Origin of the sequence: Formosa haliotis (assembly GCF_001685485.1) — a bacterium.
In the GTDB taxonomy this organism is placed as follows: domain Bacteria; phylum Bacteroidota; class Bacteroidia; order Flavobacteriales; family Flavobacteriaceae; genus Formosa; species Formosa haliotis.
In genome coordinates, this window is record NZ_BDEL01000001.1 from 1792571 (window position 1) to 1850241 (window position 57671).

52 protein-coding genes (2 of these 52 running past the window's edge) are annotated in these 57671 nt (G+C 34.9%); 27 read left to right on the top strand and 25 right to left on the bottom strand.

Annotation, left to right across the window (positions count from 1 at the left end; translation table 11 throughout):
* Window positions 1–789, bottom strand: partial view of a metallophosphoesterase gene (locus tag A9D35_RS07155; protein ID WP_066220936.1) — the 5' portion only. 426 nt of this gene lie to the left of the window's left edge; 789 of the gene's 1215 nt are visible here — the first part of the coding sequence; its start codon is at window positions 787–789; the stop codon falls past the left edge of the window.
* A gap of 238 nt (window positions 790–1027) precedes the next feature.
* Here A9D35_RS07155 and A9D35_RS07160 point away from each other — a divergent pair, with 238 nt between their 5' ends.
* Genes A9D35_RS07160 through moaA form a run of 10 tightly spaced genes read left to right on the top strand, consistent with a single transcriptional unit; the run spans window position 1028 to window position 7865 of the window.
* Entirely contained in the window at window positions 1028–2212 is a 1185-nt protein-coding gene (locus A9D35_RS07160) for a molybdopterin molybdotransferase MoeA (protein WP_066220938.1), read from the top strand.
* Window positions 2202–2540 (top strand): winged helix-turn-helix domain-containing protein, encoded by a 339-nt coding sequence (locus A9D35_RS07165; RefSeq protein WP_066220941.1) that lies wholly within the window; start codon window positions 2202–2204, stop codon window positions 2538–2540. Before A9D35_RS07160 ends, A9D35_RS07165 begins: the two co-directional genes overlap by 11 nt.
* A complete protein-coding gene (locus A9D35_RS07170) occupies window positions 2527–3273 on the top strand; it encodes a sulfite exporter TauE/SafE family protein (RefSeq protein WP_066220942.1) in 747 nt (248 codons plus the stop codon). Before A9D35_RS07165 ends, A9D35_RS07170 begins: the two co-directional genes overlap by 14 nt.
* Window positions 3273–3857, top strand: a complete 585-nt coding sequence (locus tag A9D35_RS07175) for a molybdenum cofactor guanylyltransferase (protein WP_066220945.1) — start codon at window positions 3273–3275, stop codon at window positions 3855–3857. Before A9D35_RS07170 ends, A9D35_RS07175 begins: the two co-directional genes overlap by 1 nt.
* On the top strand, window positions 3854–4663 hold the full coding sequence (cobA, locus tag A9D35_RS07180; RefSeq protein ID WP_235817867.1) for a uroporphyrinogen-III C-methyltransferase: 810 nt from the start codon (window positions 3854–3856) through the stop codon (window positions 4661–4663). The genes A9D35_RS07175 and cobA overlap by 4 nt, the downstream gene beginning before the upstream one ends.
* Before the next feature lies 1 nt (window position 4664).
* Window positions 4665–5303, top strand: coding sequence for a precorrin-2 dehydrogenase/sirohydrochlorin ferrochelatase family protein (locus A9D35_RS07185; protein WP_066220947.1), 639 nt, complete (start codon window positions 4665–4667; stop codon window positions 5301–5303).
* Complete coding sequence (locus tag A9D35_RS07190) at window positions 5251–5487, top strand: MoaD/ThiS family protein (RefSeq protein WP_066220950.1); 237 nt, start codon at window positions 5251–5253, stop codon at window positions 5485–5487. Before A9D35_RS07185 ends, A9D35_RS07190 begins: the two co-directional genes overlap by 53 nt.
* A gap of 24 nt (window positions 5488–5511) precedes the next feature.
* The gene (locus A9D35_RS07195) at window positions 5512–5949 is read left to right on the top strand and encodes a molybdenum cofactor biosynthesis protein MoaE (protein WP_066220959.1); all 438 of its coding nucleotides are present in this window, start codon (window positions 5512–5514) and stop codon (window positions 5947–5949) included.
* Window position 5950: 1 nt separating this feature from the next.
* Window positions 5951–6856 (top strand): bifunctional molybdenum cofactor biosynthesis protein MoaC/MoaB, encoded by a 906-nt coding sequence (gene moaCB / locus A9D35_RS07200; protein ID WP_066220961.1) that lies wholly within the window; start codon window positions 5951–5953, stop codon window positions 6854–6856.
* A 1-nt stretch (window position 6857) separates the two neighbouring features.
* Complete coding sequence (gene moaA / locus A9D35_RS07205) at window positions 6858–7865, top strand: GTP 3',8-cyclase MoaA (protein WP_066220962.1); 1008 nt, start codon at window positions 6858–6860, stop codon at window positions 7863–7865.
* Here moaA and A9D35_RS07210 read toward each other — a convergent pair.
* The 8 genes from A9D35_RS07210 to nirB form a co-directional block, all read right to left on the bottom strand.
* The gene (locus A9D35_RS07210) at window positions 7862–9307 is read right to left on the bottom strand and encodes a rubredoxin (protein WP_066220965.1); all 1446 of its coding nucleotides are present in this window, start codon (window positions 9305–9307) and stop codon (window positions 7862–7864) included. The two genes, moaA and A9D35_RS07210, sit on opposite strands and share 4 nt — an antisense overlap.
* The gene (locus A9D35_RS07215) at window positions 9307–12831 is read right to left on the bottom strand and encodes a nitrate reductase (RefSeq protein ID WP_066225909.1); all 3525 of its coding nucleotides are present in this window, start codon (window positions 12829–12831) and stop codon (window positions 9307–9309) included. Before A9D35_RS07215 ends, A9D35_RS07210 begins: the two co-directional genes overlap by 1 nt.
* A gap of 83 nt (window positions 12832–12914) precedes the next feature.
* Window positions 12915–14330, bottom strand: coding sequence for an MFS transporter (locus tag A9D35_RS07220; protein ID WP_066220969.1), 1416 nt, complete (start codon window positions 14328–14330; stop codon window positions 12915–12917).
* Between the two features lie 179 nt (window positions 14331–14509).
* Entirely contained in the window at window positions 14510–15163 is a 654-nt protein-coding gene (locus A9D35_RS07225; RefSeq protein WP_066220972.1) for a response regulator transcription factor, read from the bottom strand.
* 62 nt (window positions 15164–15225) lie between these two features.
* Window positions 15226–17037: a sensor histidine kinase gene (locus tag A9D35_RS07230; RefSeq protein ID WP_066220975.1), complete on the bottom strand. Its 1812-nt coding sequence runs from the start codon at window positions 17035–17037 to the stop codon at window positions 15226–15228.
* 11 nt (window positions 17038–17048) lie between these two features.
* A complete protein-coding gene (locus tag A9D35_RS07235) occupies window positions 17049–17630 on the bottom strand; it encodes a DUF4202 domain-containing protein (protein ID WP_066220977.1) in 582 nt (193 codons plus the stop codon).
* Between the two features lie 30 nt (window positions 17631–17660).
* Window positions 17661–18041 (bottom strand): nitrite reductase small subunit NirD, encoded by a 381-nt coding sequence (nirD, locus tag A9D35_RS07240; protein WP_066220979.1) that lies wholly within the window; start codon window positions 18039–18041, stop codon window positions 17661–17663.
* 19 nt (window positions 18042–18060) lie between these two features.
* Window positions 18061–20583, bottom strand: coding sequence for a nitrite reductase large subunit NirB (gene nirB / locus A9D35_RS07245; protein ID WP_066220983.1), 2523 nt, complete (start codon window positions 20581–20583; stop codon window positions 18061–18063).
* A 265-nt stretch (window positions 20584–20848) separates the two neighbouring features.
* On the opposite strand from nirB, the gene A9D35_RS07250 reads away from it, so the two are divergent.
* Window positions 20849–22123 carry an alginate export family protein gene (locus tag A9D35_RS07250; protein WP_235817868.1) on the top strand — a complete coding sequence of 425 codons (1275 nt, stop codon included), beginning with the start codon at window positions 20849–20851 and terminating at the stop codon, window positions 22121–22123.
* Window positions 22124–23210: 1087 nt separating this feature from the next.
* Here A9D35_RS07250 and secDF read toward each other — a convergent pair.
* Both secDF and A9D35_RS07265 read right to left on the bottom strand, forming a co-directional pair.
* Complete coding sequence (gene secDF, locus A9D35_RS07260) at window positions 23211–26171, bottom strand: protein translocase subunit SecDF (RefSeq protein ID WP_066220989.1); 2961 nt, start codon at window positions 26169–26171, stop codon at window positions 23211–23213.
* 249 nt (window positions 26172–26420) lie between these two features.
* A complete protein-coding gene (locus A9D35_RS07265; RefSeq protein WP_066220993.1) occupies window positions 26421–27044 on the bottom strand; it encodes a hypothetical protein in 624 nt (207 codons plus the stop codon).
* A gap of 351 nt (window positions 27045–27395) precedes the next feature.
* On the opposite strand from A9D35_RS07265, the gene A9D35_RS07270 reads away from it, so the two are divergent.
* On the top strand, window positions 27396–27599 hold the full coding sequence (locus A9D35_RS07270; RefSeq protein WP_066220996.1) for a hypothetical protein: 204 nt from the start codon (window positions 27396–27398) through the stop codon (window positions 27597–27599).
* Window positions 27600–27847: 248 nt separating this feature from the next.
* Here the strand turns inward: A9D35_RS07270 and mdh are convergent, their stop codons facing one another.
* From mdh to asnB, 4 genes are all read right to left on the bottom strand, one after another.
* Entirely contained in the window at window positions 27848–28774 is a 927-nt protein-coding gene (mdh, locus tag A9D35_RS07275) for a malate dehydrogenase (RefSeq protein WP_066220998.1), read from the bottom strand.
* A gap of 212 nt (window positions 28775–28986) precedes the next feature.
* On the bottom strand, window positions 28987–30927 hold the full coding sequence (gene gyrB / locus A9D35_RS07280) for a DNA topoisomerase (ATP-hydrolyzing) subunit B (RefSeq protein WP_066221001.1): 1941 nt from the start codon (window positions 30925–30927) through the stop codon (window positions 28987–28989).
* Between the two features lie 307 nt (window positions 30928–31234).
* Window positions 31235–31981, bottom strand: a complete 747-nt coding sequence (locus A9D35_RS07285; protein ID WP_066221004.1) for a hypothetical protein — start codon at window positions 31979–31981, stop codon at window positions 31235–31237.
* Window positions 31982–32228: 247 nt separating this feature from the next.
* Entirely contained in the window at window positions 32229–33905 is a 1677-nt protein-coding gene (gene asnB / locus A9D35_RS07290) for an asparagine synthase B (RefSeq protein ID WP_066221007.1), read from the bottom strand.
* A gap of 234 nt (window positions 33906–34139) precedes the next feature.
* Here asnB and A9D35_RS07295 point away from each other — a divergent pair, with 234 nt between their 5' ends.
* Entirely contained in the window at window positions 34140–34670 is a 531-nt protein-coding gene (locus tag A9D35_RS07295) for a DUF2911 domain-containing protein (RefSeq protein ID WP_066221009.1), read from the top strand.
* An 87-nt stretch (window positions 34671–34757) separates the two neighbouring features.
* Here the strand turns inward: A9D35_RS07295 and A9D35_RS07300 are convergent, their stop codons facing one another.
* Complete coding sequence (locus A9D35_RS07300) at window positions 34758–35387, bottom strand: 7-carboxy-7-deazaguanine synthase QueE (RefSeq protein ID WP_066221012.1); 630 nt, start codon at window positions 35385–35387, stop codon at window positions 34758–34760.
* Between the two features lie 104 nt (window positions 35388–35491).
* Between A9D35_RS07300 and A9D35_RS07305 the strand changes: the two genes are divergently transcribed.
* The 6 genes from A9D35_RS07305 to rluF are packed head-to-tail and all read left to right on the top strand — an operon-like array spanning window position 35492 to window position 40559.
* Window positions 35492–36997, top strand: a complete 1506-nt coding sequence (locus A9D35_RS07305) for a helicase HerA-like domain-containing protein (RefSeq protein ID WP_066225915.1) — start codon at window positions 35492–35494, stop codon at window positions 36995–36997.
* 48 nt (window positions 36998–37045) lie between these two features.
* The gene (locus tag A9D35_RS07310) at window positions 37046–37597 is read left to right on the top strand and encodes a hypothetical protein (protein ID WP_066221014.1); all 552 of its coding nucleotides are present in this window, start codon (window positions 37046–37048) and stop codon (window positions 37595–37597) included.
* A gap of 12 nt (window positions 37598–37609) precedes the next feature.
* Window positions 37610–38581 (top strand): YitT family protein, encoded by a 972-nt coding sequence (locus tag A9D35_RS07315; RefSeq protein ID WP_066221017.1) that lies wholly within the window; start codon window positions 37610–37612, stop codon window positions 38579–38581.
* Between the two features lie 6 nt (window positions 38582–38587).
* On the top strand, window positions 38588–38953 hold the full coding sequence (locus A9D35_RS07320; protein WP_066221020.1) for a cupin domain-containing protein: 366 nt from the start codon (window positions 38588–38590) through the stop codon (window positions 38951–38953).
* Window positions 38950–39783: an alpha/beta hydrolase gene (locus tag A9D35_RS07325; protein ID WP_066221023.1), complete on the top strand. Its 834-nt coding sequence runs from the start codon at window positions 38950–38952 to the stop codon at window positions 39781–39783. Before A9D35_RS07320 ends, A9D35_RS07325 begins: the two co-directional genes overlap by 4 nt.
* Window positions 39784–39803: 20 nt before the next feature.
* Window positions 39804–40559, top strand: coding sequence for a 23S rRNA pseudouridine(2604) synthase RluF (gene rluF / locus A9D35_RS07330; RefSeq protein WP_066221026.1), 756 nt, complete (start codon window positions 39804–39806; stop codon window positions 40557–40559).
* Window positions 40560–40744: 185 nt separating this feature from the next.
* Here rluF and A9D35_RS07335 read toward each other — a convergent pair whose 3' ends face one another.
* The 3 genes from A9D35_RS07335 to A9D35_RS07345 all read right to left on the bottom strand — a co-directional run bounded on the left by A9D35_RS07335 (window position 40745) and on the right by A9D35_RS07345 (window position 44086).
* A complete protein-coding gene (locus A9D35_RS07335; RefSeq protein WP_066221029.1) occupies window positions 40745–41629 on the bottom strand; it encodes a bifunctional 5,10-methylenetetrahydrofolate dehydrogenase/5,10-methenyltetrahydrofolate cyclohydrolase in 885 nt (294 codons plus the stop codon).
* Window positions 41630–41663: 34 nt separating this feature from the next.
* Window positions 41664–42992, bottom strand: a complete 1329-nt coding sequence (gene ffh / locus A9D35_RS07340; protein WP_066221035.1) for a signal recognition particle protein — start codon at window positions 42990–42992, stop codon at window positions 41664–41666.
* A gap of 440 nt (window positions 42993–43432) precedes the next feature.
* Complete coding sequence (locus A9D35_RS07345; RefSeq protein WP_066221037.1) at window positions 43433–44086, bottom strand: uracil-DNA glycosylase family protein; 654 nt, start codon at window positions 44084–44086, stop codon at window positions 43433–43435.
* Between the two features lie 46 nt (window positions 44087–44132).
* Between A9D35_RS07345 and A9D35_RS07350 the strand changes: the two genes are divergently transcribed.
* On the top strand, window positions 44133–44270 hold the full coding sequence (locus A9D35_RS07350) for a 30S ribosomal protein THX (protein ID WP_066221039.1): 138 nt from the start codon (window positions 44133–44135) through the stop codon (window positions 44268–44270).
* 149 nt (window positions 44271–44419) lie between these two features.
* On the opposite strand, the gene A9D35_RS07355 is transcribed toward A9D35_RS07350, so the two are convergent.
* From A9D35_RS07355 to A9D35_RS07370, 4 genes are all read right to left on the bottom strand, one after another.
* Window positions 44420–44758 carry a hypothetical protein gene (locus A9D35_RS07355; RefSeq protein ID WP_066221040.1) on the bottom strand — a complete coding sequence of 113 codons (339 nt, stop codon included), beginning with the start codon at window positions 44756–44758 and terminating at the stop codon, window positions 44420–44422.
* On the bottom strand, window positions 44715–45473 hold the full coding sequence (gene yaaA, locus A9D35_RS07360; RefSeq protein ID WP_066221043.1) for a peroxide stress protein YaaA: 759 nt from the start codon (window positions 45471–45473) through the stop codon (window positions 44715–44717). Before yaaA ends, A9D35_RS07355 begins: the two co-directional genes overlap by 44 nt.
* 307 nt (window positions 45474–45780) lie before the next feature.
* Window positions 45781–46824, bottom strand: a complete 1044-nt coding sequence (locus tag A9D35_RS07365; RefSeq protein WP_066221046.1) for an RluA family pseudouridine synthase — start codon at window positions 46822–46824, stop codon at window positions 45781–45783.
* A gap of 3 nt (window positions 46825–46827) precedes the next feature.
* The gene (locus A9D35_RS07370; protein WP_066221050.1) at window positions 46828–47385 is read right to left on the bottom strand and encodes a PASTA domain-containing protein; all 558 of its coding nucleotides are present in this window, start codon (window positions 47383–47385) and stop codon (window positions 46828–46830) included.
* A 104-nt stretch (window positions 47386–47489) separates the two neighbouring features.
* Between A9D35_RS07370 and A9D35_RS07375 the strand changes: the two genes are divergently transcribed.
* On the top strand, window positions 47490–48464 hold the full coding sequence (locus A9D35_RS07375; protein ID WP_066221053.1) for a D-alanine--D-alanine ligase: 975 nt from the start codon (window positions 47490–47492) through the stop codon (window positions 48462–48464).
* Between the two features lie 206 nt (window positions 48465–48670).
* Entirely contained in the window at window positions 48671–49135 is a 465-nt protein-coding gene (gene coaD / locus A9D35_RS07380) for a pantetheine-phosphate adenylyltransferase (protein ID WP_066221055.1), read from the top strand.
* Between the two features lie 18 nt (window positions 49136–49153).
* Here the strand turns inward: coaD and A9D35_RS07385 are convergent, their stop codons facing one another.
* Window positions 49154–50818: a SulP family inorganic anion transporter gene (locus tag A9D35_RS07385; protein ID WP_066221060.1), complete on the bottom strand. Its 1665-nt coding sequence runs from the start codon at window positions 50816–50818 to the stop codon at window positions 49154–49156.
* A 96-nt stretch (window positions 50819–50914) separates the two neighbouring features.
* On the opposite strand from A9D35_RS07385, the gene A9D35_RS07390 reads away from it, so the two are divergent.
* The 5 genes from A9D35_RS07390 (at window position 50915) to A9D35_RS07410 (ending at window position 57409) form a co-directional block, all read left to right on the top strand.
* A complete protein-coding gene (locus A9D35_RS07390) occupies window positions 50915–52648 on the top strand; it encodes a M14 family metallopeptidase (protein WP_066221063.1) in 1734 nt (577 codons plus the stop codon).
* Between the two features lie 43 nt (window positions 52649–52691).
* On the top strand, window positions 52692–53972 hold the full coding sequence (locus A9D35_RS07395; RefSeq protein ID WP_066221066.1) for a chloride channel protein: 1281 nt from the start codon (window positions 52692–52694) through the stop codon (window positions 53970–53972).
* Window positions 53973–54058: 86 nt separating this feature from the next.
* Window positions 54059–55504: a RimK family ATP-grasp domain-containing protein gene (locus A9D35_RS07400; protein WP_066221070.1), complete on the top strand. Its 1446-nt coding sequence runs from the start codon at window positions 54059–54061 to the stop codon at window positions 55502–55504.
* A 1-nt stretch (window position 55505) separates the two neighbouring features.
* The gene (locus A9D35_RS07405; protein WP_066221073.1) at window positions 55506–56732 is read left to right on the top strand and encodes a carboxylate-amine ligase; all 1227 of its coding nucleotides are present in this window, start codon (window positions 55506–55508) and stop codon (window positions 56730–56732) included.
* A complete protein-coding gene (locus A9D35_RS07410; RefSeq protein WP_066225917.1) occupies window positions 56729–57409 on the top strand; it encodes an N-formylglutamate amidohydrolase in 681 nt (226 codons plus the stop codon). Before A9D35_RS07405 ends, A9D35_RS07410 begins: the two co-directional genes overlap by 4 nt.
* A gap of 75 nt (window positions 57410–57484) precedes the next feature.
* On the opposite strand, the gene A9D35_RS07415 is transcribed toward A9D35_RS07410, so the two are convergent.
* On the bottom strand, window positions 57485–57671 hold the 3' end of the coding sequence (locus tag A9D35_RS07415; RefSeq protein ID WP_066221076.1) for an NUDIX hydrolase. The gene runs 395 nt beyond the window's last position; 187 of the gene's 582 nt are visible here — the last part of the coding sequence; the start codon falls outside the window, past its right edge; the stop codon is at window positions 57485–57487.

The following is a 57671-nucleotide window of genomic DNA, read 5'->3' on the forward strand; positions in this document are numbered from 1 at the left end:
ATTTATAGTATCGTAAAACTGTTTTACCTCATCTAAATTTGCAGCTTTCTCTGCTTCCGTTTTCCATAAACTATAATCGCCATAATCATGATTCCCTAAAACAGCATACTTTTTAATATTGGGAGACAGTTTTAAAAAACTAGATTCCCAACCTTTTAGTTCCCAAGCATAATTATTTACCAAATCGCCCGTAAAACACAACACATCGGGCTTTAAATTATTGATAATTTCTACTGCCCGATCTAGCACTTTATAGCGGTAGTTTAAACTTCCCAAATGCAAATCTGAAATATGTACTATTCGTAAGCCTTCGAAAGTTTTTGGCAAATCGGTATGATGCACCGTAACATGATAGGTTTTAAAATTATATACCGCTTTAAAAACCGCATATACTATAGCCAAAAATGGTAACAACCACGCTATAACACCTAAAACAGCGACGAGCCAAAGCTGGTCTGATTTAGAAAACGCAGTATGCGATAGGGTGAAAATACTTATAAAAATCACGAAAATAATTTTAGGCACAAACGATGCCACTGTAATACCGTAAAACGACGAGATTAACAGTTGTTTTCGTTTCACATCGATATGATCTAATCGTAATTTAAGTACAATAATTGCTGTTACCAACCCCAATGAAAAAAAGATAAACACACCGTTTATTATGGTTCTAAACACAGGAGAAGGAATGTATTTTAGTATGGCCTGAATCCAATAAAACGTCACCGCATCGACCAACAATATAGCAAGACATAACAATAAAATAACTGAAAGCGAATACGACTTCATAATAGTAGAATACTTTAGGAAGTATAAAAATACTACTTAAAGCAAGAACAAACTAACGCAATCAAAACAGAACCTTACTCTATTCGAAATTGGTCAATAATTTAATAAAATCTCACCCTATTTACACATAATTATGAAATACAAACCTCAAAATTTTATTACACTCACAAAAAAACTATACAGCTATTTTTAATTGAATTTATTTCGTTATATTCGACAAGACATAACGGTTTAAAACATGATATCAGTACAACAAGCTTTACATATAATAGATACGACAGTAGTGCCAAATCGCATTAAAAAAGTAAAAATAGCGAAAAGTCTAGGTTGTATTTTAGCCGAAGATATTACGGCTCCCATACACATGCCGTCGTTTAGACAATCGGCCATGGATGGTTATGCTATTATTTGGAGTGAAAGCGCAAAATACACATTAACTGATGAAGCAAAGGCTGGTGATGCTCAAGATTTAAGCTTAAAGCCTTTTGAAGCGGTTCGAATTTTTACTGGAGCTAAAGTACCAGACCAAGCCGACACCGTAGTCATGCAAGAACATGTGTCTAAAATAGAACACGATTTAAGCATTAACATAATGCCCAATAAAGGCGCTAATGTGAGACCGATTGGCGAGCAGGTTAAAGAAGGAGATATAGTATTAAAAAAAGGAAGTGTTTTAAATGAAGCCGCTATAGGGTTTTTATCGGGTTTAGGGCTTACAAAAGTTGCCATTTATTTACCTCCAAAAATTTCGATTTTAGTTACAGGTAATGAATTACAAAAACCAGGTAAACCACTTAAACCGGGTAAGATTTACGAGAGTAATGCTGTAATGCTACAAACGGCTTTAAAGCGGTTTGGTATTAACGACATTAAAACGTTTAAAGCAAAAGACACCTTAAAAGCAACTAGAAAAAGCATAAAAAAAGCACTAAAATTTAGCGACATCGTTCTTATTTCGGGAGGAATTTCTGTAGGAGATTACGATTTTGTAAAAGAGGCTCTAGATAAAAATCATGTAGATGAGATGTTTTATAGGTTAAATCAGAAACCAGGAAAGCCACTTTGGTTCGGAAAAAAAGACCATCAGTTTGTCTTTGCGCTACCAGGAAATCCGGCTTCTGTACTTACCTGTTTTTACGTATATGTTTTACCTATATTAAAAAAATTCTCTGGATTAACAGCTTATCATTTACCTCAAATTCAGGCAAAATCTGCCACAGCATTTAAAAACACCACAGGTAAAACGTTATTTTTAAAAGCGTATTACAACGGCGAGGATGTGACTATTTTGCAGGGTCAGCAATCCTCGATGCTACATGCATTTGCAAGTAGTAATGTCTTAGTAAAAATTCCAGAAAATTTAGAAAACATTGCGATAAACGACACAATAACCTGTATAAAATTAGACGGCCATGGAAGTTAAAAGCAGAATTTGGATAGAAAAAGACGGCAAGCCTTTTATAGGCTATGGTAAGGTTGAACTGCTAAAAAAAGTAGACAGTGAACATTCTATAACTGCTGCAGCCAAAGCTTTAAACATGTCTTACAAAAAGGCATGGAATTTATTAAACGATATGGAGCAATTAGCCGAACAACCTTTATTGGTTAAGCATATAGGCGGAAAATCTGGAGGCAGCTCTGTTTTAACCACTTATGGAAAACAGCTAATTAACGATTTTGAACAGCTTAATGATAAATGTGAAACCTTTTTAAATACCGAATTTAAATTAAATACTAATGGAGTTTCTTAGCACCAACTTTTTTATTCTATTTGCCATCATCCTTATCTGCATTTCATTTTTATATGCATCTGTAGGGCATGGTGGTGCAAGCGGATATTTAGCATTAATGGCGCTATTCTCCTTCCCTATTTTAGTAATAAAACCAACCGCTTTATTGCTTAATATTTTTGTTAGCGGTATTTCCTTTTGGTATTTTAAAAAGAATAAACATTTTAATTGGAAGCTATTTTATCCTTTTGCCATAACCTCTATTCCTGCGGCCTTTATTGGAGGGTATTTATCTATTAACACCACTCTTTACAAACAAATATTAGGAGTGTTTTTAGTGATTGCAGTATTACGGATTTTAGGTGTCTTCGGAAAAGAGCAAACCGAAAAGAAACCTATTAATATCCCCTTAGCTTTACTTGTTGGCTGTGGTATTGGACTATTTTCTGGAATGATTGGCATAGGAGGCGGAATTATTTTAAGTCCCATTATTTTACTATTGGCTTGGGGAAACACTAAAGAATCGGCAGCTGTTTCTGCCCTATTTATATTTGTAAATTCTATTTCGGGAATCATCGGGTTTCTTTTAAAAAACGAAAGTTTCCCAACCGAATCGTTTTACCTTATTCCTTTTGCAATTATCGGGGGAACCTTAGGCGCGATGTATGGCAGCCAGAAGTTTTCAAACGTAAAATTAACTTACGTGTTATCGTTCGTTTTAATATTAGCATCATTTAAATTATTTCTATTTTAATGCAAACTAAAAAACACATATCAATCTATATTCTTTGCGGTGGAAAAAGTTCCAGAATGCAAACAGAAAAGGGTTTGGTCGTGTTTAATGAAAAGCCTTTTATAGAATGGATTTTAGATGCAGTAAAACCCATTTCGAATCAGATATTTTTAATTACTGAAAACACAGATTATAGCATTTATAACTATCCGTTAATTGCAGATATACATAAAAATAAGGGGCCTGTTGGAGGTATACACACCGCACTAAAACATACTAGTACGCAGCAAAATTTAATTTTAAGTTGCGATATCCCTATGATTTCTACCCATATTTTAACACGCTATTTAATCAATTCAAAAGTGATAAATTCAGACATCGCCTTTGTTTCCGATAGCACACGAGATTACCCATTAATTGGTATGTATAGCACAAACAATCTACCCAAGTTTGAAAATGCTATTAATCGAAATCATTTAAAATTAATGAGTTTAATACAAGACTCTACTTTTCATCGCATACAAGTGGCTTCGAAAGATTTTAAAGCCCTTTATAATATAAACACCAAAGACGAATTGCAAACCTTAATACAAAGTGAATCATGAAAAAAACAGAAATGCAACCCAAAGTTACACTTGTTGGCGCTGGTCCTGGAGATCCTGATTTGCTAACTTTAAAAGCCGTGAAAGCGCTAAAAAAAGCTAAAGCCGTATTATACGATGCTTTAGTGAATGAAGAGATTTTAGACCATGCACCCAATGCTGTAAAATTATATATTGGAAAACGCAAAGGCAACCACAGTTATACCCAAGATCAGATTAACGATTTGTTGGTGAGTTATGCTAAAAAATATGGTAAAATAGTAAGACTAAAAGGCGGTGATCCTTTTGTATTTGGTCGCGGAAAGGAAGAAACCGATTATTTAGAAGGTTTCGGAATTAAAACTGCCATTATACCAGGTATTACTTCTGCGATTGCCGTACCTGCATCTGTAGGGATACCAGTTACAAAACGCCGTGTGTCAGAAAGTTTTTGGGTCATTACCGGTACAACTTCTAGTCGTACATTGTCGACCGATGTAAAGTTAGCAGCACAATCTACCGCTACAGTCATCATTTTAATGGGGATGTCTAAACTGTCGGAAATCGCAGACATTTACAAAGCCAACAATCGTGAAGATATGCCTGTAGCAATCATTCAAAACGGTACAAAAAAAGAAGCTCAACAAGCTATTGGAACCATGAGTACTATAGTGGATTTAGTGGCCGAAAAACAATTATCATCGCCTGCTATTATCATTATTGGCGAGGTTGTAAACGGGCATAAAAGTTTGCTTACTTATTTTAACGAACAGTTTATGGAAGACGATTTTATATATCAGAATTTAGACATAGAACCTATAACCGCATAACATGGAACGAAACGAATTATATCCTATATTTTTAAAAGTAAACCAACTCGATGTGCTTATAATTGGCGGTGGAAATGTAGGTTTAGAAAAACTTGGCTTTTTATTAAAATCGAGTCCGAATGCGAATGTAGAAGTCATTTCTAAAGATTTTATACCTGAATTAAAAACACTTGCAGCACAGCACCCGCATGTTAAATTAACTCAAAAAGCCTATGAGGTTTCAGATTTAGAAAAACGCCATATGGTTATTGGGTGTACCGATGATTTAGAAGTAAATTTACAAATTAACCAAGATGCAAAAGCAAAGCATCTTATTGTAAATATTGCAGACACGCCAGACCAATGCGATTTTTATTTAGGTGGTATAGTTACTAAAGGCCATGTAAAAATTGCTATTTCAACAAACGGAAAATCACCTACAACAGCCAAACGTTTACGACAGTTTTTAGAGGAGGTCATCCCCGATAATATTACCGATTTTGTATCGAATTTAAATGCCTATAGAAAAACTTTAAAAGGTGATTTTCAATATAAAGTAGACGAATTAAACAAAATAACCGAAGGTTTAGTTTCTAAAAAGAATAAGTATGATAACAATAAAATATTTTGGTCAGCTTACCGAACACACCCATTGCAGTGAAGAACAAATTGTTTTTAAACCGGTAAAATTATCTGAACTGGTGCACGATATAAACACCAAATACAATTTTAATCCGAAGTCATTTCACGTGGCTTTAAACCAGAAATTAATTCAAGAATCTGAAGATGTTACGCTTCAACTTCAAGACGAAATCGCATTTTTACCACCTTTTGCAGGCGGATAAGAACTAACTATAAAATTAAAACCAATGAAAAAGAATAATGTATTTATCGATGGCCCTATTTCACCTGAATATATTGCTAATTCTATAGCAAAACACCAAAGCAAACACAGTATTGGTGGTCATAATATTTTTTTAGGTCAGGTTCGTGCAGACGATATTGAAGACCGAACTGTTGCCGCAATAGACTTTACAGCTTACGAAGATATGGCTTTAGAGCAAATTGCCGAAATCCGTGAAAAAGCATTTAAAACCTTCGATTTAACCTGCCTTCATATTCACCATAGCTTAGGAAAAATTAAGGCTGGAGAGATTTGTTTTTTTGTTTTTGTATCGGCTAAACACAGCAAAGAAGTATACGATGCAACAGAATATTTAGTAAACATAGTAAAAAAGAAAGTGCCCATTTTTGGTAAAGAAATCTTTGAAGACGACACCCACCAATGGAAAACAAATACCTTATAAGATGGTAGATATTACCCACAAAATACACACCTTACGCACAGCGACAGCGACAGCAATTGTTAAAGTTAGTAAAGCCGAAACTATTGAAGCCATACAGAAGAATTTAGTTCCGAAAGGGAATGTATTCGAAATGGCTAAAACTGCGGGGCTTTTTGCTGTAAAAAACACGCATACCGTTATTCCAGATTGTCATCCGTTACCTATTGAATTTACTTCGGTAAATTATAACATTGAAGGCTTAGAAATACACATTATTTTTAATGTAAAAACCATTTATAAAACGGGGGTAGAAGTTGAAGCCATGCACGGTGCTTCTGTTGTGGCGCTTACCATGTACGACATGCTAAAACCTATCGATAAACAGATAGAAATTGGCACCATTAAATTGGTCAAGAAAAAAGGAGGCAAAAGTAGTTTCCCAAACAAGCAAATTTCCACATTAAACGCGAGTGTTATTGTGTGTTCCGACACGATTTCTGAAGGTAAAAAAGAAGATTTTGCTGGAAAGGCCATCATTAAAAAGCTGGAAGCAAACGCTGTTACCATTTCAAATTACGAAGTGATTCCCGATGAAGTTGACTTAATAAGAAGTAAAGCACTTGACCTAGCAGAACACCATAATTTAGTTATTTTTACAGGAGGCACAGGGTTATCGTTCCGCGATGTTACACCAGAAGCCTTAGAGCCTATTTTAGAGCGTCGTATTCCAGGTATTGAAGAAGCGATTAGAAGTTACGGGCAAAACAGAATGCCTTATGCTATGCTTTCGCGTAGTGTGGCCGGAACTATTGGAAATTGCTTAGTTTTAGCCTTACCAGGTTCTACCAATGGAGCAAAAGAATCTATGGATGCTGTATTTCCTCATGTACTGCATGTCTTTAAAATTTTAAGAGGTCAGCAACATTAATATGACGAATTCACAACACATATTAACCGACGATTTTGGGCGAAAGCATTCGTATTTACGGATTTCCTTAACCGAAAAATGTAATTTACGATGCACCTATTGTATGCCCGAAAACGGGGTGCCTCTAACACCAAGATCGGATCTTATGAATGCCGATGAGATTTTTAAAATCGCTTCGGTATTTGTAAAACACGGTGTCAATAAAATTCGGTTAACAGGTGGTGAGCCTTTGGTGCGGAAAGATTTTTCAGAGATTTTAAAGCAATTGGCAACGCTACATGTAAAACTATCTATTACCACAAATGCGGTTATTGTAGATCGGTTTATAGACGATTTTAAAAGGTATGGTTTAAACGATATAAATGTAAGTTTAGACAGTTTACAAGCCGATAAGTTTCAATATATCACCCGCAGAAATCAATTTAAAGAAGCCTATAACAACATTATACTTTTAATGGAACATGGGTTTCATGTAAAAATGAATATCGTACTTATCAAAGGGTTTAACGATGACGAAATTATAGATTTTATAAACTTTACAAAGCATTTGCCTATTGCCATTCGGTTTATAGAATTTATGCCTTTTGATGGTAATAATTGGAATAAAGATAAACTTGTTACTCAGGCCGATATATTACAGCAAACCGTGGCACATTTTGGAGATGACCATTTAATTCCGATTAAAAATGAAGCTAATTTTACAGCTAGAAATTATCGGATAAAAGGATTTAAAGGAACCTTTGGCATTATTAGTTCTGTAAGTAATCCGTTTTGCGACAGTTGTAATAGAATTCGGTTAACCGCAAACGGTAATATAAAAAACTGCTTGTTCTCTAACACCGAAACCAATTTATTACGTGCATTCCGTGAAGGTGATAATATAGAACCTTTAATTTCTAGTTTAATTAAAAAGAAACATGCCGTACGCGCTGGTATGACAGACTTTGAAACCCTAAATAATCCTGACTTTCATAATAACAATCGTAGTATGATTACTATTGGAGGTTAATCTTGACTTACGTGGCGTTTATACGTTTTCATTACAAAATTAGATTTCGGTCCTTCGCAAAGTGAGCACTCATACGTTTCTGGCAAGTTAGCGAATGCTGTATGAGGTAGTATTCCCTGTGTTTCGTCGCCATAAGCTTCATTATAAATAGTTAAGCAATCTTGACATTGATACACTTCAACTTCAACCGTATCATCGGCAGATTTTGCTAATTTTTCCTCGTCGCGTTCTGTTCCTAATTGATCGAAATACAACTGACTCAATTCCATTAACAAACCAGGTAATTCTACTTGGTCTACATCTTGTACATGTGTAATATATTCTCTCGTATTCGGGTCGAAATTTTTAGCATATAACAGGTTATACGTGTCACGAATTTTAAACTCCGATAAAGCTAAAGGTTGCTCATTCTTTTCAATAACTATAGAGGTAAAATAATAGGCCTTTTTAGCATATTCTGTAATAGCAAAAGTTAGTCCGTAGGTACTAATATCGTTCTGATCGAAATTGGTTACTAGATACTTCTTTAGTTTTAATGCTTCATCATTTCCTACAGGTAAATGCCAGTTTAGTTCTAACATAGAGTGACGGACATTGATTCCGTATTTCCCGAGAAATTTCTCCCATATAAGTTTGGTTTCATTAGGAATATCTTTCACTATAAAAGACTTCCAAGGCGTGATAGAAATTTTACCAATTTTACAATCGGAACATAGATCGCACATGGCTTTTAAAAAGGCTAAATCGTATTTATTATTTCTCCAGTATAAGCCTAACCAATATTTATCGTTCCCTATTCTATTCATCCCCTCGTAATATGGAAACGGATAAAATGGGACTTGTAAAGGCTCGTCTATAGTTCTGTTATTCGTATCGATGGCATCGTTTACCAAATCGAAAATCATTTCAACAGTTTCAGGTTCTTCCTGCAATAAGCTTTCAATAGTTTCTTCTATTTTAGCCATATCCCAACTGTATATTAATGCCGGATACATTTCTGTTCTTTCCCATTCTGGTAAACGCACATACAAATACCAATAATCTTCATGCTCTGATGCAATAAAGTTTAAATGGCCAGTAAACAAAGGCACTAAGCGCTGTTTAGGATCGGTAATATTAATTTTTAAAAGTGGTTCTTTTCTGAATTGCTCTAGAACATACAAGTACTTCTCGCCAGTTAACCAAGAGGTACTCGAGAAAATCCCAGCACTTACATAAGACGATACAATGTTCTCTGAGCCTTCGGCATGAAGGGGTACAATTTGCACATTATCGATAGTTTCAATTTCGTCTGACTCTACTTTTTCTGGAAATAAAATATCCTGTCGAGACCCAAAAGAAATGGCATTTAAGCCTAAACGCTCTGCCGTTAAACAAATCGATTTTAACTCTCCTGGCGATAAAACGCCACCCTTAATTATTAATCTAGATAATTCTTGCATCAGGCCAAAACTTTATGATTATTTAATATCTCTCGCACTTCTGTTTTACAACTTCCGCAACCTAACCCTGCTCCCGTTTGGTTACATAGCTCGGTAAAATTGGTACATCCTTTACTTATAGCATCTTCGATATTCCCCTCGCCAACTTGACTACAAGAACACACCAATTTACCTAAAACAGGTTTATCGTTTGATGCGCCTCGAAGTAATTTATCACGCTTATCAGACAACTCGACTTTACTTTCTATTAAGGTTTTAAATTCTGCAAATTCATTTTTATCGCCCATTAAAACAGCACCAACCAACAAATCATCTTTCACGATACATTTTTTATAGTAACGTTTATTCATATCCATAAAAATGATTTCCTCGTAGCTATTGTCGTTTTCAGGAACCACAATATTTCCTAAACTACATAAGTCTAAATCGCTGAATTTTAAAATATTCATAGCAACAGAGCCCTTGTACATACTACTTATATCGCCCGCCATAAAATTTGCCAAAATGGCTGCTTGTTCTTCGGCTGCAGAAGTAATTCCTAAAATATTATTATTGAATTCTGCAATTTCACCTATAGCAAAGATATTAGGGTCTGAAGACTGTAAGTGATGATTCACTTTTATTCCGCGACCACAAGCCACACCGCTAGACTTCGCTATTTCGATATTCGGGCGCGTTCCAATGGCATAAACTATGGCATTCGATTTAAATGTTTTTCCACTTTTAAGAGTAATATTTAAAGCATTTTTAGTGTCTTCGTCATCAAAAACAGTACTTACCTCGTTAGAAAAATAGATTTGAATACCTAACTCCTGTACGTGTTTTGCTAACAGTTTACTAGAAATAGGATCTAATTGGCGCTCCATTAGATTCGAGGCACGCTGTATAATGGTTGTATTTACATTTCTATGTTTTAGGGCAGCCGCAAGCTCCAAACCTAACAGTCCTCCTCCAACTATAGTAACATGCTGATCTTCTGCTTTTAGTCCGGTTCCGTCTAAATACGACTTAAAACCATCGGCATCTTGTTTAGATCGTAAAGTAAATCGGCCTGGTAAATTTAGTTGCACATCGTTAGGAACAAAAGCGCGACTACCAGTAGCCAAAATCAATTTATCGTAGGCATGATGGGTTCCGTGATTATCGGTTGCTATTTTATTTTCGCGATCGATTTCTACGATATAAGTTTCCGAGAATAATTCAATTTGAAGTTTTTTAAGTTCCTTCTCTTTGATCTTTAATAACTGTTCCCAAGTTAATTCTTCGGTTACATATTCTGGCAACAACACGCGATTGTAAAACGGATTGATTTCTTTTGAAAACACCACTATTTCATCGGCCTCACTATGCTCTCTATAATTTTGAATAAAACGGAAGGCCGCAGCTCCAGCACCAACAACAACTATTTTTTCTTTTTCTTTTTTGTATTTTGAAACCGATACACGTGTAAATTTAAAATCTGGTTCTTTAGATACCGGATCTACAATAGTATGCGTTAAATTATTCGCTCGGTTTAAATCACTTTGCAATTGTTTTCCCCAATGCATTGGTAAAAACACAACACCTTTTTTTACACTATCGGTAACTTTGGTGCGCACTCTTACAACGCCATTAGCGCTGGTAACTTCTACGACATCTCCATTTTTTATTTTATTTAAAAATGCATCTACCGGACTTAACTCTAAAACGGGCGTAGAATAATGCGTTTTTAAACGCGAAACTTTCCCAGTTTTAGTCATTGTATGCCATTGATCGCGAACACGACCTGTAGTTAAAATTAACGGATAGGTGGCATTTGGTAAATCGGAAATATTATTAACAAAATCTGGTATGTTAAAGATCGCCTTTTGCGATGGTGTATAGAATTTTTTATCTTGAAACAATCTGGGTGTTCCGTCTTTTTGTTGTTCTGTAACCGGCCATTGGAATGTACCTTCTCCTTTTAACCTTTCGTAATTTAATTCGGAAATATCAATATTAGAGCCTTTAGTCATCTCTGTATATTCCTGATAAATCTCTTCGGTAGAATTATAATTAAAGCCTTCAAATCCCATTTTCTGAGCAAACTCGCATAGAATTTCAACATCAGGTTTCGCTTCACCTGGAGCTTCTATACCTTTTGGCAGGTAGGAAATTCGACGTTCAGAATTGGTCATAGTCCCTTCCTTTTCTAACCAAGCGGCTGCAGGTAAAACCAAATCGGCATGCTCTAATGTATCTGATCGGTTAGAGATATCTTGCACCACTACAAATTTTGCTTGTTTTAACGCTCTTTCTATTCGATGGGCATTTGGCATACTTACCATTGGGTTTGTACACACAATCCATACGGCTTTCATTTTACCGGTTTCTAAAGCGTCGAACATTTCGGTGGCTGTATATCCGGCTTTATCCGAAATTTTATCAACCTTCCAAAAATCTGCAACTTCTTGGCGGTGTTCGGCATTAAATAAATCTTTATGAACCGCTAATAAATTAGCCATACCACCTACTTCACGTCCGCCCATAGCATTTGGCTGTCCTGTTAAAGAAAACGGTCCTGAACCTGGTTTTCCAACCTGACCTGTAATTAAGGATAAATTTAATAGGGCATAATTTTTATGTGTACCGATGGCGCTCTGGTTTAAGCCCATAGCCCACATACTTATAAATGCTTTAGATTGCCCAATAATTTGAGCTGCTTTTTTAATTTCGTCAACGGTAACTCCACATAATCGTGAGGCTTCCCTTAACGAGGTATCTTGAACTTGTTTTTTATATTTTTCGAAATTCTCGGTATGCTCTTTAATAAAACGTTTATCAATCATTCGACGATCTATTAAACGTTTTCCAATAGCGTTGTACAAAATAACGTCTGTACCAGGTAAAATTTGAAGGTGTAAATCTGCAAAGTTGGCTGAATCGGTTTTACGCGGATCGACAACCAAGATTTTCACATTTGGATTTTCTTCCTTATGCTTTTCAATTCTTCTGAATAATATAGGGTGACACCAAGCTGGGTTTGCCCCAGTAATTAAAAAACAATCGGCTAATTCTATATCGGCATAAGAAATAGGAACAGAATCTTCTCCGAAGGTTTTTTTATAACCCACTACAGCCGAACTCATACATAATCTAGAATTGGTATCTATATTATTGGTTCCTAAAAACCCTTTAGTTAGTTTATTGGCTATATAATATTCTTCTGTTAAACACTGTCCAGAGACATAAAAACCTACGCTATCTGGACCGTGTTTTTTTATGATAGATTTAAACACTTTTGCTGCCCGATCTAAAGCTGTATCCCAACTTACACGTTCTAAAGGATGCGATTTACTCCATCGCATTTCTGGATATAATAATCTATCGGAAACATCATTTGCAACATAATGCAAATTCATACCTTTAGAGCATAACATCCCTTTGTTTACCGGATGGTCTTTGTCGCCTTCCACATAAACTTTATTATTTTCGTCCTTCTTTACGATGATACCACAGCCTACACCACAGTATGAACACGTTGTTTTAATTTCTTTTTGAGGCATCATATGTATTTAAATACATTTTAATTTCTTTTTTAAATGTAATAAAACTTATCTATTACAGGACTGAATTTTATGGTCGCATTTTAAATAGATTGCGTTGCCATTTGCGTATCGAAGGCGTCGTCTTCTACTTCTTCTTTCACGTCATTTTTCACAGTAGAGAATTTAATAGCCAAAGTACTTACGGCTACAACTAAAACTACCAAACTTATAATTAAAAACCCACTCGATACTGCCGATGAAGATGCGGCGGCTTGTGCGGCATGGATAGCATCTGCACTCATACCTTCGGTGGCTGCTAATGCTGCTTTTTCTGCCACTGCCGATTTAGACTTTAATAATAACGCGGCAAGAAATGCACCTACGTTTCCTCCTGCACCTACAATACCAGATATAGATCCGATAGCTTTTTGGTTTACAAAAGGTACTACAGAAAACGTTGCACCTTCTGCCATTTGCACAGATAAACTAAACAATACCAAACATACAATACCTAACACAATTCCGGTAGCCGATGAGAATGCGGCAAGAATAATACCTTCTACAGCTAGTATGGCTGATAAAAACAATACACGTCCGCGTAATCCTTTAAGTTTTCCAAATTTATCACCAAAGAAACCTCCTAGCGTTCTTGCAAAAATATTCATTAGGGCGAAAGACAATACGATATTTCCGGCTGTTACACGTTCTAACTGAAAAGTGTTTTGCAGATAATCATCCATCGTTCCGTAAACCGTTAACTCAATTCCAAAACAAGCTGCATATACAAAGAATAAGATCCAAACACGGTAATCTTTAACAGCTTCCATAAAACCTACATCATCCTTTTTGGTTTGTGGCATATCGCCAGAAGCTTTTAATTCCTTATAATTTCCTTCTAACGTATCTTGTGTAAAGTTATAATATACAAGTCCCATTAAGAAACAAACAATACCTGCAATAATCATAGAGTATCTCCAAGCTTCAGATTCTGCTACTCCAAAAGCAACCACACCGGCAGCAATTAAAGGCATCCCTAAACGGTTGGCTCCACCTCCTAAGTTACCCCAACCTGCAGAGGTCGCATTCGCTGTACCTACAATATTTGGCGCAAACATAATAGAGGTATGAAACTGCGTAATTACAAACGATGCTCCAATAAACCCAATAAAGAATCGGCATATTAAAAATTGTAATGGCGTTTGCACTAAACCTAATAACACGACAGGAATAGCACCTAAAACAAGTAACCACGAGTAACATAAACGCGGTCCGTATTTATCGCAAAGTTTACCTATTAATAAACGTGCGAAGACCGTACCCGAAACCGCAAGTATAATGGAATTCCATTTTTGCGATGGCGTTAAACCTAAATCATTTACAACATCTGGCATAAATGGCACAATACCAAACCAAGAAAAGAAACATAAGAAAAAGGCTAGTGAGGTAATCCAAAACGTTCGAATTGGAAGACTTTTAAAATTTAAAAGATCTAATTTTGTAGCTTTTGCAGAACTCATAACAATTGAATTTTTACGTTAGTGAGATAAAATTAAGTATTAATACTTAATTTATACTTATAAAATTACGTATTTTTTCAATTATTACGTACCTAATAATTTTTTAGGTTTATATTATTAATTTTTCAATAAGAAGGCTTAAAAAGTCAAAAAACAATGATTCAAAAAAACCGTAAGGTTTAAACCAAGCGATACTTAGCTGCTATTTTTGTAAGCTCGATTAGGTTTTTAACGTCTAATTTTTTCATTAAATTAAAACGATGCACTTCGGCAGTACGTTTACTAACATCCAAATTTTCAGCAATTTCCTTATTACTTTTACCATCAAGCACTAATGATAAAATTTGTTTTTCACGTTTGGTAAGATTAAATGTCGATTCTGGCTTTTCTGGTTCCTCTTCTTGTACACCGCCTTGGTTAATCATATTATTAATAATAATAGAAGACACATCTCCGGTAAAATACTTACCTCCAGATGCCACCATTTGAAGCGCTTTCATAAACTCTTCTTTGCTCGACCCTTTTAATAAGTAGCCATCGGCACCAGCATTAATGGCATTTAACACGTATTCTTCTGAATCGTGCATAGATAACACCAAGGTTTTAATTGGACTTTTAATTTTATTCAATTCAGTAACCACCTCAATACCATTCATTTCTGGCATACGTATATCTACAATAAGTACATCGGGCTTATTATCTTCAACCACTTTTAAAGCCTCTTTTCCATTAGACGCTTCGGCAATTACATGAACCCCGTCTTGATCTTCTAACAACGATTTAATACCATCTCTAACTAAAAGATGATCGTCTGCCAATACTACATTTATCATATGTTAAATCATTCTGTTTAAATACGTAGCAAATTAATTAAAAATTAAGTAATATCACCCAATTAAATTGGGATATTTAAGGTAATCCGGGTTCCTGACTCTTTAGAAGAATTTAAAAACAATCGGCCGTTAATGTAGTTAATACGCTCGTTCATAAAAGTCATTCCCATACCACCTACACCGGTTCTAATATTTTTAGGGCGGTTAACATCAAAGCCTTTACCATCATCGTCTATAGTAATACTTAGTATGTGTTCGCTATGCGATATAGTAACTAAAATATACGTAGAATCGGCATATTTAATCGCATTATTTATGGCCTCTTGCGTAATTCTATAAATATTAATTTCGACCAAAGAATCTAACCGTTGATTAAAATTGGTACGGTTATATTGTTCTATAGTTTTACCGGTAAGCTTGGCTAATTCTTGGGTTAATTTTGAAAGTGCCGGGACTATACCATAATCGCTTAATTCTGGAGGTGTTAAATTAAAAGTAGCAGCTCTAACCCCCTGAATAATATCGCCGGTTAAACTTTTTAATTGCTTTATTTTAGCTTCAGCTTTGTCTAGGTCGTTTAAATTTACGCTCTCTAAGTTATATTTTAATCCGGTTAGCATTTGCCCAATGCCATCGTGAATATCTTTAGCAATACGATTTTGTTCCTTTTCTTGGTTTTCTATAATCTTGCTAGAAATTATTTTCTGCTGATTCATATTTTCCTCGTAACTCGCCTTTGTTAGCGATTCTACTTCTAATTGCGCTTGCTTCTTTTCGGTAATATCTGAAGCAATAATTAGAATTTCAGATTTTTCTGCTTTTGAGAAAATAGGAATAACATACATTTCTAACCACAACAATTCCCCTGTACTTTTTGAGGCCTTTATTTCGCCTTGCCACCCCACTTTATTATAAGTATTTAGAATGTGCTCTACATAAAGTTGATCGTTTTTTTCGGCAGAAATTAATTCGGAAAAATTTAAATTGATATTAAAATTGGACTGCTTAAATAATTTAGAAAACTTATCGCCTATATGAAGAATCGAACCCTCTGAAGTTACACGAGCAAACAGCAAGGTCTTATCCATAGCCTGGTTTAACACCCGAAGCTCTTTAACCGAACGTTCGTTTTCTTCACGTAACACATCTGCTTCATAAGCGGTTTTTATTGCTTTCTGTTCAGAATGTAACAGTTTTGCAATAATTTTTTCAACCATTCGTGCGGTTGGCTTAAAGATGAAAATGAATTCTAACAACAACAGCAACAATGTAAATAACATTAAAAACAGTTCCCATTGCCTTAACCGATTTACTTTTTCATTGGCCTCATCATCGTACTGATTTACGATGGCATCCATGATGTGTAAAAATTGTGGCTGAGTTGTAACCACGCGATTTACATCGTCGGAGAGTACATTTACATCAATATTAGGCTGATTCTCTAGAGCAGAAATAATACGATTTGAAGCGTTATAGATATCTGAAAATGGCAATTGAAGTTGCCCAAACATATCGATTACTTTTGGGCTATTTACGCCCGAAAGCTCCAAACTATCGTGTCCATGAAGCAGTGCTAGATGGGCTGTATTCCACTGCTTCAAGGTATTTTTAAGATGATTTTTTTGAGTTAATCGCTGAGAACCATCGGTACTGTTTGCTATTAAAAGTACCTCCTTACTTAGTTTCTGACTCAGCATACGTTGCCGGCCGGCAACATTTATTATGGTAGAATCGTCCTGCTGATCTTTTAAGAACTTACGGACGATTATCTGACTTATAATTATAGAAAAAGCAACAGCTCCTAATGCAAAAATATATAAACGACGAAGCCTATTAAACGTACTCGTATCTAACGAACTACTGCTGCCATTCATGTATTAACTATTTAAGCCAAAGCTTGTTTAATCAGGTCTGCGGTATCTTCTGAAAATGGTATAGTAAGTGCATTTTTGTGAGCTGCATCAGACATTTTATTCCAAGTTTTTTGAAGTATATCTATAAGCTTTTCGTTGTCGTGCTTAGTCGCAAAATCCTCAAAATAATATTGTAAAAACACCAAACACACCACATCTTCTAGAGTTTGAGAATCTGGATCTTTTTTAAATGATTTTTTACTGATTAAAAACTGAACACGTTCAACAAATTCGGAGTCGTAACCAACAGATTCTAGAATGTCTCCAGCCAAATTAGCATGCATCTTTTTAAGATCGTTTCGCCAATTCATATACCCTGCTTTAGTCATAGGATATTCGTTTCTCGGAATTTCCCAACGACAAATATGTTGTGCTCTTGCAGCAATTTGTAAAGCTTCTGATGCTGTTGGCATATAGTCTAGCAAACACGCTGTCATGCGTTGAGAATACAATAATTCTTTTGGCACCGATTTACCATTATCGATTTCACGGTTTAAATCTTGAGCATTTTTCTCGTCTATTAATGCTATGGCTTGTTCAAATTTTGCACTCACAATATTATAGTTTTGGATATAGTTCCAAATCTATTCAGAAAATCCGATATACACAAAGTTGTCTTCTACTTTTACAGGATAAATTGAAATCGCATCTAAATCGCCATTCAAATTCTCGCCTGTAACTAACGAAAATGTTTTTTTGTGCATTGGGCAAGCTATTTTAGGGATTCCCTTTTCATCGCCAATCATTCCACGAGATAATACCATTTCTAGTTTATGCGGACAAGCATTTTGACATGCGTACCACTGGTTTCTTCTTTCAAAATAATAGACTGCAATTTGTTTGTCTTTATATTTTACACAAGCACCTCCATTTTTTGGAAAGTCGCTTACTTTTGCCGCTTTAAACCATACGCTTACTTGATCTGGTTGAAAAGCTGGTTGTAATCCTGTTAAAATAGTATCCATAATTTCTTAAGTTTTGTTATTAGTTAGAGGTCCAAGGTTCTGGCATTATTTGATCGCGCATTGGCACAAACACTATATTATCGTCTTTTTCATCAGAATTAATAAAGTGCTTAAATCGGCTTTGTAATTCTTCGCGTTCTATTACTTGTGTCCACTCACATTCGTAAGCATCAACTAGACCTTGCATATCCTTTTCTAATTCTTCGGCCAGATTTAAACTGTCGTCTATTACTATAGATTTTAGTTGCTCGATTCCGCCTTCTAATTTATCTAACCATGCTGCAGTTCGCATAAGTGGCGCGGCCGTACGGATGTAATACATCAAGAAACGGTCTAGGTATTTAATACAGGTTTCGTTATCTATTTGTTCTGCTAAAAGTAAAGCGTGTTTTGGGGTCGCTCCACCGTTTCCGCAGACATATAAGTTCCATCCTCCTTCTACAGCAATTACTCCAAAATCTTTTCCTCTTGCTTCCGCACATTCACGAATACATCCAGAAACACCACCTTTAAGTTTATGTGGCGAACGTAATCCTTTGTAACGGTTTTCTAAATCGATCGCAAAACTTACACTTTCGTCCATTCCGTATCGACACCATGTAGATCCCACACAACTTTTTACTGTTCTTAACGACTTTCCGTAAGCATGTCCGCTTTCAAAACCGGCATCTATCAATTCTTTCCAAATTGCAGGTAAGTCATTTAATTGCGCGCCGAATAAATCGATTCGCTGACCTCCAGTGATTTTTGTATATAAATTATATTTCTCTCCAACTTGCCCAATAACGATTAGTTTTTGAGGTGTAATTTCTCCTCCTGGAATTCTTGGCACTACAGAATAGGTTCCGTTACGTTGAATATTTGCTAAGAATTTATCGTTGGAATCTTGAATAACATCTTCCTTGTTTGCCGTATCGTTATATAAACTTGCAAAAATAGAAGCTACTAAAGGCTTACAAGTTTCGCAACCATCGCCCTCTCCACAAGCATCAAGCACTTCGTAGAACGTCGTTAATTTCTTTACTTTAATAATTCCGAATAACTCTTGACGTGTATAATTAAAGTGATCGCAAATGGTTTCTTTAACTTCTTTTCCTAAAGATTTAAGCGTTTCGTTTACAAGGTCTGAAACCATAGGTTTACAACCTCCACAACCGGTTCCTGCTTTTGTGCACGACATCACTTCAGACACATTATTACATTCTCCAGAAGTAATAGTAGAACAGATATCGCCTTTACTCACACTCTCGCAAGAACAAATTTGTGCGGCATCTGGTAAATCCATTACACTTCCAAAAACAGAACCACCATCGGCACGTGTTCCTAAAATTAAATCTTCTGCATTTTCTGGTAACGGAATACCATTTAAATACATTTGATGTAAAATATTATAATCTGCTGCATCGCCTACAAGGATACCTCCTAATAAGGTTTTCCCATCGTGACTTACGTTAATACGCTTATATAAATACTTAGTTTTATTTTCGAATAAGATAGAGTGCCCTTTTTCGGCTGGCATAAACGGCTCTCCAAAACTAGCCACATCTACCCCTATTAGTTTTAATTTAGTAGACATATCGATATCAGAACTCATCAAGGCCTCTTCATTTCCTAAAATTTGTTCTACAGCAACATCTGCCATTTCGTATCCCGGAGCCACCAAACCATAAATCATATGATTGTATAAGGCGACTTCTCCAATGGCAAAAATTTCTGGATCTGAGGTTTGCATTTTATTGTTCACCGTAATTCCTCCGCGAACTCCCATATCTAAACCACAGGTTTTCCCGAGTTCATCTCGCGGACGAATACCTGCAGAAATAACTAGCATATCGACATCCAACTTATCGTCTTCTCCAAACTCCATAGCCTCTATTGCACGGTCTCCAAGAATTTGGTTGGTCGCTTTATTTAAATGTATATTTATCCCTAAAGATTCTAATTTTACTTGAAGCACTTTACTACTACGTAAATCTAATTGTCTAGGCATTAATTTCTGAGCAAACTCTACAACATGCGGTTCTAAACCCATATCCATTACCGCTTTTGCAGCCTCTAAACCTAAAAGTCCACCACCTAAAACAGCTGCCTTAGCATCTGGCTTTTTAGCTTTAAGCATATCTGCATAGGCCATCATACCTTCCAGATCTTCTATAGTACGATACACAAAAACACCTTCCTTTTCAACACCTTCTATAGGTGGTACAAAAGGTAAAGACCCTGTTGCCAAAACTAAGTAATCGTACTCATAACTCTCATCGCTAGAAGTGGTAATGGTTTTTGATTTTCTATGAATATCTGTTACACGTTCGTTTGAAATTAATTCAATATCATTATCGCTATACCAATTTGCCGGAGCTAATTCTAAAGCTTTTGCATCTTGATTTTGAAAATACTCACTTAAGTGAACACGATCGTATGCTGGTCTTGGCTCTTCACCAAAAACGATTAGTTTAAACTCTTCTTTGGATGCTTTTGCTATAAATTTTTCGCAAAACTTATACCCAACCATTCCATTTCCTACAACGATAACTTTTTTCATATACGTAGTTATTTTTCTATTACATGATCAAAATTAAGTATTAATACTTAATTATTGTAATAAAAACGTCATGAATTTCACCATACTACGTATTTTTACTAAAAACAAAATCAAAGGGCATGTAAATTATTAATAATGAAATTCTTTAATTAAAAATGAAAAGATTATTTTTATACTACAGGTTTTCCATCTCGAAATTAACACTTATTTATTCCATAAACGTCAAACAAATGAACCTCTACCCGACATTTAAAACTCAACTACTATGATGAAAAAAACTACACTACTTACTGCATTTCTTGCAGTAATTTCGGCAAGTTGTTATGCACAATTTGCAATTGACGGACAATTAAGACCGCGTACAGAATACAGACATGGTTACGGAACACTTATAGCCGATGATGCCGATCCGGGATTCGGAATTGCAACTCGTGCAAGAATTAATTTCGGATTAAAAAAAGAAACCTACGAAGTTTATTTAAGCTTTCAAGATGTATTTGTTTGGGGAGAAAACAGACAAATATTAATTGAAGATAAAAACAATTCGTTTTCGATATTTGAAGCTTGGGCTAATTTTAGATTAAATGAAAACTGGTCGACAAAACTAGGGCGCCAAGTAATCTCTTACGACGACCAACGCATTCTAGGAGGCTTAGATTGGGCCCAACAAGGTAGAAACCACGATGCCATTCTTGTTAAACTAGGAAAAGACGCTTTAAAACTAGATTTAGGATTTGCCTACAACCAGGATTACGATAACATTTCTGGATTTCAAAACACAGATAACACCTATCATACCACCGGATTTTTCTCGTACAAAACTATGCAGTATGCCTATTTAAAAAACAACTGGGATGCCTTTTCGGCAAGTTTCTTATTTATGAACAATGGTTTTCAAGAATTTGATGAGGATGATAAAGCCGATGGCATAAGTAATTTACAAACATTTGGAACACACCTTACCTACACTAAAAATAAATTTAATACCGCTGCAAATATTTACCTCCAAACTGGGCAGCGCCAAGGAGAGATTAAGGTTAACAGCGGACTTTTAGCTAGTCTTGATGCTTACTATAAAATTACTCCTAAAATTAAGTTAGGATTAGGGTTTGAATATATAAGTGGAAAATCGCCTGATTCTGATGCCGACGAAACCGGAGCGTTCTTCCCGCTATACGGAACCAACCATAAATTTAATGGTTTTATGGATTATTTTTATGTTGGGAATCATGCCAATTCGGTAGGCTTGGTAGATTTCCATATCAATGCTAATTTCAATTTTGGAGAAAAATCTGAATTATATGTAAATGTTTTAAACTTCTCTGGAGCTGAAGAGCTACCTAGTGGTGAAAAAAGTTTAGGGACAGAAGTAGATTTGGTATTTCAACACAAGTTTAAAGAATTCTCTATACAGGCTGGCTACTCGCAAATGTTTGCTGCAGATGGCATGTACGAACTTAAAAACCTACCAGAAGATTTAGCAGCTAGCACTCAAAACTGGATTTGGGCTATGGTAATTTTAAAACCTAAATTTTTATAATAAACACTAAATTTAAAGTAGGTCTTAATTTTAGAAAAACCTGTGAAACATAATTTCACAGTTTTTTTTTATAGGCCTTTTTACCCACAAAACGAAGTAGGTAAAATAAAGTGATTCCTTGGTGTTTTGCTTCAATCTGAAGCGCGATTTCACACTATTAATCATCTTAATAAATTAAATTCAAGGTTTACAACTTTTATCGTTATGTGATGCTAAAACAGGTTCAGCATGACGCTCCGATTTAACATATCCAAATTACTACATTAATCCAATTTCAAATCAACTAATCTGTCTTTAATCCTAGCTCTAAAATCTTGCTTCTAAAAAGAGATTCTTCACTCCGCTGCGCTACGTTCTGAATGACACTTAGTTTTGTTATTTCGACGACAGGAGGAATCTCATCTTCAAATTAACCCAAATCGTCACTTTGAACTTGTTTCAAGGTCTCACTGAGTGGGCACATATTATAATCAGGATGAGATGCTGAAACAGGTTCAGCATGACGCTCCGATCTAACATATCCAAATTACTACATTAATCCATTTTCAAATTAACTAATCTGTCTTTAATCCTGGTTCTAAAATCTTGCTTCTAAAAAGAGTCTCTTCACTCCGCTGCGCTACGTTCTGAATGATACTTAGATTTGTTATTCCGACGATAGGAGAAATCTCATCTTCAAATAAATCCAAATCGTCACCTTGAACTTGTTTCAAGGTCTCACTGAGTTGGCACATATTATAATCAGGATGAGATGCTGAAACAGGTTCAGCATGACGCTCCGATCTAACATATCCAAATTACTACATTAATCCATTTTCAAATTAACTAATCTGTCTTTAATCCTGGTTCTAAAATCTTGCTTCTAAAAAGAGTCTCTTCACTCCGCTGCGCTACGTTCTACATGACACTTAGATTTATCATTCCGACGATAGGAGAAATCTCATCTTCAAATCTTCAAATTGTTACATTTTCAAATCGATACATTGATACATTGTTACATTGATACATAAAATAAGTTCTACAAACTAAAAAAAGCCTTCCAAACTTGCGTTTAGAAGGCCTTTTATATATTTTAAAAGATGATTACTTATGCAGCAACTTCACCTTCTTTTAATTTTCTTTTCTTTTCAGAAGCATCTAATGTATCGTACATGATTGGTGTTGCGATAAATAATGATGAGTAGGTACCTACTACAACTCCTACGATTAACGCAAACATAAATCCACGAATAGAATCTCCACCAAAGATAAAGATTGCTAATAACACTACTAACGTAGTTAACGACGTATTTAAGGTTCTACTTAGTGTGCTACTTAACGATACGTTTACCACTTTGTTTAAGTTCCATGTTGTATGTTCGTGGAAGAATTCTCTAATTCTATCAAAAACAACAACCGTATCATTCAGCGAGTAACCAATTACAGTTAGAATAGCCGCAATAAATGCTTGATCTATTTCCATGTTGAATGGCATGAATTTGTAAGTTAGAGAGAATACCCCTAATACAATAATAACATCGTGGAATACAGCAGCAACTGCTCCTAATGAATATTGCCATTTTTTGAAACGGAATAAGATATATAAGAATACTACAATTAAAGATCCTAATACAGCCCAGAATGATTCTTTTTTAATATCATCTGCGATGGTTGGACTTACTTTGTAAGATTTCATTAAACCTACCGTTTTGTGCTCGTTATCGCTAATAAAGTCTTCATAAGAGATTCCAGTTAAATGTGGTTGTAACGCTGTGTATAAATCTCTTCTGATTTCTTCATCAACCTCTGCACTAGTTTCATCAACTTTATACTTCGTAGTAATTTTTACTTGATTCGCACTACCAAAAGTTTTTGCATCTGCACTACCAAATTTTTCAGATAAAATTGGCACTAATTCCGATGGCTTAACATTTTCGTTAAAACGTACTTGGTAGTTTCTACCTCCAACAAAATCTACACCTTGATCTAATCCGTTTGTAAATAAAGATCCTAAACTAACTACTAATAAAACACCTGAAATGATGTAAGCAATTTTACGTTTTTCAAGGAATTTAATATTGATATTTCTGAATAGGTTTTTAGTAATTCCAGTTGAGAAATCTAAGTTTCCACCACGGTTAACATACCAGTCAATTAATAATCTTGTAATAAAGATCGCTGTAAATAATGACGTTACAATACCAATTAATAAAGTCGTTGCGAATCCTTTAATTGGCCCTGTTCCAAATACAAATAAGATTAAAGCTGTTAAACCTGTAGTAATGTTAGCATCTAAAATAGAAGATAAGGCATTACTAAATCCGTCTTGAATAGCTTCTCTTTGTCCTTTACCATTCGTAATCTCTTCCCTAATACGCTCGTAAATTAACACGTTCGCATCTACCGACATACCAATGGTTAATACAATACCGGCAATACCAGGTAAGGTTAATACCGCACCTAAACCAGATAATACACCAAATATTAATAAGATGTTTAATGCCATGGCGATATCTGCAAAACCTCCAGCTTTACCGTAATAGAATATCATCCATAATAACACTAAAGCCAAAGCAATAATGAAAGAAACTTTACCGCTATCTATAGCTTCCTGACCTAAAGATGGTCCTACAACTTCACTTTGAATAATATCTGCAGAAGCAGGTAATTTACCAGCACGTAAAACGTTTGCTAAATCGACAGCTTCGTTTAATGTAAAGTTTCCAGAAATTTCTGAATTTCCACCAGCAATTGGTCCAGTAGTTACACCTGGCGCAGAGTATACTACGTTATCTAAAACAATAGCTATTTGACTTTGTTGAGAGAATGCTTTTCCAGTCATTTCTTCCCAAACTTTAGCTCCTTTTGCATTCATTTGCATAGACACAGAAGGCTTCCCTAATTGGTCGTATTGTTGTGTTGCATTAGTTACAACAGCACCACTCATTGGAGGTACATTTTCTCTGTTACCAATTAAAGCATATAAACCAACAGTTTCAGTATTCTTTTCTGGCATACCAAAAGCAAACTTTACATAGCGTTGCTCTACCGGAAGTAACGCTCTTACGTCTGCTCTGTTTAAGTAATCTAAAACGGTTTGCTTGTCTTTAACGTCAAATTGAGCCACGATTGGACCTCCTTGATACCCTTGTCCAACGATTAAATCTAATAATGGGTTAGCATCTACTTTAGTAGAATCTGTTTCTGCTTCTCCTAATAAATCATCAATTTGAGAATCGCTCTCCGATGTTTCTTTAGTAGCTCCTTCTGAAGCTTCTGTTTTCGCTTTAATTTCTTCTTTTAAAACGTTGTTTGCTTGTACAATAAAAGGGATTAATTGCTCACCTTTGTATACATCCCAAAATTCTAATTGCGCCGTACTTTGTAATAATTTCTTAGCACGCTCTACATCTTTTACACCTGGTAATTCTACTAAAATACGACCAGATTCTCCAAGACGTTGAATGTTTGGAGAAGTAACCCCAAATTCATCAATACGCTTACGTAATACCTCGAACGCAGAAGTAATAGATTCATCAATTTTTCTGTCGATGATTGGCTTTACTTGATCGTCTGTCATATCAAAAGTAATCTCATCACTTAAGGCTCTGTTAGCAAAAATATCTGGAGAAGCTAATTTTGTATCTCCTTTAATTTTATCGAACGCGATATAGAAATCTTCTAAATATGTATTCTGACTGTTTTTCTGAAGTTCTGAAGCATCGTCTAACGCTTTGTTGAATGCTGGTTCGCTAGTGTGATTAGCTAAACCTTTTAAAATGTCTTTTACAGACACTTGAAGAATTACATTTATACCTCCTTTAAGGTCTAGACCAAGATTCATGGCCTTGTCTTTTACCTCATTATACGTATAATCTGCAATTCCTAAATTAAACACTTTCTCTGTAGAAAGTGAATCTAAATACTGACGCTCTTTTACGGCATCACCTTTTGAATACGCTTTTGCATCGTCCTCTATACTATTCGCTTTAAAAGTGAATGATAGTTGGTAAATACTTACCAAACCGAACAAGATTGCAAACAATTTTACTAAACCTTTATTCTGCATTATTTAATTAATTATTTATTAGTCAATTTTTAATAGTGCGACACAATTAATGTCGGTACTATTTATTTTTTTGTTGATTTTTTTTTACGAAGTGAAGCACACCCTAATTTTCAAAGCAAGGTTGATTTACCAAGAAAATTATAGCCTTATAATTGCCTTTTTTATGTTACGGACGTTGATTTAAACGGATAATTATGCACTTTCATAATTACCACATTTCTAAACTGAGAAGCAGAAATATTAACGACCTTAAGCTAAAGGCCCTGCCCGAACTTCGGGTATTTGTTTAGAATTATTTTCTATTGCGAGCGCAATAGTGGTATAAAACTTATAAGCGACTTTAATTGAAGGAAATTCAATATTATCTGTCGTATGGTTTACATATAAGTGATCGTTTGTATTACTAAAGTGATGACTGCTCGCTTTTAATTCGACCGCAACTTTTCCTGCATGTTCAAATGCAAAATCGTTACCGTTATGAATTTCATAAACATCAAAATTATAGGTAATTTCTTGATCTTGAGAAGGGAATTCAGTAGAATTGCTACGGTGTTTTGAAGCAGAATTCTCAAACTCTAAAGATTGATCTTCGGCTAAAGCCGTTTTAATATGATCTATGTCGGCATCACTATAATACGTGATTTTTAAGACCCCTTCTTCATTTTGTACAACCTGAATATTATCGGCACCAATGGCTTGTAACTTGTGCTTAACTGCTAAAATGGCTTGCTCTGCTTTATCTTGCGCAAATACATCACCAGAAAATTGTAAAACAATTTCCTGATTAGGCACAACGTGCTGCTGCTGACTAGCAACACCAAAAAAAAAGGCTACAGTTACAATTAAAGTACTAAAGTACCATTTTAGATTCATGCGCCAAATATATAAAAAATTTAAGATTACGTTCTATGCTTAAACGTTTATTATAGAATAATATAAGGCCTTTTAAAACTTTAAGATTTCAGTCTTAATAAATGTAACAAAACCGACTTAAACCTGCTGATTACCCAATAATTAAAACAAATCACGATATAACGCTTTCATGTTAAGAGGGCTACATACAAACCTTAAATTCTAATTTCAGTGCATATATAGCTCTTGATTTAGAAAAAAATGCGAAACTTGAACCATAATCACATCAGAAAGACCAAAATAATTATTTATATTTGGTTATAGACCTATTGCCCTGTAAACCAAAACAACTAAGCACTTTAGACTAATTTTATGAATAGAATTTTCGCAATTATTATCGGGATATTAGGAGTCTCGAACATCGCTTATAGTTTTTACCAAAATCCAGAATTCGAACGCCTTTTTGGAATAGATATGAATGTATGGATATATAGATTAATCTGGGCGGCCCTTGCTGCTAAAGGCGTTTACGATTTTTTCACTAAAAAGAATCCTGAGCAATTAAACCAAAACTAAGGGAGTTTACCTTAAACTTTAAAATTTAATCCTAAAATAATGGGCATTAAAAATAAAAAGATCCTTGAAAGAATGGCACTCGTAGCAATAGTTATTATGGTCGTGCATTTTCTTGACTATGCTTCAGGCGAATTTTTAGAAGGCTGGAATAACCCTAAATAAATTAAACGTTTACAACGCTAATATCAAAACAAAAAAAAAGGACCATCTTTTCAGACCGTCCTTTTTATAGTATTTCGAATTAGAGATTATACCTCTAATAATCCATTTGTTTTTCTAACACCATCGGCACTAGCTGCTAAATGAGATTTCTCTTCATCGTTAAGCGTAATATCAACGATTTTTTCAATTCCATCTTTTCCTAAAACCACAGGCACACCTAAACAGATATCGCTTAAACCGTACTCACCGTCTAATAAAGCAGAACATGGGAAAATCTTTTTAGTATCGCAAGCAATGGCTTGAACCATTCCAGATACTGCTGCTCCTGGAGCATACCAAGCCGAAGTTCCTAATAATTTAGTTAATGTAGCTCCTCCAACTTTAGTGTCTTCTTTAACTTGATTTAAACGCTCTTCAGATAAAAATTCTGAAACAGGCACACTATTTCTAGTCGCTAAACGAGTTAATGGGAACATACCTGTATCGCTATGTCCACCAATTACCATACCGTCAACATCGCTAATAGGCGCACCTAAAGCTTCTGCTAATCTATATTTAAAACGAGCAGAATCTAAAGCTCCACCCATTCCAATAATTCTATTTTTTGGTAAACCTGTTGCTTTATGCGCTAAATAGGTCATAGTATCCATTGGATTACTTACCACAATAAGAATCATGTTTGGAGAATGCTCTAATAAACTTGTAGATACATTCTTAACAATACCAGCATTAATACCAATAAGTTCTTCTCTTGTCATTCCAGGTTTTCTAGGAATACCACTTGTAATTACACAAACATCACTACCTGCTGTTTGGCTATAATCGTTAGTTACTCCTGTAATTTTTGTGTCGAATCCGTTTAAAGATGCTGTTTGCATTAAGTCCATAGCTTTCCCTTCAGCAAAACCTTCTTTAATGTCTAACAATACAACTTCTGAAGCAAAGTTTTTAATAGCAATATATTCTGCACAACTTGCACCTACTGCTCCTGCTCCAACTACTGTTACTTTCATTATATTTTATTTTAAGTTTGAAATTATTTTATTCGCGCTAATTTAACGCTTTTAAGACAACTAACACTTACCCCTAATACGAATTATTGCATTATTATAAGTTTTAGTTATTTGTTTTTATTATTACGTTATTTAAAAAAAACACGTTTTTAAATGATGATTAGTTAAAAAAAACACCTTAAACTAAATGTCAAGGTGTTCTAAATTATATATTAAGCATCAATATTTGCATATACTGCATTTTTCTCGATAAATTCACGACGTGGCGGAACCTCATCTCCCATTAACATAGAGAAAATTCGATCGGCTTCACTTCCATTATCTATTTGTACCAAACGCATTGTTCTAAATTCAGGATTCATAGTTGTATCCCAAAGTTGCTCTGCGTTCATCTCTCCAAGACCTTTATAACGTTGAATTTTTGAATTATCGCCATATTCTTCTAGAAGCGCATCACGTTCCTTATCACTCCACGCATAAGCCTTTTTAGCTCCTTTTCTAACTAAATATAAAGGTGGTGTCGCAATATAAATATGTCCATTTTCTATAAGTTCTCTCATATACCTGAAGAAGAACGTTAAAATTAAAGTAGCAATGTGACTACCATCAATATCGGCATCACACATAATTACAACTTTATGGTAACGTAATTTTGATAAGTTAAGGGCTTTACTATCCTCTTCCGTACCAATAGTTACCCCTAGAGCGGTAAAAATATTTTTAATTTCTTCGTTTTCGAAAACCTTGTGTTGCATGGCTTTTTCAACATTCAAAATCTTACCACGCAATGGTAAAATGGCTTGAAATGCACGGTCACGACCTTGTTTTGCCGTACCACCCGCCGAATCTCCCTCGACAAGGAATACTTCACATTTTGCAGGATCTTGCTCGGAACAGTCACTTAATTTTCCAGGTAAACCACCAATACTCATAACCGTTTTACGCTGAACCATTTCACGTGCTTTTTGAGCGGCGTGGCGTGCTTGTGCAGCTAAGATTACTTTTTGTACTATAGTTTTAGCATCGTCTGGATGCTCTTCTAAGTAATCGGTTAACATTTCTGAAACCGCCTGACTTACAGAAGCAGAAACTTCTCTGTTTCCTAATTTAGTTTTAGTCTGACCTTCAAATTGAGGCTCCTGAACTTTTACAGAAATAATTGCAGTTAAACCTTCACGGAAATCGTCTCCAGAAATTTCAAATTTCAATTTATCTGTCAGTCCAGAACTATCTGCGTACTTCTTTAAAGTATGTGTTAATCCACGTCTGAAACCAGAAAGGTGAGTTCCACCTTCATGTGTATTAATATTGTTTACGTAAGAATGTAAATTCTCTGAATAAGAGGTGTTGTAAATCATGGCAACCTCTACAGGGATATCGTTTTTTTCACCTTCAAAAGCAATCACTTCTGAAATGATAGGCTCACGGTTTCCATCTAAAAACGTTACAAATTCTTTTAAACCTTCTTCAGAATGAAATGTTTCCCCTTCGTATTCACCATTTTCTTTTTTATGACGTTTATCAACAAGAATAATGGTAATACCCTTATTTAAATACGCTAATTCACGCATTCTACTTGCTAAAGTATCATAGCTATACTCTAGAGTTTGAGTAAATATGGTCGGATCTGGTTTAAACGTTACAGTAGTACCACGTTTGTCTGATTCTCCAATAGACTTCACCGGATACAACGATTTTCCGCGTTCATATTCTTGTTGCCAAACAGTACCATCTCTATAAACGGTAGCCGTTAAATGCTCAGAAAGTGCGTTAACACAACTTACACCTACACCGTGTAACCCCCCAGACACCTTATAGGAATCTTTATCGAATTTACCCCCGGCACCAATTTTAGTCATAACAACTTCTAGTGCAGAAATACCTTCTTTTTTATGTAAATCTACAGGAATACCACGTCCGTTATCTTCTGTAGTAATCGAGTTATCTTCGTTAATTATAACAGTAATCGCATCACAATGTCCTGCCAAAGCTTCATCGATTGAGTTATCTACCACCTCGTAAACCAGGTGATGAAGTCCTCTTACCCCTACATCTCCAATATACATGGATGGACGCATTCTTACGTGCTCCATACCCTCTAATGCCTGTATACTATCGGCCGAGTAATTATGTTTTTTAGCTTCTTCGCTCATAAAATATTATATGTTATATTTTGGATATTAATCATAAAAAATGATGCACGTATGCACCATCTTGAACACTTACAAATATACGAAATTAAAAACTGTTTTTAAAGATTTTAACGCCCTAACAACAATTTTTATCAACATTTGCTAAAATAAACAAAATGCCTTAAAAGCTCTAAAAACTAGCTTAAATTAGATTTTACACGTAATTATTAAGATGTTAAAACTGCAAAAATCAAAATTTTGCTTAAACGGCTTTTAATTAGGTTTTCTATTTTTTAAGAGAGATAAAAATATATGCTAAACTTCGTATTTAAAAGGTCTTTATTAACCGTAATACTCCGGAAGCTTCAAACTGTTCCTCTACAACATTTGCTCCAAAACCAACTTGCAATTCATAATCATTTTTAAATTCGTAATGAACTTGTGGCAATACTAGAAAAGACATTTCGTTGCTATCTAAACCTTGCAGCATAGGATCTGTATTATTAATTTCAACACCTAGAACAAGATGTTCGTTAACATTTGCAAATACGGAGGCGTTTAATAATATAGTATAATTTTTATCGGGCACATCGCTACCCAATTCAAACATAGCACCAAAAAGACCTATGGCGCTCCAGGTTTTATTAAAACGATAAGCTGGCACGTACAACAGACTCAACTCGGTAATATCTCTATGCATCATGGTTTCTCCAATAACTTGTACCCCATGAATAAATTTGTTAGAATTAGATTGCCCAATTGTATATTGAACAGCAACTTTTAAAGCTTCTAATTCGAAATTTTTAAAAGGAAATTCCAATTCAACAGCAAAACCATCGCTTACGGCATATTCTATTTCTGGCGCCCATTCCACATCACGAGAATTGAAATGATTTACAGGAAAATCCGACAAGGCATTAATTTCTAGCTCACCTTTCTTAGCTCCTAAACCACGTACTAAATCGAACATTAAAGGCTCTGGAATATCTACTGCTTCATCAAGTTTTTGCTCCTGGGAAAAGGATTTTAACACAAACGAACTAAATACAAATACTAAAAAAACTTTCTTAAACACAACTAGCTTTTAAATTACACATTTTTAAATAGTATACCTCGCGATAAAAACCTGCAAATTTAAAAACTAGTTACAATTATTGCCTCTTAATATTTTGTTAATTATCACAAACAGTATCAAAAAACTACCTCAAATTAAATTTCAATTCAATGTTTTATATTATTGAAAATGAAAAAAACCTCAAAATCTCTAAGCATTGAGATTTTGAGGTTTTTTAAATTAAAAATAAATGTTAAAAACCGCTAGGTTAAGCTTTTTCGTAGGCATCTGTATGCACTTTAGACACCGCTCTACCACTTGGATCGTTCATATTTTTAAATGCTTCATCCCACTCTAAAGCAACTTTAGTACTACAAGCCACACTTGCTTCTTGTGGCACGCATAAAGCCGCCGCATCGCTAGGGAAATGCTCTGCAAAAATAGAACGGTAGTAATACTCTTCTTTAGACGTTGGTGTTTGTAATGGGAATTTATATTTCGCATTTGCTAACTGCTCGTCTGTAACTTCTTTAGCAACTACTTCTTTTAACGTATCGATCCAGCTATACCCTACACCATCGCTAAATTGTTCTTTTTGTCTCCATGCTACACTTTCTGGTAACATATCTTCAAAAGCTTTACGAACTACCCATTTTTCCATTGGGTGCTCTTTATTAATCATTTTATCTGCTGGGTTAATACGCATAGCAATGTCCATAAACTCTTTATCTAAAAATGGTACACGCCCTTCAATTCCCCAAGCTGCTAAACTTTTGTTCGCACGTAAACAGTCGTACATATGTAATTTATCTAGTTTACGAACCGTTTCTTCATGGAAATCTTTAGCTGAAGGTGCTTTATGGAAGTATAAATACCCTCCAAACAACTCATCTGCGCCTTCTCCTGAAAGTACCATTTTAATTCCCATAGACTTAATAACTCTTGCCATTAACCACATTGGTGTAGAGGCACGAACCGTAGTAACATCGTACGTTTCTAAGTTATAAATCACATCTTTTATAGCATCTAATCCTTCTTGGATTGTAAATTTAATTTCGTGATGTATAGTCCCAATATGGTCTGCTACTTTTTGTGCTGCTGCTAAATCTGGCGAACCATCTAATCCTACAGAAAATGAGTGTAATTGAGGATACCACGCATCGGTAGTATCATCTGACTCTATACGCTTTTGTGCATATTTTTTAGCTACTGCCGAAGTTATAGATGAATCTAAACCTCCAGAAAGTAACACTCCATAAGGCACATCACTCATTAATTGTCTGTGTACCGCAGCTTCCAATCCTTCTTTAATATCAGAAATATGGGTTTCGTTATCCTTTACGGCATCATACTCCATCCAATCTCTTTTATACCACTGTACAAATTCGCCATCTTTACTAGACATATAGTGTCCTGGAGGAAATAACTGAATTTTAGTACAGGTTCCTTCTAAAGCTTTTAATTCTGAAGCCACATAAAAAGTTCCGTTTTCATCCCATCCTATATATAATGGAATAATTCCCATATGGTCTCTTGCAATGAAATACTCATCTTTGTCTACATCATAAATTGCAAAACCAAAAATTCCGTTCATTTCATCAACAAAATCTGCACCTTTTTCTTTGTAAAGCGCCAAGATTACTTCGCAATCACTTTCAGTTTTAAAGTCATATTTTCCTTCAAATTGCTTACGTAATGCTCTATGATTATATATCTCTCCGTTTGCAGCCAATACTAATTTCCCATCAGGACTAAATAAAGGTTGTTTTCCTGACGCTGGATCTACAATTGCCAAACGCTCATGTGCCATAACAGCTTTATCATTACTAAAAATCCCACTCCAATCTGGACCACGGTGACGAATCTTTTTTGACATTTCTAACACCTGAGGTCTTAAATCATCCGCCTTTTGCTTTAAATCGAATGCACATACAATTCCACACATATCTATATATTTTAATTCTTTTTATTTTAATTCTGAAGCAAATATGAGTATATCATTCACATTATAAAACCATAAATTGAATATTAGCTACAATTTGAAACATAATTACGTGTTTTGGATCTAAATTTAAACCAAACACAAAATTCTTGCTTTCAAAAATTAAAAAATGTAAACTTTAAACAAAAATACCGACCTTTACTTCAAAAGTTTTATTCAACATAAAAAAACAACATTATGAAATTATTCAACGTATCAGCCATCTGTTTATTATTAGCATTTAGTTTAAACACAGAAATGCACGCTCAAAAATTCAGCAAATTAGACAAAAGTCCAATGGATGCTGCAGCTTTCCCTACAAGCTACAAAAACCCAAACAAAACCATAAAAGTTATTTATAGCAGACCTCAACTTAACAACCGTAAGCTAGAAGATTTAGCACCATGGGGAAAAGTGTGGAGATTAGGAGCTAATGAAGCTGCAGAAATTACATTTTATGAAAACACTCATTTTGGAGATACTCCTGTAAAAGCAGGAACATATTCTTTGTTCGCTATTCCTAATGACAAAACATGGACTATGATTTTAAATAAAGATTTAAATGCGTGGGGTGCTTATTCTTATAACCCAGACCAAGATGTTGCGCGTTACAACGCTTTAGTTTCTATTGATGCTGAATCTATTGAAGCTTTTTCTATTGGTTTTGACGAAGAAGGAACTATGTACTTAGCTTGGGACACCACTCGAGTTGCTATCCCTTTTAAATAAGTCGATATTATATCTCAATAAAAATGGGCTATCAACACCTTGTTTGATAGCCCATTTTTTTTATGATTAAAACCGTTTTACTTGGTCTTACGGAATATTTAAGTATTTATGCGTTTGTAAAGACACTTTCCATTTTGGGTTTGCCATAACGTAATCTACAATTTCTGGAATAACTTTATCGCGCTTACTCCATTCTGGTTGTAAATATAAAATACAATCTTCTCCTACTAAGGCAGCTTGCTCTTCGGCAAATCTAAAGTCGTCCTTATTAAATATAATCACCTTCAACTCGTTAGCTTTGGCCGATACTTCTGCCGTAGGTAATTTTAGTTTTTTTGGCGATAAACAAATCCAATCCCAAACCCCTGTTAACGGGTATGCACCAGATGTTTCTATATGGACCTGTAATCCTTTCGCTTTTAATTGCGTTGTTAAAGCCGTCATATCCCAAGTTAAAGGCTCTCCACCAGTTACCACAATCGTGTTACTGTGAAGCGCTGCTTTTTCAACGATATTAGACGTTTCTGTTGGCGGATGAAGTTCTGCATCCCAGCTTTCTTTTACATCGCACCAATGGCAACCCACATCGCAGCCTCCTACACGAATAAAATATGCTGCCGTACCTTTGTGAAACCCTTCCCCCTGAATGGTGTAAAATTCTTCCATTAAAGGCAACATTTCGCCTTTATTAACCAACTCTTGAATCTCTTTCTTCATAAGCTGCAAAGATAGTTTACTGATTTATGTTAGCATATAAAATGTTGAAAAGATTTGAAGCCGATTACCTCAAGATTACTATTTTTATAAAAAAATTAAGAAACATGACTGCCAACGACGCTTTTTTAAAAGACATTACAGAAGGAAATACCTTTAAAGGCGAATACATTACTTTAGGTTCTGCCATATTAAACGAGCAAACCATAACCAATGCATTTGTAAACATTCCACTAAAAACGCTAAACAGACATGGTTTAATTGCCGGTGCTACCGGAACAGGAAAAACAAAAACCCTACAAGTTATTGCAGAGAACTTATCTGAAAAAGGGATTCCTGTGCTACTTATGGATATTAAAGGAGATTTAAGTGGCTTAGCTAAGCCAGGCGAGGATAACAGCAAAATTCAAGATCGGCACACCAAAATTGGATTACCTTATACCCCAAACGGATTCCCTGTAGATTTACTTACTCTTTCTAATCAAGACGGGGTTAGATTACGTGCTACAGTAAGTGAGTTTGGCCCCGTGTTATTATCTAGAATTTTAGACTTAACTGATACGCAGTCGGGAATTGTTTCGGTTATTTTTAAATATTGCGACGACCATAAATTACCGCTATTAGATTTAAAAGATTTCAAAAAAATATTACAATATGCCACACAAGAAGGCAAAGAAGAATTTACAGAAGCCTATGGCCGAATTTCTACAGCCTCGACAGGTGCTATTCTAAGAAAAATTATAGAGCTTGAACAACAAGGAGCCGATTTGTTTTTTGGAGAAACCTCTTTCGATGTTCAAGATTTATTACGAGTTAATGACGAAGGAAAAGGGTATATCAACATCATCCGATTAACAGATATTCAAGATCGACCAAAATTATTTTCAACTTTTATGCTAAGTTTATTAGCAGAAATCTACACTACTTTTCCCGAGCAAGGCGATAGCGAACGCCCAGAACTCGTAATTTTTATAGACGAAGCGCACTTAATTTTTAACGAAGCATCTAAAGCACTTTTAAATCAGATAGAAAGTATCGTAAAGTTAATTCGTAGTAAAGGGGTTGGTTTATACTTTGTCACTCAAAATCCTACCGATGTTCCCGAAGCTGTTTTAAGTCAGTTGGGTTTAAAAATTCAGCATGCCTTACGAGCTTTTACAGCAAAAGACCGAAAAGCCATTAAACTTACAGCTCAAAACTACCCTGATTCAGAGTATTACGACACCGAAACGATACTTACAAACTTAGGAACCGGAGAAGCTTTAGTCTCTGCTCTAGACGAAAAAGGTCGTCCTACACCTCTTGCCGCCACCATGATGCGTGCGCCGATGAGTAGGATGGATATTTTAACCGATAAAGAATTATCCGATTTAATTTCCGCATCTAAATTGGTTAAAAAGTACAACGACACCATAGACAGAGAAAGCGCTTACGAGCTACTAAATGAAAAAATAAAACATGCAGAAGCAGAAGCTCAGCAACAAAAAGAACGAAGCAAGAAAACATCGTCTCGTCCAAAAAGTAACGCTATGAATCCGATAGTAAAAGTTTTAACAAGCGCCACTTTTATAAGAAGTGTTTTTGGAATTTTGAATAAAGTGATGAAAAAATAACTATTTTCACAGCCTCAAAAAAAATACTATAAATAAGATTATATTACCATGAAAAAATCCCTATTAAGCTTAGCTGTAGTAGCTATATTATGCTTTAGTTGTAACTCTAAACCAGACACCTTTTCTATAGAAAAAAATCGTATTGGCAACCTAACATATACAACCCAAGTAAAAGATTTAGAAACTGTATTTAAAAACGATTCTATAGTTAAGTATGTACCTGGCGGTGAATTTACCGTAAGCATTAACGAAATTGAAATTTTTGAGAAAGGCGGCACGAAATTATTAACCTTAAGTCCATCTAAAGTCATGGATTCTACAGCTGTTATAAAAACCATTCAAATTTTCGATCCACGTTACAAAACATCAAAAAACGTATCAACTATAAGTACATTTAAGGATATTCAAGATAATTATAAAATATCTAGTATCGACAATTTAATAAATGCAGTTGTTATTTCTGTTAATGAAATAAATGCATCCTTTACAATCGATAAAAAAGAGTTACCTTCAAACTTAAGATTTGATATGTCGCTGCATATTGAGGCCTCGCAAATCCCCGACACAGCAAAAATTAAATACTTTTTCTTAAACTGGTAAGCCTAAAACTTTATGAATTCACTAGTCTCTAAACTCCTTGTTATTATTGCTCGAAAAAAACTCGAGACTAAAGAGACAGCGAATCCGGCAAGTTTAAAGCAAGTTGTACCCATTGTTAGATCGCTTCAAGTAGATTTAAGTCACGCTATAAAAGAATATATTCTTATTGCTATAGGTGTCTTTTCTGCAGGTTTCGGGCTAAAAGGTTTTTTACTTCCAAATCGGTTTATCGACGGTGGTGCAACAGGTATTTCCCTATTATTAGAAAATCTTACCAACATCCCGTTAAGTTATTTATTGATATTGGTAAACCTCCCGTTTTTAATTTTAGGAGCGCGTACATTTAGCATAAAATTTGCTTTAAAAAGTATCGTTGCCATTACCTTTTTAGCTTTCGTGGTACATTATGTAGACTACCCTACCATTACAGACGATAAATTATTAATCTCTGTTTTTGGTGGATTTTTCTTAGGCCTAGGTATAGGAATGGCCATGAGAGGAGGCAGTGTTATAGACGGTACCGAGGTTTTAGCACTATTTGTGGGCCGAAAATTATCGATGACTGTTGGAGATGTTTTACTATTAATAAACATCATTATATTTTCTTTCGGTGCCTACATCCTTTCCATAGAAACTGCATTATACGCTATATTAACCTACTTGGCTGCTGCAAAAACAGTAGATTTTGTAGTAGACGGTGTAGAAGAATATGTAGGTGTTACCATAATTTCTGAAAAACATGAGGAAATGAGAATTATGGTTACCGAAAAATTAAGACGTGCCTGTACCATTTATCAAGGAAAGGGCGGATACAATCAGGAGGGTGGTGCTCAAGAAAAAGACATTATTTTTACGGTAGTTACACGTTTGGAACTTGCAAAACTTGAAACCGAGATTGAAAAAATAGACAAAAACGCCTTTATTATTATGGGCGTTGTAAAAGATTTAAAAGGCGGAATGATAAAAAGAAAACCTTTAAAATAATAGCCCATGAAAAAGTATACCTTAATTACCAATCCGTTTATCGTGCCTACAACCGATGGTAAAGTTATAAAGGAACATTTTGGAATTCCCACAACTGGAGACACAGAAATTAGCATAGCCCATATGGTTGCTCCTCCAGGTTGGAGTGAACCATTTCAAACTCCAGAATTTGATGAGTTTACGTTTATAATAAAAGGTAAAAAACAATTTATAATAGAAGACGAAATTGTAATCCTAGAAGCAGGCCAGTCTATTAAAATTGAAAAACATACACGGGTTCAATATTCTAATCCGTTTGAAACCGCTTGTGAATATCTCGCCATTTGCACACCTGCATTTTCTCCAGATCATGTAAACAGAGAAGATTCATGAAAACACTTTTAATAAAATCTGTGGGTAGCTACCTTAATTTAATGAGCTACATCTCTAAACCCTATGCAGGCAATAAGGCCTTAAATTTATTTACGCACCCCAGAAAAGGCCGCGTTTTAGAGTGGCAAGTCGATTTTCTAAATACCGCATATAAAGAAGAGTTATCGTATAACAACCTACCCATAATGACTTATCGTTGGTTGGGAGACAAAACCAAAGATACCATTTTATTAGCTCATGGTTGGGAAAGTAATTCTTATAGGTGGAATTCTATAATTCCAGAATTAAACAAAAAGGGATATACTATTGTCGCTCTAGATGCTCCTGCACACGGGCATTCTGGAGGCTCAGAATTTAATGCCCTACTATATGCCGAGTTTATTAATGTGGTAGCCAAACGTTTTAAACCGCAAATTATAATGGCTCATTCTGTTGGCGGTATGGCCGCAACTGTGTTTCAAAATAAATATCAAATTCCAAGCCTAGAGAAACTTATTCTTTTAGGAGCACCTTCAGAATTTAAAGATATTATTAGCCGATATGTAGACCTCTTGGGCTACAGCAATCGCCTTTCTCACCAACTTAATAAGGCTATAATTAGACGTTTCGGTATTGCGCCAAATGAATTTTCTACGGCAGATTACCTCAATAGCGTAAAAACAAAAGGACTTATAATTCACGATAAAAACGATCCGGTAATTCCTTACAACGACGCCTTATTATTAAATAACAGTTTAAAAAATAGTACATTAATCTCTACCGAAGGTTTAGGACATTCCTTAAACGACGCTTCTGTAAGAGATCATATTTACAACTTCTTAGAAGCCTAAACTTATCGTATCTTTGTCGTATGGAAGAGGAATTAAAACGAATTAATAAATATTTAAGCGAAGTTGGCTATTGTTCGCGCAGAGCAGCCGACAAACTTATAGAAGCTGGTCGTGTTACTATTAACGGAGTTGTACCAGAAATGGGCACAAAAGTGGCTCCGAATGATGAAGTTGCAGTAGATGGCACACCGGTTGTTAACACAAAAAAAGAATTTGTTTACTTAGCATTTAACAAGCCTGTAGGGATTGTGTGCACGACAGATACTCGCGTTGAAAAAGATAATATTATTGATTTTATTAATTACCCGAAACGTATTTTTCCTATCGGACGTTTAGACAAACCTAGTGAAGGTTTAATCCTCCTTACCGATGATGGAGATATTGTAAATAAAATTTTGAGAGCTAGCAATAATCACGAAAAAGAATATATCGTGACGGTAGACAAACCCATTTCTCAAACGTTTATAGAACGTATGTCGAATGGTGTGCCAATTTTAGACCGTGTTACTAAAAAATGTAAAGTTGAAAAGTTAGGGACCTATGAGTTTAAAATCATTCTCACCCAAGGTTTAAACAGACAAATTCGTAGAATGTGTGAGTACTTAACTTACGAAGTACAAACCTTAAAACGCGTCCGTATCATAAATATAAAGTTAGATATGCCCATAGGAGAATATCGCGAAATTACTAAAGAAGAAATGAAAGAACTTCAAATTTTAATTGGCGAATCTACCAAAACATACTCTCCAGCTAGACCTTCTAGACGACGACAATAAGCTAAGATTCCCCTCCTTTTTTAAATATAACTAGATCAGGAAAACTTCTTTACTCCATCTGTCTTACTGAAGTTAATTTTATTCTGCTGTAAAAGCATATACAACACACCTAATTTTTAGACAAAAAAAAATACGCACAACTACTAAACTTGTAATTGTGCGTATACTTATATTATATTAGATCTTTAAGATTGCTTTCTATGTCTCTCGCATGCTAGCAAGGTGTTTTTTAACAACATAGCAATAGTCATTGGTCCTACACCACCAGGAACAGGAGTAATATAACTTGCTTTTTTACTCACATTTACAAAATCTACATCCCCTGTAATTTTATATCCTTTTGCGGTTGTATCATCTGCAACACGTGTAATTCCAACATCTATAATTACAGCATCATCTTTTACCATTTCTGCTTTTAAGAAATTAGGAACTCCTAACGCAGAGATTATAATATCTGCTTGCGAAGTAATTTGTGTAATATTCTTAGTGTGACTATGCGTAAGCGTTACGGTAGAATTTCCAGGAAATCCTTTTCTTCCCATTAAAATACTCATTGGGCGACCAACAATATGAGAACGTCCTATAACCACGGTGTGCTTTCCACTCGTTTCTACGCCGTATCGCTCTAATAATTCTAGAATCCCGAAAGGAGTAGCCGGAATAAATGTCGTCATATCTAAAGCCATTTTTCCGAAGTTTGCAGGATGAAAACCATCTACATCTTTATCTGGATTTACAGCTAATAATACTTTTTGTTCGTTGATTTGTTCTGGTAAAGGCAACTGAACAATAAACCCGTCAATTTTAGGATCTTCGTTAAGTTCTTGAATTTTATCTAACAATTCAACTTCACTTGTTGTATTAGACATTTTAACTAAAGTAGACTCGAAACCTACACGCTCGCAAGCACGTACTTTACTACCTACGTAAGTTAAACTAGCACCGTCGTTACCAACAATTATAGCTGCTAAATGTGGGACTTTCTCCCCTTTAGCTTTCATTTTTTTAACTTGCTCGGCGATTTCGTCCTTAATATCGTTACTAACCTTTTTTCCGTCTAAAATTGTCATGGGAAGTATTTTATTTTTTATTTAGATTATAAAATTAACGCATGTTTTTCATGGCTTGCATCATACGTTTACCGCCACCACCTTGCATCATTTTCATCATTTTACTCATTTGGTCAAACTGTTTCAACAACTGATTGACTTGTTGTACAGACGTTCCAGACCCTTTTCCTATACGCTTTTTTCTGCTAGCATTTATAATTGAAGGATTGGTACGTTCTTGAACCGTCATAGAATGAATAATCGCTTCAATATGTTTAAAAGCATCGTCATCGATATCGATATCTTTCATCATTTTTCCAGCGCCAGGTATCATTCCAATAAGGTCTTTCATATTACCCATTTTCTTGATTTGCTGAATCTGCTGTAAGAAATCGTCGAAACCGAATTGATTCTTTGCAATTTTCTTTTGAAGTTTTCTCGCCTCTTCTTCATCAAACTGCTCTTGAGCACGTTCTACAAGCGACACCACATCTCCCATTCCAAGGATACGATCGGCCATACGAGACGGATAGAACACATCGATAGCTTCCATCTTCTCTCCTGTACCAATAAATTTAATTGGTTTATCGACTACAGATTTAATCGATATGGCAGCTCCACCACGTGTATCACCATCTAACTTGGTTAAGATAACACCATCAAAATTTAAGATGTCGTTAAAGGCTTTAGCTGTATTCACCGCATCTTGACCTGTCATAGAATCTACAACAAATAAAGTTTCTTGAGGCTTAATGGCTTTATGAATTTCAGAAATTTCATCCATCATCGCTTCATCTACTGCTAAACGACCTGCGGTATCAATAATTACCACATTAAATCCGTTTGCCTTAGCGTGTTCGATACCGGCTTGAGCAATAGCTACAGGGTTACTGTTTCCTTTATCGCTAAATACCTCAACGTTAATCTGATCTCCAACGACATGTAACTGGTCTATCGCCGCTGGACGATACACATCACACGCAACTAAAAGCGGTTTCTTGGTTTTCTTTGTTTTAAGATAGTTTGCTAATTTTCCTGAAAATGTTGTTTTACCAGAACCTTGTAAACCCGACATCAAAATTACGCTAGGCGTACCAGATAAATTAATCCCAGCAGCATCACCTCCCATTAATTCTGTTAGTTCGTCTTTAACGATTTTAACCATTAATTGCCCAGGTTGTAAAGACGTTAATACATCTTGACCAAGAGCTTTTTCTTTTACCCTAGTAGTAAAATCTTTCGCAATTTTAAAGTTAACATCGGCATCTAATAAAGCACGACGTACTTCTTTTAAAGTCTCTGCAACATTAACTTCCGTTATACTTCCATGTCCTTTAAGAACGTGTAACGCTTTATCTAACTTTTCACTTAAATTATTAAACATAAACTTTCATCAAATTTTAAGAAGTGCAAATTTAATGATTTGAAGCGTATTAATGAAGTATTGACGAAATAAAAAACCAAAGAGCAGCTATTCTTTTTTAATATACTACGAACCTAGGGATATAGGCGGGTAAACCTTAAGAGTGTTAAAACTAAAAACATGTAAATCATCAATTTTTTAACACCTCAATTATTAAAAAGATAAATTTTACATGTAAAAATTAGGCTAAATGAAATTTAATTTCCTATTTTTGGTAAACCAATCTGGTAAATCAGTTTGGTTTACCAGATTTAAAAGAAAAAGAATCTTTTCAGTAGTATTTTAACAAATGGTATAGCGTATACCTTAACAAGGAAACGATATAAAATACAAACTGAATAGGTTTGAAAAGCAGAAATTAAAAAACAGTTTTAAACCTGTTTTAATAGATATAAAAAATATTAAAAAAACTCGCGGTATTGCATAATACGAAAATCTTGAGTAGTGAATTTTGAATTAGTCCGTTTAATTTGCTTATACAATGACATACCGCCAACAGCTCTATTAGCCGCGCCAGACGGTGCGGTTAAGGAGACGGTTGAAATGAGTCTATCTCCAATACTAAATTCATGAATTCTTGGCACTTCATTAGATATAACACGTAACTTTAAACCATAAGTTTTTAAATGCTTTCTAAAGAAATATTCAGGTCCATTTTTACTATTTCCTCCCGTAAACAATAAGGTATCTACTTTTGGATATTGTTTTAAATACCCCACCACATCGCGCAAAGTAATATTTTGCATACCAAGATCGGAAGCATCTATTTTAGACCGCTCGGCACTTTCTACGATATCGCAAATACCAATACCTCTTGATTTTAAAAAATTTTTACGCTGAAGAATAGCCTCTTGGGTATCTTCAAACTTTAAATTTAATTGGAATATGGCGTCTAAGATTGGCCATAATTGTCCGTCGATACTACCGTAGCAAAAATTTACATCGCCAGGTTTTAGTTGGCCCATACTAAATCGCGGCGGCGGTAAAGTACCTACAATTAATTTGGTTGCATTTTCAGGAATAAAAGGCGCATAAGGATGCCGATGTATAAACATTCTTTTTTGTAGTTTGCACTAAAATTACTACTTTAAAACAAAAACAATGGGAAGAGGAGATAAAAAAACCAAACGAGGTAAAATTAGTCGGGGAACGTATGGCGTAAGACGTCCGCGCATAAAGAAAAAAGTACATCCAGAGACCAAAATAAATCTCGATAAAGATCCTACAGTAAAACGCTAACTCTATTTGAACACTATAATTGTATTCTATTATTGAGTCACACTTAATGTATCAGGATCTCATTATACTATTATACACCTTACGATTTAGAATTTAGCAAACATGCAGCGTGACGTCAAACAAATATTCCAATAACCATTTACAATAAATTACCGTTTTAGCATATTACCAAAACGTTGCCCAAATTTATAAGCGAAGAAAACAGCAAAAACAATTATAGTTATTGTTGAAAACACATAAAGGGAATATATCAACACATCGTCTTTAGAATTAAAACAAAATTCTGCTGTAACACAAGCTTCTAAAGTTTTCTTGGAAGATACCGTTAACACAAAACTAATTAAAAGAATAACCGCAATCACCGAAACGATATACCAACCGGTATTTTTTTTCGGTGTTTCTCCTGTGGGTGTAAAGGCCTTCCGTTCTTCTTCAGACCGTTTATTATCTTGTAAAGACCAGCTCGGTTTCTGTTGAGAGTTGCTCATCGTATCGGTAATTTTCGTAATTAAATCCTTTTAAATCTTCAATAGTCTGTGCATTTGTATCTATTACATAACGAGCCATATACCCTCTTGCAATTTTAGCATAGGTGGCAATCATTTTGTATTCGCCATTTTTAAAATTTTTAAATGTGGCATGTATAACTGGTACTTTTAAGGCCTTAACATCTACCGCTTTAAAATATTCATTACTCGCTAAATTCAAAAACAATTCGCCGTCTTCTAAATCTTCATTTAGAGCTTTGGTAATCGTTGTTTTCCAAAATTCGTATAAATTCTTTTTGGTTCCAACAGGCAATTTTGTTCCCATTTCTAAACGGTAAGCCTGTATTAAATCTAAGGGTTTTAAAACTCCATATAGTCCAGAAATAATTCGGACAGTATTTTGTAGCTGACTTAATTTATCTTTTTCAATTGAATATGCATCAAATCCTCTATACACATCGCCATTAAATGCATAAATAGCTTGTCTAGAATTCTCTCTAGTAAATGGCAATTCCCACTCTTGATTACGCTCGTAATTTAACTGCCCCAATGCATCTGAAATATGCATTAATTTAGATAAACTTTTAGCCGATTTCTTTTTAACCACCTTATTTAAACGTTCGGCTTCTTTTAAAAAAATGGCTTGAGTGGAAACATCAGTTGGCAATTCGCGTTCAAAATCTAGCGATTTTGCTGGAGATATTACTAATTTCATTTATTTCAGGTTATTCAAATTCAACATTAATATTGATTTCTATTTTAAAATCATTCTGACTCTCAGTTTTCTGCAACACTATAATAATTTCGTCATATTGAACTCCTGCCCGAGGCAAGACATTTCTATATCTCATCAAACTTGTAAATAATCACTTTATGATGAGACTTTGAAATTGAATTCAGCATGGCAAGAAACCTTATAATTAATTACAGATATTCAAAAAGTCATGTAAAATTAAGCATCTAACCTCTCAAATAGAATAGATAAAGACTGTTATTTCTTATTTATGAATAACAAATATTTATTACTCTTCAACTTCCTGATGCTTAACATAATGTCTCCATTTCTCGATACACTGCTGCATATCGTCAGGAATTTCGGTGTTAAAGCGCATAAATTCCTTGGTTCTTGGATGCTCGAAACCTAAGGTTTTTGCATGTAAGGCTTGTCTTGGCAAAATTTTAAAACAATTATCTACAAACTGCTTATATTTTGTAAAGGTGGTTCCCTTTAATATTTTTTCTCCTCCGTAACGTTCATCATTAAATAGGGTATGCCCAATATGTTTCATATGAACACGAATTTGATGTGTTCTTCCTGTTTCTAATTTACAAGATACCAAAGTAACATATCCCAGTCGCTCTATAACTTTATAGTGCGTCACGGCCGGTTTTCCTTTCTCGGCTTCATCTCCAAAAAACACGGTGTTTTGAAGTCTGTTTTTAGGGTGACGCCCAATATTACCTTCTACCGTACCTTCTTCTTCCTCTACATTCCCCCAAACAATAGCAACATATTCACGCTCTGATGTTTTTTCGGCAAATTGAAAAGACAAATGCGCCATGGCTTCTTCGGTCTTCGCAACAACCAACAAGCCACTAGTATCTTTATCTATTCTATGTACCAAACCTGGGCGACCAGAAGAGTTTTCTGGAAGGTTATCAAAATGATAAATTAAAGCATTAATTAAAGTTCCAGAATAATTTCCGTGTCCTGGATGCACGACCATTCCTGCTGGCTTATTTACAACCAACAAGTCGTCGTCTTCGTAAACTATATCTATCGGAATATTCTCCCCTACAAGTAAATTCTCGTATGGCGGATGTGCAAAAAGCACTTTTATAACATCGTTTCCTTTTACCTTATAATTAGATTTAACGGGAACGCCATTTACATAAATATTTCCTGATTTTGCAGCGGCTTGAATTTTACTTCGCGTGGCATTTTCAACAAAATTCATTAAATATTTATCTATTCTAAGCGGCGATTGCCCCTTCTCTGCTGTAAACGCATAATGCTCGTAAAGCTCGTCTTCGGCCTCTTCATTTTGTGGTGTATACTCACTCATAATTTACTCTGGTCTATTACCGTTTCCTAACACTAAATCGATTTTAGAGGTTTTAGGTAACATATCGCCTGGTTTTATTTCTTCTCCTTGATGAGACACTTCTAAAACCATATCCTTTCCTATATTATCAACATACATAATGGTTCCTACCTGGAAACCTAAGGCTTCTAAAGTAGGTTTTGCTTGACGAAAGGTACGATCTGTTAATTCTGGTACTAACACTTTTCTATATCCTGACGGATTAAGTGTGATATATATTTTTCTGTCTTCTTTAACCTTAAATCCTGCTTTAGGATCTTGTTCTATCACCGAAAACTTTGGGTAGTCTGGATTATAATTTGCAGAATCTTGAATTTGCATAACTAATTTGTTCTTTTCTAATTCAGATTTAGCTACTTCTATAGAAACTCCCGTTAAATCTGGAACGGTTTCAAACTCTCCGTGATTTGTAGTATTATCTAACCACTTTAACATAAAGTAACTCAATAAAAAAATAGCCACTACAGCTAAAAGTAAATTCAGAAAAAAAGTTTTACTCGTAAGAAATCTAAAAAGGTTCATGTGATAGAATTTGATAGGCAAAGATATAAAAACCGTTCCGTTTTTACTTTTGATTAATAAATGATATTTTAGCTAAACGATTTTTTCCATCGTTTGTTATTGTTATGAAAAAAAATATAGCCATCATCATGGGCGGATATTCTAGCGAATATCAAATCTCCCTAAATAGCGGAAACGTTGTATACCAAACACTTGACAAATCAAAATATAATGCTTTTAGGATTCATATTTTTGAAAATAAATGGGTTTATGTTGATGATGAAAATCAAGAATTTCCGATAGATAAAAATGATTTTTCGGTGACTATCAATGGGAATAAAACCACTTTTGCTTGTGTTTTTAATGCCATTCATGGTGCTCCAGGCGAAGATGGCTTCCTTCAAGGCTATTTTAAACTTATAAACCTGCCACAAACCAGTTGCGACATGTACCAAGCAGCGGTAACGTATAACAAGCGCGATTGTTTAAGTATTTTAAAGCCTTATGGCATAAAAACAGCTGAATCTTACTATTTAAATTTGGGCGATACTATTAATGAAGATGCTATAATTGAAAAGGTTGGTCTGCCATGTTTTGTAAAAGCAAACAAAGCCGGAAGTAGTTTTGGTGTTACCAAAGCTTACAAAAAAGAAGATTTAAAACTGTCTATAGAAACGGCATTTAAAGAAGATGATGAAATTATTATTGAATCGTTTTTAGATGGTGTAGAAGTTTCTGTAGGAGTGATTACCTATCAAGGTAAAACCAAAGTATTACCGATTACAGAAATTGTAAGTGAAAATGATTTTTTCGATTATAAAGCAAAATATTTAGGACAGTCGCAAGAAATCACCCCTGCCCGATTAACAAAAACCCAAGAAGAGCAAGTCAATACCTTAGCAAAAAAAGTGTACGAGGTTTTAAAAATGAAAGGCTTTTCTAGAAGCGAATATATTTTTAAAGACGGTGAACCACATTTGTTAGAAATAAATACGGTACCGGGCATGACTAAAGAAAGTATACTACCTCAACAAGCTGCTGCTGCTGGAATATCCTTAGCCGATTTGTTTGACAGCGCTATTGTTGAAGCTTTAAAGTAGATTTTGGGAATATTCATTCTGAAGTTATTTTAGAATCGCTCGCCGTGTTACCCTGAAACAGGTTCAGGGTAACCATTATTTGGCTTTTTTCAGAAAAAAAAAAACTTTGAACTTCTGTAACTTCGAATCTCCGTAACTTTGATACTTTGATACTTTATTAATCCCCCAAAAACACAACTTTAAAATAAAAACCGTAATTTTAAATTATGAAACGTGCTATTTTCCCAGGGTCTTTCGACCCCTTAACTTTAGGCCATTACGATATTATATCTCGTGGTGTAAAAGTCTTTGATGAAATTATTGTTGCCATCGGAATTAATTCTGATAAAAAATACATGTTCTCACTAGAAGAACGCTTACAGTTTATAAAAGACACGTTTAAAGATGAACCAAAAGTAACCGTAACTACGTATTCTGGTTTAACGGTTGATTTTTGTCAGAAAATGGATGTTGAATTTATTTTACGAGGCCTTAGAAATCCAGCCGATTTCGAGTTTGAAAAAGCCATTGCACAAACCAACAGAAAACTATCTGAAATTGAAACCGTATTTTTATTAACCTCTTCTAAAACCTCGTTTATTAGTTCGAGTATTGTTAGAGATGTTATTAGAAATAATGGAGATTATACCTTGCTTGTTCCAGACAATGTAAGAATAAAAAAGGCACCTTAATTTTTAGGTGCCTTTTCTTTAAAATTTATATTCTGAAAGCGGTTTAGGAAACTCTTCAGGATTTGCCGCTAAATGGTAACGCGGATCATGAACGTCTTCTATAATAATATCTTTAAACCCAGGATTACCTTTATATAACAAGGCTTTACAATCTTCGCTTAAATGCTTCAGCTTAATGGTTTTGCCTTCAGCTTCGTATTTATTAACAATATTTGTAATCGCCTCTAAAGCTGAATGATCGCTTACACGAGATTCAACAAAATCGATAATCACCTCATCTGGATCATTTTTTACATCGAACTTTTCATTAAACGCTGTTATGGACCCAAAGAATAATGGCCCCCAAATTTCGTAGGTTTTTACTTTTCCATCATCAGATAAACGTTTTCTCGCTCTAATCTTTTTAGCATTTTCCCAGGCGAAAGCTAAAGCCGAAATAATTACACCTACAAATACCGCTATGGCTAAATCGTAAATTACAGTAACGGCAGAAACTATCACTAAAACTACAGCATCTGCTACAGGTATTTTTCTAATAATTCGGAAACTAGACCAAGCAAAAGTTTCAATAACCATCATAAACATTACCCCCACTAACGCGGCAATGGGCACTTGTTCTATATATTTATCAGTAAATAAAATAAAAGTTAATAAGGTAACAGCCATCATAACTCCCGACAATCTTCCTCGACCACCGGCATTAATATTAATAACCGTTTGGCCAATCATACCACAACCACCTGTTCCTCCAAACAAGCCACTCACCATATTTCCGGCACCTTGAGCTATACATTCTCGGTTTCCGTTACCACGTGTTTCTGTTAATTCGTCGACTAAATTCATCGTCATTAACGATTCAATTAAACCTACAGAAGCTGCTAAAAAAGCATAGGGTAAAATAAATTTAAGCGTATCTATATTGAATGGCAAATTTTGCCACAATTCTAAATTAGGAGTTGGAAATTCCCCTTTTAAACCAGTTCCGCCACCTTCAATAATATAAGACCCAACAGTACTTACATCTAGTCCACCAAAAACAGCAACGAACGTAGTAATTAAAATGGCCGTTAAAGCTGCTGGAATTTTAGTGGTGATTTTTGGTAACAACCACATAATTCCCATAGTTAAAGCCACCAGGCCAATCATGATATAAAGTTCCGATCCTTCCATCGGAATGTTAATATAATTTTTAACGCCTTCTGCTGTGACTTCTAATTTTTTATGAGAAAACATACGTACTTGCGCCATAAAAATAACGATAGCTAAACCATTAACAAACCCTAACATAACCGGGTGAGGAATCAATCTTACAAATCGACCTAGCTTAAAAACACCAGCACATATTTGTATAATTCCCATTAAAATTACGGCTGCTAAAAGGTAGAAATACCCCATGTTTTCCACAGGTACATCGAACATCATTCCACGTGCATGACCTTCGGAAATAAGGTGCACAAAAATAACTGCAACAGCACCTGCTGCTCCAGAAATTAACCCAGGCCGACCACCAAAAATAGCTGTAATAAGTCCAACAATAAAAGCACCAGAAAGCGCCACTAATGGATCTATTTGCGCCACAAAAGCAAAAGCAACCACTTCGGGAATCATGGCTAACGACACCGTAATACCTGCCAATATATCATCTTTTGGATTAGGCGTTATTTTTCTTATAAAATCTGTCATGTTTTCCGTTTTGAAGGGGCAAAAATACAGTTAAAAAGGATTTACACAAGTTCTTACTATAATAATTTCATTAAGTTTGAGCCAAAATTATTGAGAATGAAATTATCCAACTTATCGATTATTATATTCCTATTAATAAACACCTTACAGGCTCAAAACAATACGACCTTTACCACAACTTTCGAGAAAAGCAAAGGGTTAGAAACTGCTACTTATGCAGAAACCATTCAGTATTATGAAAATTTAGCTAAGGCCTACCCACAAATTTCAATACAAACCATAGGCGAAACAGATTCTGGCAAACCCTTACACGTAATCACCTTAAATCCAGATAGCACTTTTAATTTTTCTGAAATTCAAAAAGACAAATGTATTCTACTTATTAATAATGGGATTCATCCTGGCGAGAGCGATGGGATAGACGCCACCATGATGCTCTTTCGAGCTATCGTACAAGGAAAACTAAACATGCCTAAACATACGGTAATAGCGACCATTCCTATTTATAACATTGGTGGTAGTTTAAATAGAAATTCTACGACAAGAACGAATCAAAATGGGCCATTAGAATACGGTTTTCGAGGTAATGCGCGGAATTACGATTTAAATCGAGATTTTATAAAAAGTGATACCAAAAATGCAAAAGCCTTCGCTGAAATTTTTCATCGTGTACAACCCGATATTTTTATAGATAACCACGTGAGTAATGGTGCAGATTACCAATACACCCTAACCCATTTGTTTACGCAACATGATAAACTTGGAGGTGAATTAGGCAACTATATTCACACCAAAATGATGCCTATATTAGAGCAAAACTTAGCAAAACAAGATTGGGATATTACCCCGTACGTCAATGTATTTAACCAAGTTCCTGAAGTTGGTTTTAGTCAGTTTATAGATCACCCTCGATACTCTACGGGCTACACTACTTTATTTAACACTTTGGGCATGATGGTTGAAACGCATATGTTGAAACCTTACAAACAACGCGTTGAAGGCACTTACGAGCTAATGAAAAGTATGATTGATATTATTGAAACCGACTATAAAACCATTAAAAAAATTAAAGCCCAAGACACCAAAACTTGGCAACAAGCGAAAACCTATCCGCTGCAATGGGTTGTAGACACCACTAAATTTTCAACCTTACAATTTAAAGGTTTTGAAGGTGAATATATTAAAAGTGACGTAACGGGTTTAGAACGGTTAAAATACGATAGGAATAAACCTTTTACAAAACCTGTAAAATATCAAGACTATTTTAAACCTACAGTTGAAATTGAAATCCCAAAAGCCTACATTATTCCGCAAGGTTGGTTTCCTGTGATAGAGTTATTACAGTTAAACAACATCAAGCTAACTCGTTTAGACAGCGACAAAAAGTTTACTGTTGAAGCCTACCGCATAGAAAGTTTCGATACTAAAAAGGATGCTTACGAAGGGCATTATTTACACAGCAACACCACTGTCTCTAAAACCACAAAAGACATCACGTTCCGCGCTGGCGATTATTACGTAGAAACCAATCAGCCAGGAATTCGTTACTTGCTAGAAACTTTAGAACCTCAAGCAGTAGATTCGTTTTTTAATTGGAACTTTTTCGATACCATTTTACAGCAAAAAGAAGGTTTTTCTCCTTATGTATGGGAAGATTTGATTTCTGATATTCTTAAAGAAAACCCGAAACTAAAACGAGAATATGAAGCCAAGAAAACTTCAGACACCGCTTTTGCAAAAAACTGGTATACACAATTAGATTGGTTACACAAACAAACCAATTATTACGAAAAATCGCATATGCAATATCCGGTGTATCGTGTAAAATAATTCAACATCATTTACATTTGTAACAATCTAATAAACTTATCCAGTGCGCTTAAAAAGAAAGAAGTCGTTAATCAAGTATTTAAACCTACTCGATCAACCTATAAAATTTAATCCGTTTGTGTTTAGTTGGTCCTTTTTTCTTTGGGCCATACTAGGCTTAATAGGCGGCGTAATTGCAGGAGTTTATTGGATTGTTTTAGAATTCTTAACTCATAAAATTTCAATTTTCGAAGGTTGGCTAGTTATTCCTGTTATGGCAATTTGCGGACTGCTAGCAGGGTTAATTATTCACTTTATTGGCGATCCTGGAGAAATTCAACTTATTGTAAACAACATCAGGTTTAATAAAGGAAAACTAAATCCGAAGAATAATCCGTCCATGATTTTATCATCTTTACTTTGCGTTGCCTCTGGAGGAAGCCTGGGTCCAGAAGCGCCGTTAGTACAAGTTACAGGATCTACAGGAACTTGGTTAGGAAAAATATTCCGTTTAAAAGGAGAAGCCCTAAGATCGCTAAGTATAGCAGGTATGGCCTCGGGGTTTACTGCACTTTTTGGAGCTCCACTTGGAGGTAGTTTATTTGCCTTAGAAATTCTTCATTATAAGCATGCTGTAGAGTATTATCGTGCCATAATTCCAGCGCTTGTAGCGAGTAGTTTTAGCTATATTATTTTTGCACTTATTATTCATTTAGGGCTGGGTCCTGTTTGGAATTTATCCGCTTACGAATATTCTGGAATATTCGATTTTGCTTACGCTGTGCTCTTTGCCATTATAGCGACAGCCTTAGGTTGGGGGTTTATTTTTTGTGTAAAAAGTTTTAAAATCATTTTTGAAAAATATCCCATGCCAATTTATATTAAAACCTGTGTAGGCGGACTTATCCTTGGAGTTATTGCTTTTTATTTACCCATAACGCGCTATTTCGGGCATCATGAAATAAACGAATTAATTGACAACCATTTTTCACTTAAATTTCTCTTTATCATTTTAATTTTTAAAATAATCGCCATTGCTATAACCGTAACTTCTGGATGGCGTGGCGGATTTATTATTCCTTTATTTTTTGTAGGCACCACCTTAGGACTTATTATTCATCATTTTTTACCTTCGGTAAGTGTAACACTAACCATTGTTAGTTGTATGGCCGCAATAAATGCTTGTGTTACACGAACTCCTATGAGTACCACAATTTTGCTAACTACATTAACCGGTTTCGGACATTTAATTCCAATTCTTTTTGCGAGTTTAACAGGATATTTTCTCGCTCCAAAAGTGCCTTTTATAAGCGCACAAAAAACTCAGGATCAAGACCATAAATAGCGGTTAAAATTTTTATTCAAAATGTAAAAGATATTTAAAAATAATATACTTTTGATTAAAATTTCTATCGCTATGCAGCGTCTTAAATGAATAAATATATTGTTGTCAATCAACCTGAAAAATGGAATTTTTCGATTGAGAATATTACTGTAATTTCTGCTCAAGATTATCTTACAAACCCCGAGTTTGCCTTAGTAAAAAAAGCTAGAATCTTTAATTTATGTAAGGATTACTCCTACCAAAGCAAAGGTTATTATGTGTCCCTTTTGGCCGAGGCTAGAGGACATTTACCTATTCCAACGGTTAAAAATATTGTTGATTTAAAAGCTTTGAAACTCGTACGCATTGTCTCTGATGAATTCGACGATATTATTCAGCAAAGTTTAAAAAACATTAAATCTCAAGAATTTACACTAAGTATTTATTTTGGTCAGAATGTGGCTCAGAAATACAAAGAGTTAAGCCTACTGTTTTACAAACATTTTCAGGTGCCGTTTTTACGTGTAAAATTCAATCACACTACGAAATGGAATATTCAGAGTATTAAAGCGATTTCGGAATCTGAGATTCCCGTAGAGCATATAGAAAGTGTTCAGGAGTTTGCAAATCAGTATTTTTCTAAAAAGCGTTACGATATTCCGAAGTTAAATAAAAGCGACTTCGACTTGGCTATACTTGTAAATCCAAAAGATCCGGCGCCTCCAAGTAACAGTAAAGCTTTAAAGAAATTCGTCGATTTGGCTGAAAAAATGAATATTTATGCCGAAATCATCGAGCCTAAAGATTTATCACGCTTGTCGTCTTTTGATGCTTTATTTATCCGCCAAAGTACCGAGGTAAATAATGAAGCTTATGCCTTTGCACGAAAAGCACAGCAGGAAGGCATTGCGATTATAGATTATCCAGATGCCATTTTAAAATGCTGCAATAAGGTGTATATGGCAGAAGCGTTACAAAATGCCAATATAGAAACGCCAAAAACTGTTATTGTTCATAAAGACAATAAAAATCAGGTTCTAGATCGTGTCGGTTTACCGTGTGTATTAAAAGCTCCAGATTCCACCTTTTCATTTGGTGTTAAAAAAGCGAAAACAGCAGAGGAATATCAAGCTTTGGTTTCGGAAATGCTAAAAGAATCGGACTTGATTATTGCACAGGAATTTTGTCCTTCAGATTATGATTGGCGCATTGGAATTTTAGACGACAAACCTTTTTTTGCATGTAAATATTATATGGCCAAGGGCCATTGGCAAATTTATAACTGGAATGCTAAAAAGAAAACCGAACAAGATGGCGATGCCGATTGTTTGCCTATAGAACAAGTGCCTAAAAATGTTTTAAAAATGGCCGTAAAATCGGCTAAACTTATGGGTAAAGGTTTATATGGCATCGACATAAAGGTGGTAAATAACCAACCTATGGTTATAGAAATTAACGACAATCCTAATATCGATTTTGGTGTAGAAGATGCCTATTATGGCGATTTGGTTTACACCGAAATTCTTTCAGCACTAAAAAAACGTTTAGATTAAAATGAATAAAAAATATCATCTTTTTGATGTTTATGGAATTGAACTAGAATACATGCTAGTTAATCAATCCGATTTAAAAATAGCTCCAATTGTTGATGCGCTTTTAACTAAAAAAAAAGGCAAATTAACCTCGGACATCGTTAATGGTAAAATTGCATGGAGCAATGAATTAGTGGCGCATGTGGTAGAGTTAAAAACCAACGGACCAACTAAAGATTTAAACAGCTTAGCGGACGAATTTTATAAAAACGTTAAAGAAATAAATAGCCTATTACAAGGGCAAAATGCCCAGTTGTTACCATCTGCGGCGCATCCATTTATGAAACCTGAAACCGACACCGAGCTTTGGAAACACAGTTACAGTGAGGTTTACGAATTGTATAATCGTATTTTTAACTGTAAAGGTCACGGCTGGAGTAACGTGCAAAGCGTACACATTAATTTGCCGTTTTTTGACGACAAGGAATTCGAAAAATTACATGCTGCCATCCGAATTATTTTACCTTTAATTCCTGGGTTAAGCGCAAGTTCTCCTATTCTTGAAAGCAAAATTACAGGATTTAAAGATACCCGTTTAGAATATTACAAAACCAACCAGAAAGAAATTCCTGAGCTTACCGGTTTGGTAATTCCAGAACGTGTGTTTACAAAATTAGACTATTACGCTACCATTTTTGAACCGATAAAAAAAGCCATACAACCTTTTGATACGCACAAGATTTTAGATCATCATTTTTTAAATTCTCGTGGTGCCATTGCGCGATTCGACAGGAATGCTATAGAAATTCGTTTAATAGATATTCAGGAATGCCCGAAAGCAGATTTAGCAATTTGTGCATTAATTATTGAAACTCTTAAATTATTAGTCAATAAAAAATTAGCGCATTTAGCTGCTCAAAAACGTTGGGTAAAAGAAGATTTGTTTAGCATATTAAATGATGCTATAAAATTTGGTGAAAATTCTATAATTACCAATTTAGATTATCTGAATCTATTTGATATTGAAGACGAAACAAGCATACAAAATGTTTGGAGGCATCTTTACGATTTAGCGAAACCTCATATTCATAAATCGCATCATATAACAATTGAAACCATTTTAAATGAAGGCACTTTAGCGACGCGAATTGAAAATGCTTTGGCAGACGATTTTTCCGAAGCACGTATAAAAAGTGTCTATACAAACCTAGCCGATTGTCTTCAAAACAACCTTTTATTTTTAAAATGAAACTCGTTTTAACCTGCGAACATGGCGGAAACACGATTCCAACACGATATATATCCTTATTTGAGAATTCAGAAGTTATTCTGAATTCTCATCGAGGATACGATTTAGGTGCTTTAGATGTGTTTAAATATTTAAAACCGCTTTCTAGTTTTTCAAACTTTAGCGAAACGAGTCGGTTACTTATAGAACTGAATCGTTCTTTGCATCATAACAATCTATTTTCAGAATATACGAAACGGACATCAAAAGACACGAAACAACGACTAATTGATGGTTATTATTTAGTATATAGAAATGCGGTTGAACAGTATATAAAAAAAGAGACTACTAAAGGAAATACTATTTTACATCTATCTGTACATAGCTTTACGCCAGTTTTAAACGGATTAGAACGCCAAACCGATTTGGCATTATTATACGATAGTTCTAAAATAGCAGAAAAAACATTTTGCAAACACTTTAAAACAGAATTTGAAAAGCAAAATTCTACTTTAAAAGTACGATATAATTATCCTTATTTAGGAAGTGCCGACGGGTTTACAACCTATTTACGCCAACATTTCCCGGAAAAATATTTAGGTATTGAACTTGAAATCAATCAGAAATATTCTAAAAATAATTTGATGCCATCTGCATTAAAACGTCAAATTTACGACGCTTTAAAAGCCTGTTTATAAACTAGAAACTTTATGTGTAGATGTGCTAAACCGATTATCAGAATTGCTAATAACACAATTTAAACGCGCAACACATTAAATAAGCGGACGAATATTAGCATACGAATTCTCTAGAGCTTGAATGGCTTCTATTTCGTTTAACCATTCCACTTTTGTAATACCTTCGTTTAATTGAGGCCAAAGGTTGCCTTTAAAATTCGTTGACATTTCGAACCAATGTGTCACTTTAATTTTAAACTTTCCGTTGCGTTTAAAAATATGG

Excerpts from the sequence above, each read along its gene's own strand:
- A9D35_RS07160 (WP_066220938.1), top strand. The coding sequence starts at position 1,028 with ATGATATCAGTACAACAAGCTTTACATATAATAGATACGACAGTAGTG.
- A9D35_RS07165 (WP_066220941.1), top strand. The coding sequence starts at position 2,202 with ATGGAAGTTAAAAGCAGAATTTGGATAGAAAAAGACGGCAAGCCTTTT.
- A9D35_RS07170 (WP_066220942.1), top strand. The coding sequence starts at position 2,527 with ATGGAGTTTCTTAGCACCAACTTTTTTATTCTATTTGCCATCATCCTT.
- A9D35_RS07175 (WP_066220945.1), top strand. The coding sequence starts at position 3,273 with ATGCAAACTAAAAAACACATATCAATCTATATTCTTTGCGGTGGAAAA.
- cobA (WP_235817867.1), top strand. The coding sequence starts at position 3,854 with ATGAAAAAAACAGAAATGCAACCCAAAGTTACACTTGTTGGCGCTGGT.
- A9D35_RS07185 (WP_066220947.1), top strand. The coding sequence starts at position 4,665 with ATGGAACGAAACGAATTATATCCTATATTTTTAAAAGTAAACCAACTC.
- A9D35_RS07190 (WP_066220950.1), top strand. The coding sequence starts at position 5,251 with ATGATAACAATAAAATATTTTGGTCAGCTTACCGAACACACCCATTGC.
- A9D35_RS07195 (WP_066220959.1), top strand. The coding sequence starts at position 5,512 with ATGAAAAAGAATAATGTATTTATCGATGGCCCTATTTCACCTGAATAT.
- moaCB (WP_066220961.1), top strand. The coding sequence starts at position 5,951 with ATGGTAGATATTACCCACAAAATACACACCTTACGCACAGCGACAGCG.
- moaA (WP_066220962.1), top strand. The coding sequence starts at position 6,858 with ATGACGAATTCACAACACATATTAACCGACGATTTTGGGCGAAAGCAT.
- A9D35_RS07210 (WP_066220965.1), bottom strand. The coding sequence starts at position 9,307 with ATGCAAGAATTATCTAGATTAATAATTAAGGGTGGCGTTTTATCGCCA.
- A9D35_RS07215 (WP_066225909.1), bottom strand. The coding sequence starts at position 12,831 with ATGCCTCAAAAAGAAATTAAAACAACGTGTTCATACTGTGGTGTAGGC.
- A9D35_RS07220 (WP_066220969.1), bottom strand. The coding sequence starts at position 14,330 with ATGAGTTCTGCAAAAGCTACAAAATTAGATCTTTTAAATTTTAAAAGT.
- A9D35_RS07225 (WP_066220972.1), bottom strand. The coding sequence starts at position 15,163 with ATGATAAATGTAGTATTGGCAGACGATCATCTTTTAGTTAGAGATGGT.
- A9D35_RS07230 (WP_066220975.1), bottom strand. The coding sequence starts at position 17,037 with ATGAATGGCAGCAGTAGTTCGTTAGATACGAGTACGTTTAATAGGCTT.
- nirD (WP_066220979.1), bottom strand. The coding sequence starts at position 18,041 with ATGGATACTATTTTAACAGGATTACAACCAGCTTTTCAACCAGATCAA.
- nirB (WP_066220983.1), bottom strand. The coding sequence starts at position 20,583 with ATGAAAAAAGTTATCGTTGTAGGAAATGGAATGGTTGGGTATAAGTTT.
- A9D35_RS07250 (WP_235817868.1), top strand. The coding sequence starts at position 20,849 with ATGATGAAAAAAACTACACTACTTACTGCATTTCTTGCAGTAATTTCG.
- secDF (WP_066220989.1), bottom strand. The coding sequence starts at position 26,171 with ATGCAGAATAAAGGTTTAGTAAAATTGTTTGCAATCTTGTTCGGTTTG.
- A9D35_RS07265 (WP_066220993.1), bottom strand. The coding sequence starts at position 27,044 with ATGAATCTAAAATGGTACTTTAGTACTTTAATTGTAACTGTAGCCTTT.
- A9D35_RS07270 (WP_066220996.1), top strand. The coding sequence starts at position 27,396 with ATGAATAGAATTTTCGCAATTATTATCGGGATATTAGGAGTCTCGAAC.
- mdh (WP_066220998.1), bottom strand. The coding sequence starts at position 28,774 with ATGAAAGTAACAGTAGTTGGAGCAGGAGCAGTAGGTGCAAGTTGTGCA.
- gyrB (WP_066221001.1), bottom strand. The coding sequence starts at position 30,927 with ATGAGCGAAGAAGCTAAAAAACATAATTACTCGGCCGATAGTATACAG.
- asnB (WP_066221007.1), bottom strand. The coding sequence starts at position 33,905 with ATGTGTGGAATTGTATGTGCATTCGATTTAAAGCAAAAGGCGGATGAT.
- A9D35_RS07295 (WP_066221009.1), top strand. The coding sequence starts at position 34,140 with ATGAAATTATTCAACGTATCAGCCATCTGTTTATTATTAGCATTTAGT.
- A9D35_RS07300 (WP_066221012.1), bottom strand. The coding sequence starts at position 35,387 with ATGAAGAAAGAGATTCAAGAGTTGGTTAATAAAGGCGAAATGTTGCCT.
- A9D35_RS07305 (WP_066225915.1), top strand. The coding sequence starts at position 35,492 with ATGACTGCCAACGACGCTTTTTTAAAAGACATTACAGAAGGAAATACC.
- A9D35_RS07310 (WP_066221014.1), top strand. The coding sequence starts at position 37,046 with ATGAAAAAATCCCTATTAAGCTTAGCTGTAGTAGCTATATTATGCTTT.
- A9D35_RS07315 (WP_066221017.1), top strand. The coding sequence starts at position 37,610 with ATGAATTCACTAGTCTCTAAACTCCTTGTTATTATTGCTCGAAAAAAA.
- A9D35_RS07320 (WP_066221020.1), top strand. The coding sequence starts at position 38,588 with ATGAAAAAGTATACCTTAATTACCAATCCGTTTATCGTGCCTACAACC.
- A9D35_RS07325 (WP_066221023.1), top strand. The coding sequence starts at position 38,950 with ATGAAAACACTTTTAATAAAATCTGTGGGTAGCTACCTTAATTTAATG.
- rluF (WP_066221026.1), top strand. The coding sequence starts at position 39,804 with ATGGAAGAGGAATTAAAACGAATTAATAAATATTTAAGCGAAGTTGGC.
- A9D35_RS07335 (WP_066221029.1), bottom strand. The coding sequence starts at position 41,629 with ATGACAATTTTAGACGGAAAAAAGGTTAGTAACGATATTAAGGACGAA.
- ffh (WP_066221035.1), bottom strand. The coding sequence starts at position 42,992 with ATGTTTAATAATTTAAGTGAAAAGTTAGATAAAGCGTTACACGTTCTT.
- A9D35_RS07345 (WP_066221037.1), bottom strand. The coding sequence starts at position 44,086 with ATGTTTATACATCGGCATCCTTATGCGCCTTTTATTCCTGAAAATGCA.
- A9D35_RS07350 (WP_066221039.1), top strand. The coding sequence starts at position 44,133 with ATGGGAAGAGGAGATAAAAAAACCAAACGAGGTAAAATTAGTCGGGGA.
- A9D35_RS07355 (WP_066221040.1), bottom strand. The coding sequence starts at position 44,758 with ATGAGCAACTCTCAACAGAAACCGAGCTGGTCTTTACAAGATAATAAA.
- yaaA (WP_066221043.1), bottom strand. The coding sequence starts at position 45,473 with ATGAAATTAGTAATATCTCCAGCAAAATCGCTAGATTTTGAACGCGAA.
- A9D35_RS07365 (WP_066221046.1), bottom strand. The coding sequence starts at position 46,824 with ATGAGTGAGTATACACCACAAAATGAAGAGGCCGAAGACGAGCTTTAC.
- A9D35_RS07370 (WP_066221050.1), bottom strand. The coding sequence starts at position 47,385 with ATGAACCTTTTTAGATTTCTTACGAGTAAAACTTTTTTTCTGAATTTA.
- A9D35_RS07375 (WP_066221053.1), top strand. The coding sequence starts at position 47,490 with ATGAAAAAAAATATAGCCATCATCATGGGCGGATATTCTAGCGAATAT.
- coaD (WP_066221055.1), top strand. The coding sequence starts at position 48,671 with ATGAAACGTGCTATTTTCCCAGGGTCTTTCGACCCCTTAACTTTAGGC.
- A9D35_RS07385 (WP_066221060.1), bottom strand. The coding sequence starts at position 50,818 with ATGACAGATTTTATAAGAAAAATAACGCCTAATCCAAAAGATGATATA.
- A9D35_RS07390 (WP_066221063.1), top strand. The coding sequence starts at position 50,915 with ATGAAATTATCCAACTTATCGATTATTATATTCCTATTAATAAACACC.
- A9D35_RS07400 (WP_066221070.1), top strand. The coding sequence starts at position 54,059 with ATGAATAAATATATTGTTGTCAATCAACCTGAAAAATGGAATTTTTCG.
- A9D35_RS07405 (WP_066221073.1), top strand. The coding sequence starts at position 55,506 with ATGAATAAAAAATATCATCTTTTTGATGTTTATGGAATTGAACTAGAA.
- A9D35_RS07410 (WP_066225917.1), top strand. The coding sequence starts at position 56,729 with ATGAAACTCGTTTTAACCTGCGAACATGGCGGAAACACGATTCCAACA.